We start from the raw sequence: 56,289 nt of genomic DNA, 5'->3' as shown, positions 1-56,289 counted from the left end.
GATCGTCATCTCCCATCTCGAACATCACGCGAATATCGTGCCGTGGCAGATGCTCGCCGCCGAGACGGGCGCGGTGCTGCGAGTGATCCCGGTCGACGACCGTGGGCAGGTGCTGCTCGACGAATACGGCCGATTGCTGTCGGATCGCACGAAACTCGTTGCCGTGACTCAGGTGTCGAATGCACTGGGAACGGTCACGCCGGTGCGCGATATCGTCGCGCAGGCCCGGCGGGCCGGGGCGGTGACGATCGTGGACGGCGCGCAATCGGTGCCGCATATGCCGATTGATGTGCGCTCGCTGGATGCCGACTTCTTCGTATTCTCCGGCCATAAGCTGTTCGGGCCCACCGGAATCGGCGTGGTGTACGGCAAAGCCGAAGTGCTGCAGGATATGCCGCCCTGGCAGGGCGGCGGCAACATGATCAGCGATGTCACCCTCGAGCGGTCGCTCTATCAGCCGCCGCCGGGCCGGTTCGAGGCGGGCACCGGGAATATCGCCGACGCGATCGGTCTCGGCGCCGCCATCGAATATGTCGAAAAGCTCGGAGTGCAGAATATCGAACGGTACGAGCACGAGCTGCTTGCCTACGCCACGCCGCGACTGGCCGCGATTCCGGGTGTCCGCCTGATCGGTACCGCGCCCGACAAGGCCAGTGTGCTCTCGTTCGTCCTCGCCGGGTATGAACCGCTCGAGGTCGGAAAGGCGTTGAACGAGAAGGGGATCGCCGTGCGCGCCGGACACCACTGCGCACAGCCCATCCTGCGCCGGTTCGGCGTCGAGGCGACGGTGCGGCCGTCGTTCGCGTTCTACAACACCTGTGCGGAGATCGACCGCATGCTCGCCGTCGTCGAAACCCTGGCCCGCGCGCGCAGGTGAGTGCGGAGCCGATCCACCCGGAGGAGCTGCCGTGCGCGCTGGCGCGCGGCGGCTGGGTGATCGACATCCGTCCGCAGGCCGAGCGCACCTGCGACGGGGCGCTCATGGGCGCGCTGGCCATCGAACGGCAACTGCTGATCGCCCGGCTCGATCCGTGCAGCGACGCCCGGCTGTCCTGGGCCCGGGATCCGCAGCTCGAATGGGTGATCATGTGCTCGTCCGGCGCGGATTCCGCGGCCGCCGCGCGCTCGTTGCGCGGCCTGGGCCTGTCCCGCGCGACGAGCCTGAGCGGCGGCTACCACGGCCTGCGATCCGCCCGCATGCTCGATGTGGCCGACGGTGCGGCACATGTCGAATACGGCGTGGTCGCGGCCGTCGGCGGCATCGTTCCCGTCCGCGCGCTCACCACCTGCTGACAGTGCGCCTCAGGCTCTGCTGACAGTGCGCCCCAGGCTCCGCCGACAGTGCGATCCAGCGCGACCCAGGCTCTGCTGACAGTGCGGACCGCGCGCCTTTCGTCGTGTTGAGCAATTATGTGGCTATTTTCCGTTTAGGGTGCGGAGGTGGACTTGGCGCTCGAATGGGACAGACACCCGGGGACGGGGTTGCGGCTGGCCTGTGAGCTCGCCGGGATGGCCGGCGAGCCCGAGCTCGAAGAGATCGCACCGACCGACCGGGACCCGCAGCTGCTGGGGATCGTGGCCGCCCGACGGGGCGGCGAGCTGGCGGGCTGGGCCGAACTGCGCCACGACGGATCCGGGCGGGCCTGGGCCGAGGTGCTGTACGCGGCTCGCTATGTTCGGCGAATTCGCCTGGGGCACTATGATTTCGAGGCGGCGACCGGGGAGGAGGAGTCGGTCGTGCGCACCCTGATCGCGGGCACCGCGCAACAGGCGCGGGTGGCGGGGTTGCGGATGTTGAGCTGGGAGGGCGCCGACGTCGGGCCGGAAGGGTTGGCCGCCGTCGCGCTCGGCGCCCGGATGACCGGTGAATACGCCCGACTGTGGACCGCCGAACCGCGCAGCTGGATCGTCCCGTCCGAACTCCGGTCGCAGGGGCCACTGGACTGCGTGCTGCAGGCGCTCGCGGAATCCTCCGATCCGCTCGGCCAGGTGATGGTCGTGGCGCTGCCGGGCCCCACCCTGACCGATCCGGTCGCCACGATCGCCACCTCGATCGTCGGCAGCGAGGCGTACATCAATGTGTGCGAGGGCTTTTCCTATCGCATCGGCGACGCCCGCACGCTCGCGTCACTGATGGGCGCCCTGATCGGCGAGCTGCACGACGAGCTGCCCCACGTGCTCGTCCTGCGGGTATTCGAATTCGACGACGCCGTCGCACGCTCGGCCCTGGCCCTCGCGGGCCTGGACATCGCGGCCAGATTCCACCGCTACGAGCTGCCGCTCGCCTGACGGGTTCGCCCCGCACCGCCCAGCAGCATCCTGGCGGGCTGCCCCCACTTGTTCATCGAGGGTCGTTCGGTGCGATGCGGGCCCGTAGCGCCTGCAGCAGTTGGTCTATGCCCGCGCGGGGGGAGGTGAGTTGGTAGCCGTCGTCGGTGTCCGGACCGGACGAATTCTCGCGGGCCGGATCGAGCGTGCCGCCGTGGTAGAGCGCGTCGGTCGCGCTGCCGGGTGGAAGTCCCAGTGCCTCCAGGGCGCGGTTGTCTTTAGCCTCTGTGGTGGCGCTGATCGTGTCGACCCGCCCGCTCTCGATTCGGGACTGGACGTTGCGGGTGGGGCCGCCGAGTTCGTGGATCTGCTGACGGGTGAGCAGCCGGTCGGGCAGGTCCCGCTGCCGAAAGGCCTCGAGCTGCCTTCCGAATCGCTGCCCGGTGGATTCCTGCTGCCGTGGCGACGCGAACTCCCCGTCCACGGTGCGCATCGTATCGCCTTCCGAATCCGAATGTATTGAGATGCACATGGATGCACACAAATGCCTTGACATGCGCAGCGGATTTCCTGGATTCTGGACCTGGGCCTACGGTCGAATGCCGTTGGCCCCCTGCGGTACAGCGCGGTACCCGGCTATGTTGTCGAGGGCGCGGCGAGGCATACCGCGGAGGGGAGGGCTCGACGCTCTCTCGGCGGCATGGGGACATCGGCCGAGCCGCGCACTTGTGATCCAGGTCACAATTTGGTAGCTTCACCGAAGATCTTACTGCAAATGCTTTCCAAGATCTTTGCGCATTCTTTACGATTGCTCCGGCCCTCCGCTCCGAGGGCCCTCTCTCGCAGGCTGCACCGCAGTTTTCGCCCGCTCGATGCCAGTGCATGTTCCACCGATGAACCGAACCGGTCGCCGGTTCGGCGAAGGAGAAATATGTCGACCGACACCGACCCGGCCCGACGGACCTCGCTCTCCGGTCTCGCCGTCGCGCTCCGCCACGATCTGCCCGCCTCCGTGGTGGTATTCCTCGTGGCCCTACCGCTATCGATCGGCATAGCCGTCGCCGCGGGCGCGCCCGTGGCGGCCGGGCTGATAGCGGCCGTCGTCGGAGGGTTGGTGGCCGGTCTGCTCGGGGGTTCGGCCCTGCAGGTCAGCGGTCCCACGGCCAGTCTCACCGTGGTGGTGGCCGAGAGCATCGACCGATTCGGCTGGGCGGTGACCTGTTTCATCACCCTCGGCGCGGGCCTGTTGCAGATCCTGTTCGGATTCGGGCGGCTCGGGCGTGGCGCCCTGGCCATCGCGCCGGTGGTCGTGCACGGCATGCTGGCCGGGATCGGCGTGGTCATCGCGCTGCAGCAGCTGCATGTGCTGCTGGGCGGGCAGTCGCTGAGCTCCTCCTGGGACAGCATCGTGCAGCTTCCGCATCAGGTGATGTCGGTGAGCGGCGGCGATGCCGTGGTCGGCGGGGTGATGATCGCCATCCTGCTCGGCTGGCGCTATCTGCCGCCCACGCTGCGGCTGGTGCCCGCCCCGCTGGTCGCGGTGGTGGTGGCGACCGGGCTGGCGATGGTCGTGCCCGCGAGCGTGCAGCGGATCGCGTTGCAGGGCTCGCTGTTCGACGACATCTCTCTGCCGGGTCTGCCCAGCGGCGGTTGGATGGCGGTCGGGCTGACCATGGTCACCATCGCCCTGATCGCCAGCGTCGAGACGCTGCTCTCGGCGGTCGCGGTGGACCGCATGCGGCCCGACCGGCGCACCGATCTGGACCGCGAGCTCATCGGGCAGGGCGTGGCCAATATGGCCTGCGGCCTGCTGGGCGGCCTGCCGATCGCGGCGGTGATCGTCCGCAGCGTCACCAATGTCAAGGCGGGGGCGCGCAGTAAGGCCTCGACGATGCTGCACGGGGTGTGGGTGCTGATCTTCGCCGTCGCCCTGGTCGATGTCGTGCAGCAGATTCCCAAGGCGGCCCTGGCCGGGCTGCTCATCGTCATCGGTATGGGACTGGTCAAGCTCGCCCATATTCGTTCGGCGCGCCGCACCGGCGATCTGATCGTCTATGCCGCAACGGTTCTGGTGGTGGTGTTCGGCAATCTGTTGCTGGGCATGCTGGTGGGTCTGACGCTGGCCTTCGCGCTGCTGCTGTGGCGGGTCGTTCGTGTGGCGATCGCCGCGCGGCCGGTGCCGGGCACCGAGCGCTGGCTGGTCACCATCGACGGCACCTGCACCTTCCTGGCGCTGCCGCGACTGAGCGCCGAACTCGCCCGAGTGCCCGCAGCCGCGGCGGTGACGGTGGAGATGACCGTGGACTTCCTGGATCACGCCGCCTCCGACCTACTGCACGAATGGACGTCTCAGCACGAGATCGCCGGTGGGACAGTCGAATTCGTCGAAATGGGCGCCGTGCGCATCGCCGATCTGGCCGCCGGGCCGCCGGCGCGCGGACATGCCCGCCGCGTCCTCGACGATGCGCTCGGCCCGTGGCGTGAGCGCACCGAGAACACGCTCGAGGACGGTGTCGCCGCCTATCACCGTGGGCACGCCCACGTCGTGCGGCCGCATCTGGACGAAATGCGCGACGGTCAGAATCCGGATGCGCTGTTTCTCACCTGTGCCGATTCCCGCATCGTGCCGAACGTGATCACCAGTAGCGGGCCGGGCGATCTGTTCACCGTCCGCAATATCGGCAACCTGATCCCCGCCGACGGGCGCGATACCTCGGTCGAGGCCGCACTGGTCTACGCGCTGGACAAGCTCGAGGTGCGATCGGTGGTGGTGTGCGGGCATTCGGGCTGCGGGGCGATGGGCGCGCTGTATCACGGCGATGTCACCGGTTCGGGCCTGGATGATTGGCTCGCGCACGGGCGGCCCACGCTGGACCGGTTTCGCGGCGGACATCCGGTGGCCGCGGCCGCGGCGGCCGCGGGCTTCGGGGAGATCGATCAGCTGGGCATGGTGAATGTCGCCGTGCAGCTGGAGACCCTGGCGCGGCATCCGGTGGTGTGCCGCGGCATCGTCGAACGCGGAGTCGTGCTGTCGGGCTTGTTCTTCGATATCGCCACCGCGCGGGTCATTCGGATCAAGGTCGACGGAATCGCCGAAATCGACGACGCGACGCGGGCCTCCGGGCCGGACGTCGTGGACAGGCCGGTCACGGCGCTGCCGGTGTAGGGGGACCCCGGCCGCGGGCGACGGCCGGGTGGCGGCAGGTCGGGCGACGCCCCGGGGTTGAGCTCCCGGGGCGTCGCTATTCGCCCGGTCACGGGCCTGTGAGCACCTTCACGTCGACGGGTCGATAGTAAGCCGGGATAAACAAGCTTTCCTCAGCCTTTGCTAAGTCTTTACTATTAATCTGACCATACTTCCGGGTGCCTGGCGAGACAGTGCTGTCTCGCCAGCCGATTTCGATGCCTGGAGAACATGTTCCACCCACCGGAGCGCCCCCACCTGCTTCGGCGAAGGAGAGATATGTCCACCGACACCGACGCGCGGCCGCGTCACGCCGCCCCGCCGGGGCCGTCACTATCCGACCGATTTTCCACGATCATGCGCCACGATCTGCCCGCCTCGATCGTGGTCTTCCTTGTCGCCCTGCCGCTTTCGCTGGGCATCGCCGTCGCCTCCGACGCGCCGATCGCCGCGGGCCTGATCGCTGCCGCCGTCGGCGGCATCGTGGTCGGACTCTTCGGCGGTTCGCCCCTGCAGGTCAGCGGCCCGGCCGCCGGCCTGACCGTCGTGGTCGCGGAGACCATTCACGAATTCGGCTGGAAGACGACGTGTTTCATCACCGTCGCGGCCGGATTACTGCAGCTGATCTTCGGGCTGAGCCGGATCGCGCGCGCGGCGCTGGCGATCGCGCCGGTGGTCGTGCACGCCATGCTCGCCGGTATCGGCATCACCATCGCGCTGCAGCAGGCCCATGTGCTGCTGGGCGGTTCCTCGCGCAGCTCGGCCTGGGCGAATCTGACCGGACTTCCCGACCAGCTGCTGAATCTGCACGGTGACGACTTCTTCATCGGTGCGGTGGTCATCGCCATCATCCTGGGCTGGCGCTATGTGCCCGAACGGATTCGGCTCGTGCCGGGTCCGCTGGTCGCGGTGCTCGTCGGCACGGTCCTGGCCCTGGTGGGTCCCGGCGATCCGGAACGCATCAAGATCGACGGTTCGCTGTTCGACGCCATCGGTCTGCCCGAAATCCCCAGCGGTGGTTGGGGTTCGATCGCCATCGCGGTGCTGACCATCGCGTTGATCGCCAGCGTGGAGAGCCTGCTGTCGGCGGTGGCCGTCGATAAGCTGCACTCCGGTCCGCGCACCAACTTCGACCGCGAGCTGATGGCCCAGGGCGCGGCCAATATGACCTCCGGACTGCTCGGTGGCCTGCCCGTCACCGGCGTGATCGTGCGCAGCTCCACCAATGTCGCGGCCGGCGCCAAGACCAAGGCCTCGGCGTGGCTGCACGGCGTGTGGATCCTGGTGTTCTCCATCGCGCTCGTCGGTGTCGTGCAACAGGTTCCGAAGTCCGCGCTGGCGGGTCTGCTCATCGTGGTCGGCGTGCAGCTGGTCAAGGTCGGGCATATCCGGCTCGCGCGGCGCACCGGTGATCTGGCCGTCTACGCGGTGACCGTGGTGGGTGTGGTGTTCCTCAACCTGCTCGAGGGTGTACTCCTCGGCCTGGTGCTGGCCTTCGTGCTGCTGCTGTGGCGCGTGGTGAAGGTATCGGTCGTCGCGGGACCGGTGACCGGTACCGACCGCTGGATCGTCAGCATCGACGGCACCTGCACCTTCCTGGCGCTGCCGAAGCTGTCGGCGCAATTCGCCGAGGTGCCCGCGGGCACCGATGTGCTGGTGGAACTGACCGTCGACTTCCTCGACCACGCCGCCTACGAGGCCATTCACGACTGGGCGCGTCAGCACGAGAACACCGGCGGCACGGTGGAATTCGTGGAGATCGGCACGGCCCGGATGGAACAGGCCACGGCCGGTCCGCCGCAGCGTGGCCCCGCTCGCGGCATGCTCGACGCTGCGCTCCGCCCGTGGCGCGAGCGCACCGAGAACGCGCTCGAGGACGGTGTCGCCGCCTATCACCGCGGCCACGCCCATGTGGTGCGGCCGCATCTGGACGAGCTGCGCGATCATCAGGATCCGCATTCACTGTTCCTCACCTGCGCCGACTCGCGCATCGTGCCGAACGTGATCACCAACAGCGGTCCGGGTGACCTGTTCACCATCCGTAACGTCGGCAACCTGATCCCCGCCGACCGCTCCGACTCCTCGGTCGAGGCCGCGCTCACCTTCTCCCTGCAGAAGCTGGACGTGCGAAATGTGGTGGTGTGCGGGCATTCCGGCTGCGGCGCGATGCAGGCGTTGCTGTCCGGCGGGCCGCAGGGTCCCGGACTGGACGAGTGGCTCGCCCACGCCTATCCCAGCCTGCACCGCTTCCACACCGGTCATCCGATCGCCCGGGCCGCGGCCGCGCTGGGCTACGACGAGGCGGCCCAGCTGGCCATGGTCAACGTGGCCGTCCAGCTGGAGACCCTGCACAGCCATCCGGTCGTGCAGCAGGCGATGGCCGAACGCGGCGTCACCGTCTCGGGTCTGTACTTCGACATCGGCACCGCCCGCGTGCTCGAGGTGACCACCGACGGCATCGCCGAGATCGCGGACGCGGGGCACGGCGCGATCGCGCTGCATGCCTGATCGGTTCCCTACGGCGCGAGTCCGGTTGTTCCGCAACCGGACTCGCGCCGTTGTCGGTGGTTGGGACGAGCTCGTTCAGCCGGATGCCGCGCCCGCCATGGCGAATGTGGCCACGGCCGTCGGGTCGCGGCGGGCGTGCCTGCGCCCCGCGAAGCGGGAAAGGCCCTACGCTGAGGCGCCCGGAAAACCTACCGGTCAGGGATATTCTCCTGGCCGCGGGGCCGTGGGCGTGTCAGGGTGGTAATCGGACGCATTCGCCTGGATCGGAGTCGAATGGACATGGTTGCGGGGTCGGTGGTGACGGGCACCCTGGTGCCGGGCACCATGCTGACCTATCCGCGATGGCTGGCCGAGCGGATCGCCGATATGGGGATCTCGTGGGGGACCGGCGACTCGCGGGTGTCGGGGACGCTGTGGTGGTGTATGGCCGCGTCCTCGCTCGTCGACCCGATCGCCGCCGCCTATGCGCAGGACCGGCCCGCGCCGAATCCTGAACTGGAGCAGATCCTTTGCGAGATCCGCCCGGACGGGGGCATCGAGCGCGTTCTGCCCGTGCAGTGGGACGGCCGGGCCCGGGAATCGGCCGAATCCGCGGAACCGGACGGCGAATGCCGTGCGGCCGAGAAGGCACCGGACGAGGGTGTCGGCCCGGCGCTGCGGAAGACGTTGGGGCGCATCATTCCGGCCGTCGCCGAGGTGAGCGGGGCCGGCATTCCGTCCCTGTGGGCGGTCGTCGCCGATGCCATCGGCAACCGGGCCCTGGATGCGGGCAATCCGGAGGCGGGTTCTCGATTGGCCCACGAGGTGGCCGGTCGGCTCCCCGTCCCGCGATTCACCGATATCGCGGACCGGACATTCGTGCGCCGCATCTCGTGCTGCCTGGTTTTCGAGGTACCGGGCTGCCAGATGTGCACGAGCTGCCCCAAACGCCCCGCCGCCGAACGTCATACGTTGCTGACGGAGCTGGCCAACCGGAAGTGATCCCGGCGAAAAGCGCGCCGGGAACAATAGAGGGGAACGTGCCGGGAACATAGCGGGAGAGCGCGCCGGAACGTAGTGGTAGAGCGCGCCGGAACGTAGTGGGAGAGCGCGCCGGACCGTAGTGGGAGAGCGCGCCGGACCGTACTGGGAGAACGCGCCGGACCGTACTGGGAGAACGCGCCGAGAACGTACTGGGAGAACGCGCCGAGAACGTACTGGGAGAACGCGCCGAGAACGTAGTGGGAGAGCGCGCCTGGAACAGGGCGGGGAGCGCGCCGGGAACAGAGGGATAGGCGGTGCCGGGGCCGTCAGGGCGGGGTCGTCGAGGTGATCCGGCTGGGCCGTGCGGAGCGAATGGGCCGGTCCATCGGCGCGCGGTCGGCGAGGTGCCGATAGCATGGTCGCGCCGGGGCACGTGTGCGATCGGCGCGGACGCACGTCCGGATCGCGGGAGGTTCCCGCACCAAGACAGTTGTGGGTGAGAGCCCGCCCAAAGCAAGCCAAGGAGAGCGCAGCCGTGACCACCTCAGCCCGCATGACCCCAGCCGCCCTCGTTCGGGTGCCGGCCGGGACGACGGCGGGTGCCGCGCTGCGCGAGGCGGACCTGCCGAACAAGGGTCCCGACGCGGTCATCGTCGTGCGCGATCCGGAGGGCAACCTCAGGGATCTGTCCTGGATCCCGGAGACCGATGTCGAGGTCGAGCCCGTGCGGGCCGATTCGGCCGACGGCCGCAACGTGATCCGGCATTCGGCCGCGCATGTGCTGGCCCAGGCCGTACAGCAGGAGTTCCCGGGCACGAAGCTCGGCATCGGTCCGTACATCAAGGACGGCTTCTACTACGACTTCCAGGTCGAGCGCCCCTTCACCCCCGAGGATCTGGTCAAGCTGGAATCCCGGATGAAGAAGATCATCAAAGGCGCGCAACGGTTTTCGCGCCGCGTGGTCGAGATCGACGAGGCCCGGGTGGAACTGGCCGCCGAGCCGTTCAAGCTGGAACTGATCTCCGACAAGTCCGGTATCGACGATCCGGAGGTCATGGAGGTCGGCGGCAACGAGCTGACCATCTACGACAACCTCGACCCGCGCACCGGCGAGAAGCTGTGGGGCGATCTGTGCCGCGGCCCGCACTGCCCGACCACCAAGTACATTCCGGCCTTCAAGCTGACCCGCAGCTCGGCCGCCTACTGGCGCGGTGACCAGAACCGCGAGGATCTGCAGCGCATCTACGGCACCGCATGGGAATCGACGGAGGCTCAGGACGAGTACCTGACCCTGCTGGCCGAGGCGGAGAAGCGCGATCACCGCAAGATCGGCGCCGAACTCGACCTGTTCTCCTTCCCCGACGAATTGGGCTCGGGCCTGCCGGTGTTCCACCCGAAGGGTGGCATCATCCGTAAGGAGCTCGAGGAGTACTCGCGCCGCCGCCACGTCGACGCGGGCTACGAATTCGTCAACACCCCGCACATCACCAAGGGGCATCTGTTCGAGGTCTCCGGCCACCTGGACTGGTACCGCGACGGCATGTTCCCCGCGATGCATCTGGACGCGGAGTACAACGAGGACGGCACCGTCCGCAAGCCCGGCCAGGACTACTTCGTCAAGCCGATGAACTGCCCGATGCACAACCTGATCTTCCGCGCCCGCGGCCGGTCGTATCGGGAACTGCCGTTGCGGCTGTTCGAATTCGGCTCGGTCTACCGCTACGAGAAGTCGGGCGTGATCCACGGCCTGACCCGGGTGCGCGGCATGACCCAGGACGACGCGCACATCTACTGCACCAAGGAGCAGATGCACGCGGAGCTGACCAGCACGCTGAACTTCGTGCTGTCGCTGCTCAAGGATTACGGCCTCGACGACTTCTACCTGGAACTGTCGACCAAGGATCCGGACAAGTACGTCGGCTCGGACGAGGTGTGGGAGGAGGCCACCGCCACCCTCGAGAAGGTCGCCCACGCCTCCGGCCTCGAGCTGGTGCCGGATCCGGGCGGGGCCGCGTTCTACGGCCCGAAGATCTCGGTGCAGGTCAAGGACGCGCTCGGGCGCACCTGGCAGATGTCGACCATCCAGCTCGACTTCAACCTGCCCGAGCGATTCGAGCTGGAGTACACCTCCTCCGACGGCACCAAGCAGCGCCCGGTCATGATCCACCGCGCCCTGTTCGGATCGATCGAGCGGTTCTTCGGCGTGCTCACCGAGCATTACGCCGGCGCCTTCCCGGTCTGGCTGTCGCCGGTCCAGGCGGTGGGCATCCCGGTAGCCGACGCCTTCGCGCCGCATCTGGACGAGGTGATCGAGCGGCTGCGCGATGCGGGCGTGCGCGCGGAGGTCGACCGCAGCGACGACCGTATGCAGAAGAAGATCTTCAACCACACCGCGCAGAAGGTGCCGTTCATGCTGCTGGCCGGCGAGCGCGATGTGACCGCGGGCGCGGTGAGCTTCCGATTCCGCGACGGCAGCCAGATCAACGGGGTGCCGGTCGCCGACGCGGTCGCCACCATCGTGGACTGGATTCGCCGCCGCGAGAACGCATCACCCTCCGCGGATGGTGTCCAGGTCCGGACCGGTGGAGCATGAGCACCATGGATGAGGCTGTGTCGGAGCAGGATTCGAGCGAGCAGATCGTCGATACGGGCGCCGGTGATCCGGATCGCCTGCAGCGGTTGTGGACTCCGTACCGGATGTCCTATATCACCGGCGCGGTCGCCGACCGCGACGAGCGGAAGGAGCCCGGCGAACCCAAGACCGGGCATCCGTTCATCGAGATCCCCAAGATGTCCGATGAGGACGGTCTGGTGATCGCGCGCGGGCAGTGGGTGTACGCGGTGCTGAACCTGTACCCCTACAACCCCGGCCACATGATGGTGGTGCCGTATCGGCGGGTGGCCAACCTCGAGGACCTCACGGTCGAGGAGAGCACCGAGCTGATGACCTTCACCCAGCAGGCGATCCGGGTGATGAAGAAGGTGTCGCGGCCGGAGGGTTTCAACGTCGGCCTGAATCTCGGTGGGGTGGCGGGCGGTTCGCTCGCCGACCACCTGCATCAGCACATCGTGCCGCGCTGGGGTGGGGATGCGAACTTCATCACCGTCGTCGGCGGGGTGAAGGTGATGCCGCAGCTGTTACGGGAGACGCGGGCGCTGCTCGCGAAGGCCTGGAAGGACACCGAGTAGCGTGCTCAGCTTCTTCGGTCGTGAGACGTTCGCCAAAGCGACTGCGCCCCTGGGTAAAGCGCTGGTGAGTACCGGGCTCACGCCCGATGCGATGACGCTGATCGGCACCACGGCCTCGATCGCGGCCGCGGTGACGCTGTTCCCGACCGATCACCTGTTCTGGGGAACGATCGTGATCTGGTTGTTCGTCATGTTCGACATGCTCGACGGGGCGATGGCCCGCGCGCGCGGCGGCGGCACGAAATACGGTGCGGTGCTGGACGCCACATGCGACCGGGTCGCCGACGGGGCGATCTTCGCCTCGCTGGCGTGGTGGTCGGTGTACACCGAGCACAGCAAACATCTGTTCCTGGCCACGCTGATCGTGCTGGTGACCTCGCAGGTGATCTCCTATGCGAAGGCGCGCGCCGAGGCGAGCGGACTGTCGGCCGACGGCGGGCTCATCGAGCGACCGGACCGGCTGGTGATCGTGCTCGTCGGCGCCGGACTCACCGGTATCGGCGGATACTGGGGCGTCGAATGGCTCACCTACGCCGTCTATGTCGCCATGTACATCCTGGCGGTGCTGAGCATCGTGACCGTCTTCCAGCGGGTGCTGGCCGTGCGCAATTCGGCCGGCGCTCGCGATGTGATCACCTCGGCGGGCAAGGTCGAGCCCGGCGCCGCGAATTAGGGGACGCCGCATGACGGATCTGAAATCCGCTATGTCCGATAAGGCATATGCGGCGGGCTGGCGGCTGGTCCGGGCACTGCCCGAATCGACGGCGCGGCGGTTGTTCGACTTCGGCGGTGATCGGGCCGGGCGGCGCGCGAACACGGCGAGCCACCGGACCGGTGCACCGAATCAGTTGCGCCGCAATCTGGCTCGCGTGCTCGGGGTGGAGCCGATGGCCGTGCCCGACGACTTGGTGCGCGCGAGTATGCGCTCCTACGCCCGTTATTGGCGCGAGGCGTTCCGGCTGCCGACGATGGACCATGCGGCACTGGCCTCCTCGCCGCTCATGTCGCCGCCCCTCGGGGTGGAGAATCTGGAGGCGGCGCTGGAACGCGGGTCCGGCGGGGTCTGCGTGCTGCCGCATTCGGGCAACTGGGATATGGCCGGGGTGTGGCTGGTGCAGCATCACGGCACCTTCGCCACGGTCGCCGAGCGGCTGAAACCGGAATCGTTGTTCGAGCGGTTCGTCGCCTTCCGGGAGAGCCTGGGCTTCGAGGTGTTCCCGCTGACCGGCGGCGAGCAGCCGCCGTTCGCGCAATTGGCGGATCGACTGCGGCAGAACAAGATCGTGTGCCTGATGGGCGAGCGCGACCTGACCGGTAAGGGCGTACCGGTCACCTTCTTCGGCGAGCGCACCTGGATGCCCGCCGGGGCGGCGAAGCTGGCGATCGAGACCGGTGCGGCACTCATGCCGGTACACACCTGGTACACCGAGGACCAGCAGGGCCGCGAGGGCTGGCGGATGAAGATCGAAGCGCCGCTGGATGTTTCGCGCGGCGTGGCGCCCGCCACCCAGGCGCTGGCGGACCGCTTCGCCGCGAATATCGCCGAGCATCCGGCCGATTGGCATATGCTGCAGCCGCTCTGGGAGGCCGACCTGTCCGACGCTCGTCGCGCCCGGATCGCCGCGGCCCAGGATAGACACGCCGAGGGCGATGCCGTCGCGGAGCGTCTCGGGGACAATGGAATCCGGGGACGAGCCGAGAGCGGCCGGACCGGGCGAGACGAGGCGCTATGAAGATCGGCATGGTGTGCCCGTACTCGTTCGATGTGCCGGGCGGGGTGCAGGCGCATGTCGTGGAGCTGGCGCAGGTGCTGATCGAGCGGGGGCACAAGGTCAGCGTGCTGGCTCCGGCCTCCGATGAGACGCCGCTGCCGGATTTCGTGGTGTCGGCGGGTAAGGCCGTCGCGATTCCCTACAACGGATCGGTGGCGCGGCTGTCGTTCGGCCCGACCGCCTACACCCGGATCCGGCGCTGGATCACCGATAACGACTTCGACGTGCTGCACATTCACGAGCCGAACGCACCGAGCCTGTCGATGCTGGCGTTGAAGATCGCCGACGGCCCGATCGTGGCCACCTTCCACACCTCGACCACGAAATCGTTGGTGCTCAGCACCTTTCAGGGCGTGCTGCGGCCGTATCACGAGAAGATCCAGGGCCGCATCGCGGTATCGGAGCTGGCGCGGCGCTGGCAGGTCGAGGCGCTGGGCAGCGATGCGGTCGAGATCCCCAACGGTGTCGACGTCCCCGCGTTCGCGCACGCCCCGCTGCTCGACGGCTATCCGCGCGCGGGCGGAACCGTGCTGTTCCTGGGTCGTTACGACGAGCCGCGCAAGGGGATGGCCGTACTGCTGGGCGCGCTGCCGCAGGTGGTGCGGCGGCATCCGGAGGTACAGATCCTGATCGTCGGCCGCGGTGACGAGGAGCGGCTGCGCCGCGAGGCGGGCGAATACGCGGGGCATCTGCGATTCCTCGGTCAGGTGTCGGATGCGGAGAAGGCCTCGGCCATGCGCAGCGCCGAGGTGTACTGCGCGCCCAACCTCGGCGGCGAGAGCTTCGGCATCGTGCTCGTGGAGGCGATGGCCGCCGGAACCGCGGTCGTGGCAAGCGAATTGGACGCCTTCCGGCGCGTGCTGCGCGACGGGGCCGCGGGACGGCTGGTGCCGGTGGGTGATTCCGCGCGGCTGGCGCGGGCGCTGGGCGAACTGCTCGCCGATCCGGGCGCCCGCGCGGATCTGGCGCGTACCGCGAATCAGGTCGTCGGCGAATACGATTGGCCGGTGGTGGCCGAACAGATCCTGCGGGTCTACGAGACCGTGACCGTCGGCGACAGCCGAGTGCGGGTCGCCGGATGATCACCTTCTCCGCGACCACGATCCTGGTCCTCGCCCTGGTCGTGGCGCTGATCGTCGCCGCCGGTGTCTGGGCCTACTCCACGGCCAATCGACTCGACCGCCTGCATGTGCGCGGCGATCAGGCCCGCCAGGCCCTGGAGGCGGCGCTGGCGCGGCGCGCGGTGGTGGCGCGCTCGGTGGCGATCACCGTCAACGGCGCCGATCCGGCCGCCGCCGATCAGGCCAAACGACTGCAGGCGCTGGCCGATCGGGCCGAGCGCGCCGAATGGCCCGACCGCGAGACCGCGGAGAATCAGCTGGCCGCGGCGGTGGCCGCGATCGATATCTCGCGGCTGCCACCGCAATTGGTGGCCGAACTGGCCGATGCCGAGGCCCGGGTGCTGATCGCGCGGCGCTTCCACAACGACGCCGTGCGCGACACCCTCGCACTGCGCACCCGACGCCCGGTGCGCCTGCTCCACCTCGGCGGAACCGCCCCGCTGCCCACCTACTTCGAGATGTCCGAGCGCGTCACTGCCGCCGCCAGCACCGGCCTCGAGGTCGACACCGTGCGCACCTCGGCCCGCGTCGTGCTGCTCGACGATCAGGACCGCATTCTGCTCATGCGCGGTCACGATCCGCAGACACCCGATATGCCGTTCTGGTTCACCGTCGGCGGCGGCGTGGAACCCGGCGAACCCCTGCGCACCGCGGCCGTGCGGGAACTCTGGGAGGAGACCGGCTATGCGCTGGATTCGACCGTCCTGCGCGGCCCGATCTGGCGCCGCGTCGCGGTCTTCCCCTTCGACGGCGAACTGATCCGCTCGGAGGAGCTGTTCTTCGTCGCCCGCGCCAAGAGGTCCTTCGACCCCAAGGCCGCCGATCCGACGGTCTGGGAACGCCGGTGCGTGAGCGCCTACAAATGGTGCACCCCGCGCGACATCGTCGAACTCGACCGATCCGGCGAGACGGTGTATCCCTACAACCTCGACCAGCTCCTGCCCGAGGCGGCGAAAGTCGTTATGGGCGAGGATGAGGAGCCCGAGGTCCGCTCCATCCGCTGATCGGTGCTCAGGGCTTCTCGAACCACTCCAGTGCCAGTTCGGCGACGGCATCGGGTCGGTCCAGATGCATGAAATGCCCCGCACCGTCGAGGATTTCGACGCGAGAGTCCGGTGCGAGGCCGGATTCGGCATCGGCGAACGTCGACGGTGCGAGGCAGCCGTCGTCGGCTCCGGCCAGAACCAGCAGCGGAATCGGCGCGGGCGCTTCGGTTTTCGCCATCAGATGAGCGAGCTCCGGATCATGCAGGCTCATATCGATATTGGCGCGATAGAGCCGTAAGGTGTTGGCCAGCACGGCCGGATCGCTGTAGAGCGCGTGCACCCGCGCACGGTGCTCGCCGGGATCCAAGCCCGGCGACCAGGTCGACCACAGATAGTCGACGAGTTCGCGATTGGTCTCGAGGATTCGTTCGGCCACGCCGCGCACCTGGAACAACCAGATGTAGAAGAACCGTTTCAGCTGTGCGGGATCGCCGCGCAGGGCGGGTATGGACGCGGGCGGCGGCACGGCCATCGTGATGCCGCGGCGCAGCCGTTCGGGCCACGCGGCGGCCAGGCGCGCGACGGCACCCGCGCCGATATCGTGGCCGATCATGTCCACGCCCGCGGGATCCAGCACGGCGGCCACGGCCGCGGCGTCGGCGGCGAAGGTGATGCCGCCCGCATAGGTCAGATCCGCGGCCGTCGCGGGGTGATGGCCGCGCAGGAACGGGGCGACGACGCGGCGCCCGGCCGCCACCAGACGTTCGGCCAGCGGGCCGAAGGTGGCCGGATGATCCGGAAATCCGTGCCAGCACACCACAACCGGCCCATCACCGGCCGCCAGGGCTGGGAAGTTCAAGCGGTCGGTCTCGATGACGATCTCGTCGAACTCCATGCCCTCACCCGTCTCTCCGGATTACTCCACGATCGACCGTACTGGCGTGCCGATTTCGATGGTACGGCTGACCGTGCACAGGCTGTCGTGGGAGGTGCGCGCCGCGCGAGGCAGGATCTTGCGCGCGTTGTCGCCGGAGTCGCCCTCGGGGAAGGTGACCGCGAAGCGGACCTCGAGATCGGTCAGGTGGCTGCCGAGCTCATCGCTGATCTTGTTCCCGGCCACCGTGACGGTGAACTCGGTGGGTTCGGCGTGGCGACTGGTCGCGACGTCCACATCCACGGCCGTGCAGCCGCCGAGCGCGGCCAGCAGCAGTTCCACCGGGGTGAAGTCGGTATCGTCGCCGGAACCGAAGATCAGTTCCCCGCCGCGGGCGTTGGTCGCGCGGTAGCGGCCGGTGCTGGTGCGCTCGATCCGCACGGCTCGCGAGTTGTCCTCCGTCATGGCAACGACCCTATACGAGCTGCGGATATCTCGTGAATTGGGCTGCGCGGCAACGGCTTCGGGGACCGATTGCGGGCGACTCGCCGGGCCCGCCCGTAAGCCCGTGTGACATGTCTCATGATCGGTTATCGTCGAAAACGGTTTGCCGCGCGCACGGTGTGGTCAAACCGAACCCTGGAGGTGAGGTAACCATGCCGATGTCATACCTACTGCACGACTTTCTGCTGCCCTACCTGGGCGAGGACGCCGCTACGTACTGGGCGCAGCTGTTCGTGGTCAATCCGATCTAGGGTCGGCGGCCGATGCTGTGAGATAGCTCCGGATGGCCGGGCAGTCCAGTGGTGTCCGACTGGCTATCAAGTGGCCTGCCTCGGCGGCCTAGGATCGTGGTGTTCGAATCCGAACGAAACGCGATTGCGCCGACGATTCAGGAGTTTGCCGTGACTACGCCCGAAGCCACCTCGACGACCGGCACCGCCCGCGTGAAGCGCGGCATGGCCGAGATGCTCAAGGGTGGGGTGATCATGGACGTCGTCACCGCCGAGCAGGCCAAGATCGCCGAGGACGCCGGCGCGGTCGCGGTGATGGCCCTCGAGCGCGTGCCCGCCGATATCCGGTCCCAGGGCGGCGTGGCGCGGATGAGCGATCCGGATCTGATCGACGGCATCATCGAGGCCGTCTCCATTCCGGTCATGGCCAAGGCGCGCATCGGCCACTTCGTGGAGGCCCAGATCCTGCAGAGCCTCGGCGTCGACTACATCGACGAGTCCGAGGTGCTGACCCCCGCCGACTACGCGCACCACATCGACAAGTGGCAGTTCACCGTGCCTTTCGTCTGTGGTGCGACCAACCTCGGCGAGGCGCTGCGCCGGATCACCGAGGGCGCGGCCATGATCCGCTCCAAGGGTGAGGCCGGCACCGGCGACGTCTCCAACGCCACCACCCATATGCGCAAGATCCGCGGCGAGATCCGCAAGCTGCAGTCGCTGCCCGAGGACGAGCTGTACGTGGCCGCCAAGGAGCTGCAGGCCCCCTACGAGCTGGTCCGCGAGATCGCCGAGACCGGCAAGCTGCCGGTCGTGCTGTTCACCGCGGGCGGCATCGCCACCCCCGCCGACGCCGCGATGATGATGCAGCTCGGCGCCGAGGGCGTCTTCGTCGGCTCGGGCATCTTCAAGTCCGGCAACCCGGCCCAGCGCGCCGCGGCCATCGTCAAGGCCACCACCTTCTACGACGATCCGGATGTACTGGCCAAGATCTCGCGCGGCCTGGGCGAGGCGATGGTCGGCATCAACGTCGAGGAGATCCCGGAGCCGCATCGTCTCGCCGAGCGCGGCTGGTAGTCCGTACCGCACGACGTGCCCTCGAGCCCCCTCCGGCTCGAGGGCACGTTCGCTTTCAGGCCAAAGCTCAGTGCCGACTACATCGTCGATACGATTGGCGCCCTGCGACTTTCGCGCACCGGACACCACTCGGCACATGTCAGGGACGCAACCTGCTGCCACCGCGCACGGCCGGGCGGTCGCGGTGATCCCAGGCGACCAGGATGTCGGGCTGTATGTCCTGCTCGCCGCGGTGGCGCAGGATCGCCTCGACGGTGAACGAGTCGGCCGGATCGGTGCCGCGGCGCAGCGCGCCCTCGGACAGGCGCAGCTCCACGCTGAGATCGAAGTCCAGGCCGCGGCCGATCAGCATGGGACCGGCGATGATCACGACCGTCTCGGCGTCGGCGGAGACCGCCCGGGCGCGGGCGGAACGATCGGTGCGCTCATCCCACAGCGCGGGCAGCCAGCGGCCTTGTTCCCGCAATGCCCGCAGCACTTCGCGATTCACCGCGGCGTAGTCGAACCAGGCTGTGCGATAGGACATTTCGTCGCGACCGTATTCCAGCCGCAGCGAGGCCGGGCGGACGAAGTCGTGCAGGGACACCACCTCGCAGGCGCGGCCGCGGGTGCGCACGCGGTCGGAGATCGTGCGGGCGAATCCGAGCGGATCGGCCGCATCGGCCCCGTCGACCGCGACCACGGATCGCCCGCGCAACTCGGCGATGCGGTCGGTGAGGTCGTCGATCAGCGCGGTGACGGTGACGGGGGTGAAGGCGGGCACTCGACCATCATGCCGACTCGTTGCCGGGGCGCGGCGCGCGCGGATTCGCCATCGCATAGCCTGAGCTGGTTGGTTCGCGGAAGGATGGTTCATGGCGACGATCGAAGAGGCGCTGGAGATCGAGCGGCTCGAGCGGGATATCTTCCGTGGCGCGTCCACCAAGACCCAGCTGCCGCGGACATTCGGGGGACAGGTTGCCGGGCAGGCGCTGGTGTCGGCGGTGCGCACGGTCGAGCCGCGGTATCAGGTGCATTCGCTGCACGGCTACTTCCTGCGGCCGGGTAATCCGTCGCAGCCGACGGTGTATCTGGTCGAGCGGATCCGCGACGGGCGTTCGTTCTGCACGCGGCGGGTGACCGGTGTCCAGGACGGTGAGGCGATCTTTACCATGTCCGCGTCGTTCCATCTCGGCGACGCCGGGCCCGAACACCAGGACGAGATGCCGACAGTGCCGCCGCCGCAGGATCTTCCGGACGCGCAGGTCTCCCTGTCCCCGGAACGGCTGTGGGCCATGCGGGAATGGGAGCACTGGGATATCCGCAACATCCCGCAGGAACAGGTCTACCGCCGCGACGGTCAAGCCTCCCAGCAGCAGGTGTGGTTCCGCTACCGGCACCCACTGCCCGACGATCCGCTGTTCCACGTCTGCACGCTGGCCTATATGAGCGATATGACGCTGCTCGGCTCGTCGAAGGTCACCCATCCCGACGAGCGGACCCAGAACGCCTCGCTCGATCACGCCATGTGGTTCCTGCGCCCGTTCCGCGCCGACGAATGGCTGCTCTACGACCAGAATTCGCCGTCGGCGGGATTCGGCCGCGCGCTCACCGGCGGGCGGATCTTCAACGAGCGGGGTGAACTGGTCGCGGCGGTCGTGCAGGAGGGCTTGATCCGCACGCAGCGCAAGGACTGACGCCGCGGCCTATCCGCCGAACAGCCCCAGCCCGCCGACGGCATTGCGGATCAACACGACGCCGGCGATCGCCAGCGCCCAGCCGGTCGCGCTGTCGGCGTAGCGGGACAGCAGTCCGTCCAGCTTGGTCAGCAGCGGTTCGATCCTGGCATGCAGCAGCGCCCGCCCGGCCATCAGCAGCAGTGCCGGGGCGACCATGACCGCGGAGTATGCCGCCAGCACCGCGATCGACGCGCCGGTCGGCAGCTCGCTGGATACCAGCAGCCCGATCGCGGCCAGATACGGCACCATCGAAAACGCTTCCAGCACACCGGCACTCACCGCGAGCACGGCCAGCCCGCCCGCCGAGCTCTGATTCCGCAGCGCGCGGGTGCGCCAGGCGGCGGTCCGATCCGGTTCGCCGCGCTCCCGGCGTTTCTTCGAATCGAAGCGCCACGACACGGCGAACAGCGCGACGCCGAGCAGCAGCTCCGCCACCAGCACCGGCCGACTGTGTGCGAGCGCCCCGAACCGGTCCAGGCCCGCGCCCGCGACCGTCAGCAACAGCACGCCGAGCAGGAAGTAGAACACCGCGATGGCGGCCAGATAACTCAGCAGCCGTCGCGTCGGCGGCCGGTCCGGCGCGAGCAGCAGCCAGACCGGGACGATCAGGGTGCCGACGCTGGTGCTGTCCACCAGGGCCAGGCCGAGCAGTGCCGGAATCAGAATCACGCCCGCCAGCCTCGCATCGCGATACCCGCATCCGCGTCGGGCGTCGGATCGACCGGCGGTCATCACTTCGGCGGATTCCGTGCCGGGACGGTGCTATTCGATGCCGAGCGCGAGACGCAGCTGGCGCGCCCACCAGAGCACCTGCGCGGTCGGGTGTTCGGCCGCCGTGCCGGTGAGTCCGGCGCTGCGTCGAAACGCGTTGCCGTAGAGGGATTCCGTGGCCATCGCCTGATGCAGGGCCGCGACCGCGAGGCGCGTGTCGTCGAGGGAACTCCCGCGCGGTCGCAGCCGATGCAGGGCCTCGACGACCGGATCGAGCATGCCGACGCCGCGGTCGCGCCATCCGGCCGCGTGCAGCGCCACCGCGAGTTCGCCGTAGCCGTGCCGGTACAGGGTTTCCAGCGATTCGACGAGTTCGAGGAGATCGGCGCCGCGGTCCAGCCACGTGGCGAGCATGTCCCGCAGGGCGTCTCGCAGTCGGCGGCCACCGTGCCGGAGGAGTTCGGCCAGCAGCGTGTCGCGATTGCCGAAGTGATGGGTGACCCCGGCGTCGGTCATGCCGACTCGCGCGGCCACCGCGCGCACCTGCACGGCGGCGACGCCGCCCTCGGCGAGCAGCGCGGCCGCGGCGTCGAGGATCAACCGACGCGCCTCGTCGGGGGTCCTGCGCACTCTCGGAGTGGTCACGATCGCCATCCTACCTTGACATGCCAAGGTGATTCTCCGTGACGTACTTTGACAGCTGGGCGCGGTGATCGGCTCGCGGGAGGGGGCCGGTCACACCTTCGGCGGATCCCGGGTGGTGAGCGGGCTGTGTTGTGATGGTCGGATGAAGCAGTGGGACGCGTTGTCGGCCACCGCGAAGGATGGCCTCGCCGTGCTGTTGCTGTTCGTCCTCGGCGCGGCGATGTACCTGTCCGGCCTGTACCCGGTCTTCGGTACGAGCACGCATTCCTCGCTGGCGGCGCGATTCGGGGTGCTCGCGCTGTTGGGTGCCGCGACGCTGCTGCGGCGCAGACCGCTGCTGGCGCTGACGGTCGGCATGGTGCCCCTCGGCATCGATGTGGCGCTCGGGGCGACGGTGCCGGTGGTCATCGGCTACGGGGATCTGATCTACGCGGCTTGTCTATACGGTTCGCGGCGGGTGTATCGCGGCGTGATCGCCATCTGCGTGGCAGTGACGATCGCGATCACCGTCGCGGTGATCGTCACGATCGGCGATGCGCGGGTCGCGGTGCTCGCGGTCCTGCTGGCCTACGCCATTCTCGGCACCCCGATCTGGTGGGCGCTGTCGGCGCGCCATCACAAGGACACCGCCGAGACCGAACGCGCCCGCGTGCAGGCCATGACGCTGGTCGCGGAGCTGGATCGGCGCGCGGCGATCGACGACGAACGCAAGACCATGGCGCGGGATCTGCACGATGTCATCGCTGGTCATCTGTCGGCCATCGCGATCCAGTCCGAGGCCGCGCTCGGCGTGCTCGCCCGGCATCAGGTCGATCCGGCGATCACCGGCGTGCTCGGATCGATCCGCGCCAACAGTGTGAGCGCACTTCAGGAGATGCGCACCATGATCGGCCTGCTGCGCCGCGACGACGGCGCCGAGGAGGTCGCCGCGCCGCGCGGGCTGGCGCAGCTGCCGATCGTCATCGATGCCGCGCGTGCGGCGGGAATTGTTGTGCACGTGCGGAATTCGTTGGACGACACGATCCTGCCCAGCGCGGTGGATCAGGCCGCGTATCGCATCATCCAGGAGGGGCTGACCAACGTGATGAAACACGCGCCGGGCTGTGAGGTGGATATCGACGTGCGCACCGAGTTCGGCGCGCTGGCGGTTTCGGTGCGCAATCCGCTCGCGCCGAAACCGCCGGCGCGCGACGAACATCCACGGCGCGGCCTGCTCAACATGCACGAGCGGGCCGCCGCTCTGGGCGGAAATCTCACCGCGGGAACGGATTCCGGCCACTGGGTGGTCAGGGCCCGATTGCCGCTGCTGGAAACCTCGGAGCTGGCATGACGATTCGGGTACTGATCGCCGACGACCACGGCGCGATCCGCGCCGGGCTGCGGTTGATCCTGGAGTCCGCCGACGGCATCGAGGTGGTCGGCGAGGCCGCCGACGGCGATGTGGCCGTGGCCCAGACCACGGCGCTGCGGCCGGATGTGGTGTTGATGGATGTGCGGATGCCGGGTGTGGACGGTATCGCCGCGACCGAGCGGATCACCGCCGGCGGCCTGGCCCGGGTGCTCATCCTGACCACCTTCGATCTGGACGAGTACGTATTCCGCACGCTACGCGCCGGGGCGTCGGGCTTCGTGCTGAAATCGGCGTCGGGCCCGGCGATCCTCGACGCGGTGCGGGCCGTGGCCGCCGGGGACGGGGTGCTCGCGCCCGAGGTGACCGCCGCTGTGATCACCGCGTTCGCCGCGAGCGCCCCACCCGCACAACTGAATTCGGATCGCTTCGCCGATCTGACCGAGCGCGAACGCGAGGTGCTGGACTGTCTCGGGGAGGGCCTGTCCAATGCGCAGATCGCGACCCGGCTGTTCATCGGCGAGGCGACGGTGAAGACCCACGTGTCGCGGGTCTTCACCAAACTCGATGTGCGCTCACGGGTTCAGGCCGCCATCGTCGCCCGTGAGGGCGCGAGTTAGGACGCCTGCACACGCAGGTGGCACACCACGGTTTCCGGGAGCTTGCGCAACTGGCGTTCCAGTTCGTCGCTGCGATGGCTGGGCAGTACACGATCCCAGCCGCTGGGCGGGTCGACCTCCGCGATCAGCACGACCTTGCGGCGGCCCTGGAAGTTGTCGCGCACGAAGCGGGCGACGGGCCCGCCGACCGTGCAGTGACCGGCGTCGATGATCTCGAGCGGGACCTCCGGATGCCAGGCCTCCCACGCCTTGGTGAACGCGATGGTGTTCTCGCCGGGCAGGCAGACATGCACCGCGACCACATCGGTGCTCAGCGACATCGCGGCCGACAGGGCCTCGCGGCTCAGTTCGGAGACCTCCGAAACCGGCACCACGATCACGGTTCCGGTCGGGCTCGGCGGCGCGGGGACGCTGCCGGTACCGCGGCGGCCGTCGATCTTGCTGTAGGCCGAGCGGATCCGTTCCATCCCGAGCACCAGCAGCGGCAGCACCAGCACGATCAGCCAGGCGCCCTCGGTGAACTTCATCGACGTGGTCACCACGGCCGCCACGAAGGTCAGCACCGCGCCGAAGGCGTTGAGCGCCAAGCGCCAACCGCGTTCGCCGCGCTCGAGCCAGTGCCGCACCATACCGGCCTGGGCGATGGTGAAGCCGACGAACACACCGATCGCGAACAGCGGCACGAGCGCGTTCATATCGCCGTTGGAGGCGACCAGCAGCACCGCGGCACACAGACCGAGAGCGAGAACGCCGTACCGGTAGACCTGCCGTGGCGTGGCCACGGCGAAGCGATGCGGCAGGCAGTTGTCGTCGGCGAGGATCTTGGTCAGCGTCGGCAGCCCACCGTAGGAGGTGTTGGCCGCCAGCGCCAGCAGCACCACGGTCGCGAATTGCACGACGTAGTAGAGGATGCCGTGCCCGAGCGCGGCCTCGGTCAGCTGCGACAGCACGGTCGTGCCGTCGACCGGATGGATCGAGAACTTGCCGATCAGCGTCGCCAGCCCGATCAGCATGACGCCGAGTAGCACACCGAGTGCGACCTCGGCACGCTGTGCGCGGCGCACGCGCGGCTGCTCGAAACTGGGCACCGCGTTGGCGATCGCCTCCACACCGGTCAACGCCGAGCAGCCACTGGAGAAGGCCTTGAGCAGCAACAGGATTCCGATGGTCCGGGTATCGGTGACCGCGGACGCGGCGGTGGTGACGCTCGCGGGCTCCCCGCGCACCAGACCTGCGACGATCACGATCAGGATGCCGATCACGAATACCGCGGTCGGGGCCATGAACGCCCGCGCGCTCTCGCGGATGCCCGCGAGATTCAGCGCGGTGATGCCGACCAGCACGGCCAGGCAGATCCACAGGGTATAGGGGAGAAGCTCCGGAATCGCGGAGGTCAGCGCGGCGATACCGGCGGCGATGGAGACCGCGACATTGAGGATGTAGTCGACGATCAGTGAGGCCGCCGCCACCAAACTGGTGCGATGGCCGAGATGGGTCTTGGCCACGGCATAGGCGCCGCCGCCGTTGGGGAAGGCGGCGATCACCTGGCGATAGGAGGCGATCAGCACGGCCAGCAGGACGACGATCGCCAGGGTCACCGGCAATGTCATTCCCAGGCCCGCGCTGCCGGCTGCGGCCAGCACTAGCACGATCGACTCGGGGCCGTAGGCCACCGACGCCATCGCATCGAGGGATAAACCGGCTAATCCGGTGGAAACGGTGAGGCCACGCCGAGGTAACGGAGGCTCACTGGGTCCGCCGTCGGCGGACTCGGTACGCGGCAGAACTTCGGTCACTTGGGCGAGTGTTCCCCGGGCCTCAGCAGCCGAACAGTTCCCTTGCGAAACCTTGACGGGTGGGTGAGCGGAACCACACGGATTATGGTCGCGGGCCGGTGACTACCCGCTGCCTCGTATGCTCGTGTCGTGAGACCGACCATTGGTGTGCTGGCGCTGCAGGGTGATGTGCGCGAGCACTTCCACGCGCTGGCCGAATGCGGCGCCGAACCGGTGAACGTGCGCCGGGAATCCGAACTGACCGCCGTCGACGGGCTGGTGCTGCCCGGGGGCGAATCCACAGCGATCAGCAAGCTGCTCGAGGTGTTCGGCCTGCTGGAACCGCTGCGGCAGCGGTTGCGAGAGGGTATGCCCGCCTTCGGTTCCTGCGCCGGGATGATCCTGCTGGCCCGCGAGGTGCTCGACACCCGCCCGGACGCGCAGTCGCTGTCGGGCATCGATATGACCGTGCGGCGCAACGCCTTCGGGCGGCAGGTCGATTCGTTCGAGACCGATCTGGACTTCGCCGGACTCGACGACGGGCCGGTGCGCGCGGTGTTCATCCGGGCGCCGTGGGTCGAGCGGACCGGTGCGGGCGTGGAGGTGCTCGCCCGAGTGCCGTCCGGTCCGGTCGAGGGCGCGATCGTCGCGGTGCGGCAGGGAAACGTGCTGGCCACGTCGTTCCATCCCGAGGTGACCGGAGATCTGCGCGTGCACCGGATGTTCGTGAATTCGGTGGGCAGTAGACTGGAACAGTTGTCTGCTTTGACCTCGACGAAATCGACTGAAGGAAGTAGGGCATGAGCGGCCACTCCAAATGGGCCACCACCAAACACAAGAAGGCGGTAATCGACGCCAGGCGTGGCAAGATGTTCGCGAAGTTGATCAAGAACATCGAGGTCGCCGCGCGTCAAGGTGGTGGTGACCCTGGAGGAAACCCCACGCTCTGGGACGCCATTCAGACGGCGAAGAAGAACTCCGTCCCCAACGACAACATCGAGCGCGCCCGCAAGCGCGGCGGTGGTGAAGAGGTGGGCGGCGCCGACTGGCAGACCATCATGTACGAGGGCTATGGCCCCAACGGTGTCGCCGTGCTGATCGAATGTCTCACCGACAATCGCAACCGCGCCGCCGGTGAGGTGCGCGTGGCCATGACCCGCAACGGCGGCAACATGGCCGATCCGGGTTCGGTGTCGTACCTGTTCAGCCGCAAGGGCCTCGTGACGCTGGAGAAGAACGGCCTGTCCGAGGACGACGTGCTCACCGCGGTGCTCGACGCCGGCGCGGAGGAGATCAACGATCTCGGCGAGGCGTTCGAAATCATCAGCGAGCCCGGCGATCTCATCGCGGTCCGCACCGCGCTGCAGCAGGCCGGTATCGACTACGACTCCGCGGAGTCGGGCTTCCAGCCCGCGACCACGGTGGCGGTCGACGCCGACGGCGCCCGCAAGGTGTTCAAACTCGTCGACGCGCTCGAGGAGAGCGACGATGTGCAGAACGTCTACACCAATGTCGATATCTCCGACGACATCATGGCTGAGCTGGACGCGTAGGCTATAGCCGTAAGCCGAAGGCCGCCTTTCCCTTTCGCGGGGAGGCGGCCTTTGTCGTATGGGTTCAGACCCTGGCGAATTCTCCGGCCCGGATGCCGGATACGAACGCGGTCCACTCGTCCGGCGTGTAGGTCAGCGTGGTGCCATCTCCCGCCCGCAGAACAACCGCACCTGAGCTCGCGGCCTCGATCACGGGCACCCCATGCGACGACTGGACACCCACACCCGTCGCTGACGCCAGGAATTCGCGCCAGTCCTTGGCCAGTATCGAGATGATCGGCTGTGCCGCAGGGTCATTGGCAGGGTTCCGCAGGTACTTGCTGTCTCGGATGAGCACGGCGCCCTCGGTGAACAGAGCCTCGACACAGCTCGACGACTGGGTGGAGAAGGAGGACTTGAACCAGCCGTGACCGGTGGTGGTGCTCGTATCCATGCCGCTGATCTTACTCAGCGCCATCCTTGTGTTCGTCCGCGATTTCCTCGATCAAGTCGAGTGATGCATCGGCGCTCAAGGATTCGCGTTGCAGGTGTCCGAAAACGACGGTCATCGCATGGACACGTTCCTCATCGTCGATGAGCTCGCCGTATCCGGCCACCTCACTCCACGCCAACGTGGGCAGCCCCGGTCGGGGAAAGTCCAGGAGATGGAAGGTCGAACAACCTCGGATCGCGCCGGTTCGGCTGGTATATGGGAGGACCCGGAAGTCGATCGTGTCGCCGTGATCTCTGATCGTGCTGGCGATATGGAGTAGTTGACGGTGCAGAGTGCCCGGCCCGCCGGTCTGCTGGCGAAGGGCTGCCTCGCTGACCACCACATTGAGCCGAAGCGGATCCTGCCCGAACAGGCGCTCCTGCCGTTTCATTCGCGCATCCACCCGCTGCTGGACTTCGATCTGCCGGATGAAGGCCGTGTCGGCCTCGATCAACGACCGCGCGTATTCCTCGGTTTGGAGTAGGCCCGGTATGAGCACGCTCTCCACCGCACCGATCTCTTCGGCACCGAATTCCATGCCCCACAGTCGAAGTGTCTGTTCGGGGAACAGGCTTTCGTACTTCGACCACCATCCGCGTTCACGTGCCAGTGCTCGCAGTTCGACCAATTCCGTCTGTTCGTCCTCGGGGAAGTCGAGCAGGTCCAACAGCTGCGTCAGCTTCTCTTCGGGAAGAATCCGCTGGTCGCGCTCGACCTTTGGCCAGTAGGTCGCGGAGAACCCGAGCACCTTGGCGATTTGAGGACCGGTGACCCCCAACTCGTCACGCCGCTTCCTCGTCCGATACGACAGCTCCCATCGCGCTACCACCGGTGAAGCTGGTGCCATGGCTACTGTGCTCCCGTCGTGGGTTGAGCAGAATGACCTGTTGGCGACCATGATGACAGGTGTCATAGATCCTGTGGCAGATATTGAGAGAACATGTTGACCAGCCGCTAGCCGAAGCCTTAGCCTGTCTGTGTCGGAAGTCACATTCGGTGCTCAGGGGCGGCAAGTGGGAGTGATCTGATGGGCGTTTCCCTGCCATCGCGGGATCTGATCCTCGAGGCATGTGCGGGGCGGGTGCATCTTCCGCACCCGGTGCTGAGGGCGGCGGGCGAGCTTGCGGACCTACACCGTGCTCGGCTGGCGGTCGCCGCACCGATGCGCTCCGAAATCGACTGCTGCCGTGTGGCTTTGGTGCACGAGGTCGACCGCTGGGTTGCCTCGGTGATGCCGGTTCCGCATGGGGCGGCGTGGATGCATACCGAGACCGTGGGGACCGTGGTCGATCGACTCGCCGAATTTTCCGTGAATGCCTATGTCGCACTGGAACAGTCGACGTCGCAGTGGGAGCTGCACCTGGCGTGGCAGCGGCTGGCGGAGTTGTCGCTCGGTTACAGCGATATGGCCTTCGGGATTGCCGCAGGCACCCTGCGGGTGCCGGATTTCGGTGCGCCGCGGGTGAATGCGGCCGAGTCGTAAACTGCGGGGCAGCTTGTCGTTCGGGCGGGGGAGCCCTCTGACCGAACCTCATACGCCGGGCCAGTTGCGCAGCAGGAGATCCAGGCCGTCGAGGGTGCTCGCCCAGGATTCGTCGGCCGTGCGGGATTGCCGGGCGAAGGCGCCGGTGCGTTCCAGGCTCACGAATCCGTGGAAGGTGCTGTGCAGCAGCCGCACCGCATCGGTCTCGGCGGGTTCGGGCAGGGCGTAGCCGCGCAGGATGGCGCGGGTCAGATCGGCGTGGCGCTGCGCCGCGGTCGCGGTCTCCAGGGATAGCGGGATCCGGGTCGCGGCGTAGCGGCCCGGATGAGTCGTCGCGTAGTCGCGGTACGCGGCCGCGAAGGCCACCAGCGCGTCGGTGCCCGCGCGTCCGGCGAGCGCGTCGGAGGCTCGGTCCGCGAGTTCGGTCAGGGCGAGGACGGCCACTCGAATCCGCAGGTCATCGCCGTTCTTCAGATGTGAGTACAGATTCGCGTCCCGGACCTCGAGGCTGCGGGCCAGCGCGGCGACGGTCAGATTGTCGAAGCCGATCTCATCGGCCAGCCGGGCCGCGGCGTGGGTGAGCTGCTCGATGGACATCCTCGGGCGTGTCATAGAAGTACTCCTGAAGGAATTAGTACTACAAATGGTTTGCCTAATACTTCTAGGAAGTCTACCGTGCCTTCTCGTGAACGATTGGATCAGCACCCCGATTACCGCCGCGATCGTGCGCGGAGCCCTCTATCTGGAGGGCACCACCGTGGGCGTGGTGCCGCACAGGCTGCCCGCCTGGGCGCATCGCCAGTTCCCGGACGACTACCTGGCCATGGTCGAGGCGCAACCGGCGGGCGTGCGCGTGGCCTTCCGAACCCGTTCCCGCGCAATCGAATTGGATGTCCGCCCGACGCGGATCACCTGGCCGGGCGCGACGCCGCCCGCCGGGCGCTACGACCTGTGCGTGAACGGGCGACTCGTGGATCACGCCGAATCCAACGGCGGACAGGTGCGCACCCTGGACGAGCGCGGCGAGCCCGGACCGACCGGCAGCGTGCGATTCGCGGACCTGTCCGGTGAGGACAAGGATGTCGAGATCTGGTTGCCGCACACCGAGATCGCCGAACTGATCGCCCTGCGCACCGACGCGCCGGTGACGCCACTCCCGCAGCGAATGCGCCCGGTGTGGCTGCATCACGGCAGTTCGATCAGCCACGGCGCCGATGCCGACCGCCCGACCGGAACCTGGCCCGCGGTGGCCGCAGCGCTGGGCGGGGTGGATCTGGTGAACCTGAGCCTGCGCGGCAATGCGGTCCTGGACCCGTTCGTCGCGCGCGCCCTGCGCGACACACCCGCCGACCTGCTCAGCATCAAGATCGGTATCAACCTGACGAACACCGACGTGATGCGCCGCCGAGGTTTCGTCCCCGCGATGCACGGCTTCCTCGACACCATCCGCGAGGGCCATGCGGACACACCGCTATTGGTCGTCTCCCCGCTGCTGTGCCCCATGCAGGAACACACCCCCGGCCCCATCGCCCCCGACTTCAGCGCCGGTCGATTGAGCTTCCGCGCCCTGGGCGATCCGGTGGACACCGCGTCGGGTCGCTTGACGCTCAGCATCATTCGCGATGAGCTGTCCCGCTTGGTTGCCCAGCGCGCCGTTGCGGATGAGAACCTGCACTACCTCGACGGCCGCGAACTCTACGGCGAGTCCGACGCCGCCGAACTGCCGTTACCCGATGCGCTGCACCCGGATTCGGCCGGACATCGCCGTATCGGCGAGAACTTCGCCCGGTACGCGGCCGACTCCGCCAAGGTGGGCGGATGGGGAGGCGGCTGGTCGCAGCCCTGAGGGCGATCACCCGGTGAGTCGACAGGAACCCTTGTGGAGGAACGAGTTTCGGCTGCCGCCCGGGTTCCGTATCGAGAACAGCGGCTGCATGCGTGCGTTGGGAAGCTGTGTCGCCCAACCGATTCGAAGTGAATGCGGACGGCCCACCAACGCGCGCACGGCTGCGGTCATCCCCGACGGCACCTGCGAGAAAATGGGGGAAGGACGTCGGCCGAAGCCGCAAGTGGGTGCCGCGGGGCACAAGACCGGAGTCGCGATGGGGATCGAACAGTGAACGCCGTGGCCGGGCCCGGAGCGCCGGGCCACGGCCGTTGACAACGTGAGCTGGGCAGTTGTGTCGCCTAGGTGACTGGTGGCGGCTGCACGAAAACTACGCTGTCGGGAATAGCAGCGCCGACCCGTGGTGGTGCCGTGCGCTCAGGGGTGGTCGGTTCCTCAGGTTCGGGAGCGTCTGTGGCGGGCCCGGATTCGTCGGTCGGTGCGGGATCGTCGGCGGGGTTGTTGGTCATGAGACACCTCTGTTGGGCCGAAGAGCGTCGATCCACCAATTGTCGCAGGGATTCTCGGCGAGAATCCGGTAATCGAGCGCCCAGTGGATGTTCGAGCGACGGGAGGCGTCATGCCTCAGATGGAGAATTCGCGCGTGAGCATCAGGGTGGCGGCATCGTCCAACTTGATCGTCGTACCGTACTCGACGGACTGGTTGTCATAGACGATCCCGTAGCCATCGGGCAGATAGCCTCGCCGGACGTAGAGCCGCTGCGCGGGCCCGTAATCCGCGTACAGGCCAACCCCGATCCCGACGACCTCACCTCGTTTCCGCGCCTCCTCTTCGATCGCATCCAGAAGCATGCCGCCGATTCCGAGGTTGCGATGCGAGGGCAGCACGTTGAGATCTTGAATCTCCGGAATCCCGTTGGCGCGGAAGGGTTCGTACGCAGACATCCACAGCAGTGTGCAATACCCGGCGAATACACCGCCACGCTCCGCGATCACGCATACCCGCGCGCCGGCCGCCTGCTCGGCCAGATAGCCGATGTACTGCTCGACCGGCTTGGTGGTCCAGCCCAGCGCGGCGAAGGCCGCAGCAATCGGCTCGGCATCACCAGCAGTCAAGGGCCTGACGACGACTTCCTCACTCACGCCGGAATCATCGACTGCCGCACCTCACGCCCGCAATCGCTTTTCGCGGACACCACTGACGTACCGTGACGTCCTCGTCTCGGCAATATCGGGCGTTAGTTGTCGGTCCCTAGGTTTATCGTCCTCGACCATGCAGCCCGCCACCGCTGTCGTTGCCCGGACCCTTGCCGGGATCACCCCGTTCGATTCGCTCGAGCGGCAGCACCTCGACCAAACGATGAGCTGGCTTCGCCAGACCGACGACATCTTCCGCCGGATCGAACCCGCCACGCCCGCAAGGCATCTGGCCTCCTACGTCGTCCTCGTCGACCCCGGCCAACGTGGCATCTATCTCGGGCAGCACCGCAAATCGAACCTGCACCTGCCGATGGGCGGCCACGTCGAACCCGGCGAACACCCCCGGCAGACGGCACGACGTGAGGCGGCCGAAGAACTCGACATCGTCGCCGACTTCAGTGTGATCGGCGACCGCCCGCTGTTCGTCACCATGACCACCACTGTAGGACGCGACGCCGGACATGAGGATGTTTCGCTCTGGTACGTCATACGAGGCAGCCGATCACGCGAATACCACCTAGCCCCAACAGAATTCGACGCAGGCCGATGGTGGGACATCGACCCGTACGCCATCCCCGAATCCGACCCCCACCTCGGCCGATTCCTCACCAAGCTGCACGCCGCGCTATCCCACGTGGAGGCGGAATGACGAATCCCGGGGTGCTGGTGGTCATCCGCGGCAATTCGGGTTCGGGCAAGTCGACCGTGGCCACTGCGGTGCAGCGCCGGTTCGATCGAGGGACGTGTACTCACCGTGCCTCGGAAACAGCGTTCTACCAGGCGTGTTCAACGCCTTCGAGCGCCGTGTCACGATTCGATGCTGTAGGGTACGGCCTGGCAATGGTATCGCTGACATCCGGTCCTAAACCGGTCGAGCAGCACGCGCATATCGCCGCCTGTTGACAAATCCACCTCTTTACGTGAAGCTTGGCGGAGCGCTATAGGTGTGCCATCGGCATGATTCCTGCGAGAAGTCCTGCCCTGCAATGCATTCCCAGTGGCGATCCTTGAACGTGGTAGCCCGGCTGTCGTTCTGGCGGCTATCGCTGATCCGACACGTCCACTGCCAGTGCGTACCTGCCCAGGGGCGGAGTCGATTCCAGTCGCCGATCGCCGGGCCGCGGCCACGAGTCGCTGATCGGTAGCGGCTTGTGGATCCAATTCGGTTGCCGGAGTTGAAGATCTTTCGACGTCCGTTGTTGGCCGCTGAGCGCTTCCGTATCGAAATCCATTGACCCGCCGCATTTTCGCGACACGGCGGGGTTTTGTTGTGTCTTGAGGAGTGTTGTGTCGGATATGGAGAGGTCGCAGCGAAACCCGGTTCCGCCGTGGACGCCTGGGCATCCCACTGTGCGGGATCAGACGTCCGGGAGTGGAGCAGCTGAAGGCGGGGGTGGGCGTGTGTACACCTTCAGCGGCATGACCGCTGCGGGTGCGGCGCGGCGGTTGGACCGGACCTGGTCCACCCAGGACATGACGGCCGCCGCAGCGACCACCGAAACCCATACCGCGCCATACAACTTCTTCACCGTCCCGCAGAACGACGAGATCAAGGGCTCGCCATTGGCGGGTTCGTCGCAGCCGGTTCCCACAACCGGGAACCGGACGGCGGCTCGCGACATTGCCGCAGCGGGGCCGGTGCGGTTACAGCCGGTGGCGTGGCGGCCGGGCCCGAACCCTGGAGGACCGCCCAGCGAGGCCCAGCAGGAACGGTGGAATCAGATCCGGGCCGACGCCGAAGCCTCTCGCGCGCAGCAACAATCGACGCCGTCTACCCAATCGAACAGTCCTGCCCAGTCGTCGAGTACGCCTACCCAGACCGCGCCGACTCCAACCACGAACACCGATACTCCAGCCAAGACACCGGCTTCCGAGCAACCTGCACCACAACCAGCAACCGGTATACCGGACCAGACGTCCCAGCCCGGCACCTCGAATCCGAACACCGGCAATCCCGTGATCGCGCAGATCGTCGGTATCGGTGGACCGGCAGATCCCAGGCCGCCGGCCGAAGGATCGCTCGGGTGGTTGCTCGCCCAGGCACAATCGTCGAAGTCGACGCCGGAGACGTCGGCTCCGCCGCAGCAACCCGTGGCAGAGTCGTCCCCGCCCGCACGGATCGATCCCGCTCTGCTGCAGAGCTATCCGATACTGCAAATCACCTACAACGCCGACGGCACCATCAAGGTCCCCGAGCAGCAGAACGGTGAGAACGCCGCCCGGAACGTCATCAACCAGTTGCCCGGTGTGGAAGACCCGGCGCAGTCGAATCCCGCTCAGCGCGTGGTCGACACGGTGACCAGCGGTGTGCGACCGCCCGGTGTGGTCGGTCCCCAGGAGCTGGCCGACCTCACGACGGCGCTCGGCCACGGCGAGGACGGCACGACCCCGCTCACCGGAGGCGGTGAACTGACCAAAACCATCAGCCACACCGATACCGGGTGGCAGACCGGCTACGACGTGACCCTGTCCAACGGGCAGCACCTGAGCTGGACCAACTCTGGGGTCCAGGCGAATTGGCAACTGTCCAACGGCAACACCGTCGCCAAATCTCCCTTCGACGAGGCCCGCAAAACTACCTACGACGACATCACCCGCGCCTACGCCGTAGCTCGTGCCACCGGTCGCGACCTCGCCACCGATCCCGCGATCGTTGCCGCGCAGCGAGCATCCACCATGTTGTCCACCCTCGGGGGCAAACCCGACGACTTGGTCAAGGTCATCAGAGATCGCGACGGCAATATCGTTCAGGTCGCCGTCACCGACCGCAACGGTGTCGAGCACATCGTCGCCGACGTCACCGACAAGTTCGCTCCCGGCTTGCAGTTCGAGTTCTATCGCCACCCCGGCGGTACCGTCACCGACCGCAGTGGACGACCGTTGGTGATGGTCAACGGGTCACAGTTGCACCTGGACACCGACCACACCGTCACCATCCCACCCAACCCCGCCGCCCAACACGCCGCTATCCAGGACCACAAGCCCGGCAGCGACAGTGCCTACGAGTACATCGAACTGCCCGACTCCCCGGCATCGGGAACCAACGACCCCCGACGCTACGTTCGCCGACCTGACACCAGCATCTGGGCCGAGATCGCCGAAATCCCCGTCCCACCCGGTATCACCGCGCAGCGGCTCTACAAGGTCGCCGGTGGCGGCGTGCTCGTCGAAGACACCACCGGAACCCACTGGGCCACCGACCCCGGTAAGGCACTCAGCGTCTCCGACGAACTCAAAGGCGTCGCCATCGATCTGGCTTTCCTCGCCGCTGGCGAGGGCGTCGGCTGGGTTGTCGGCCGCGGACTCACCACTCTCGGTCGCTACGTCACCATCACCCGCGGCGCCACCCGCACCGCGACAGAAGCTGTCGACGCCAGCACAGGCCGCGTTGCACCACGCAACACACCTGAGACCCATGTCAATGCCCGCAGCGAGTCACCCCTGCCAACCGACACCACTATCCCTGAGTCAAGTGTCAACACGGGACGGACTGGCCAGGTCGAGCGGCCCGCCGAGCAGCCACCTACAACCCCTCATGAACCGCAGGTGCCTAGCGGCACGGGTACGAGAGACACTCCTGCCGAACCTAGGTTGGGGAGCGGCACCGCCGTCGAGAATGGCGGATCACAAGCCGTGATCGAAACAACCGGGGAACTGGAGACACCACTGGCTAGTGGCTTCGGTAACCCCTCCGATCTTGGTTCAGCTTCGAGCGCGGCCAGCAAACCCGGGGCAGGTTCGCCCGTCAAACCGGCGGCGCCCCCAGGCTCAGGACGGCCCTCCGAGCCATGGGCTCCTCGAGTTAGAGACGGAAAGCCTGAGGGCGATCCGCGCGGCAACGGTCTCAACCACGGCTCTGTCGGACGCGATCCGTTGGAGGCGGCTGTTGATCGCGGTGTCGATCTCGGTGACCTCGGAGTCAAGCCCTCCTGGAGAGCGGATACAGAGCCTGTATTCCGCAGTGATAATCGTCCGCCTGACATGATCTTCGACAGCGGGTTCAGCCCGCGGGACATCACTAACACCAGGCTGCGGGACTATGTTGCGGAGGATCAGCCCTCTGCCTTCGTCAGCACATCCAGGCGGCTGGATATCAGCGAGGAGATGGGCGGGAAGTACACTTACGAGATCGACGTGCCAGGTGGTATAGATATCAATGAAACGCTAGGACCCCATGAGATGAGTTACGAGCAGGAGATCGCTTTCCCGGGAGGTATTCGAAATGAGTTTATTGTGGGGGTTCGGCCGTATAATTATGCAACAGGTGAGCTCGGTGAAATGATTCTGAATCCGAACTATCGAAGTTGGCGATAGCATGGCTGTCGTTGAGACTGTGTGCGACAAAGAGATCTCCCTTCTGACTCCGAGCTCTATTGCGAGTGGAAGATTGGTCTGCGAATTCTCGGACGGCGATTATTCGGTAGCTGTGCGATACGCGGACATCGAAGTAAAAGCCACGGCATGGAGCGCATTTTCTGCGCTCAAGTTGGTGCGTATAAAGCTGGCGGATATCGGAGTCTTGCCAGCAGTTGAGGGTGCCAGAATAGATGTGTATCCGAGCAGGATGTCCTCCGAAATGGGCGGTGGAATGAGATCGCTGCGGCACCGGCCACAGGGCCGACCGGTTAACGTTGGTACCTTTGACGATGTGCATCCGAACGACTTCAACATGCTCGGCACTCCAACCGAGCAAGAGGAAACAATCGCTAGCTACAGGAAGGCGTGGCGTGAATAATTACGAGATCCCGCTTCCGCCGATCACCGACGAACTGCGACGCGAGGCCGCTCGAAATCCTGGCGGTTGGGTATATGTGATCGATCCATTCTTCGACAGAGATGGCGCGGTTCCTCCTCATGGGGTGGAAGGGGGATGGAAGGTCGACGAACGTGGTGAACTCACAGAGTTTCAAAAGAATGCGAAATATCGCCCATCGCCTGCGAGGCTGCAATTGCCACCGCCCGAGAACAAGGTCGAGGCAGCTGCGCAACTTGCAGCGACTGGGTACGGGTCGGAAGCTGATTTGAACGCGGCTTTGATGGTGGCCAATGTATATGTCGTAGCCAATGCGAATGAAGATATTATGATCTACACGGACTTGACGGGAGACTTTGTAGCCATCTTTTCGAGTCCCGGCAAGATTTCAACTGAGAATGTACCCGTGGTACTCATGCCCTTCTCTCGACTGATCTCGCGTATGCCGGAAAATGTGGCGATCTCGCTTAATCCGACCAGCTCCGTTGAAGTCCGACTGCCTGCGTCAACCCTTGCTGAAATCGGTACCGATATAAAGGATTGAGATCAAAGAAAGGCATCAGGCAAGACTCTGTGCGAGTTGTTCTTACTCGGTTTCGATGAACCTCGTTTCGTGTTGCGGAGCATGTCCCCGAGCCGTCAATTCGTTGGCGGGGACAGCTACTGACACGACCGTCGACTGGTGAACACGAATCGGCTTCCTAGAGACTGGTGTCAGGGCTCGTTTCCGGCCAGGATCGGGTACAGGTGCCCGGCGGGAGGCTCTCAAATCGGCTGCCCCCGGTCTTGCTAGGTGTGGCTCGCTAATGGCTTGTGTCCCACCGGGTGCCGTGCGGGGTGGCGTGCCCCGGGGCTCGAAGTAGCGGTGCCTCCCGCACGGATACCTCGTTCCGTCGATGTGGAAGGACGCCGATGCCGGTCGTCATCGGAACCGACCCCCACAAACGCTCGGCCACCATCGAAGTGATCGACGCCGACGCGACGATTCTGGCCACCGGTCGCTACGGCACCGACGCAGCTCATTGCGGCACAGCGTTTCCCGGACCGAGTGTGGGCGATCGAGGGCTGCAAACGACATCGGTCGGCACCTGGCACATCGGCTGATCCACGACGGCGAGACGGTGATCGGCGTGCCCGCGAAGCTGTCGGCGCAGGTGCGGGTGTTCGCCACCGGCAACGGCCGCAAGACCGACCAGGTGGATGCGCACTCGGTGGCGTTGGTGGCGTTGCGGGCACCGAATCTGTGTCGGGTGCACGCGGATCCGGATCTGGTCGCGCTCGGGCTGCTGGTCGACCGGCGTGACGAGTTGGGTCGAGCCCGCACCCAGACGATCAACCGGATGCATCGGTTGCTGCTGGATGTGGTGCCCGCGGGCGCGAAGAAGTATCTGTCGGCGCGCCAGGCTCGCGAGCTGGTCACGACGGTCACCGCTCGGGATCGGGCCACTCTGGTGTGCGTTGCCAGGTGATCATCGAGCTGATCGAGGAACTCGAGACCATCGACCGCGAGATAAAACCGTTCGACAAGCAGTTGCGGGAGCTGGTGTGTGTCCTCTCGTGCTTCGAGATGGAACCACCGCGGTATCGGGTGCGTCATATAGTGCGAGGGGCGATCGGTCGGGCATGAGAGTCGAGGGGGCGAGATGGCGGACCGGGTGGAAATGGATCCGGCCGAGGTACACGCCACGGCGGGGTGGCTGGAGACCTCGGCAGGGGAGTTCACCGACGAGCTGGACAGGCTGATGCGTGAGGTCCATGCGTTCATCGGCGGCGATTGGCAGGGCAGCGCCGCCGGGACTCACCACGAGGCGTGGACCGAATGGGAACAGGGCGCCCGCCAGGTCATCGCCGGGCTGGAACACGACGCTACCGCTCTGCATCACACTGCGAACGCGGCTGTGAGCACCGACCGCGGTTGCGCCGAGGGGATCGGCGGTGCCGGGCGGGGGGTCGGGTAGGTGGACACCAGCAACTACCGCGTCGACCTGGATGGCATGCAGGCCCTGATCGACAAGGCCGCCGATCTGGAGAAGCGGATCGAGGACCGGCTGGCCGAGATCCGAAAACGAATCGACAGCCTGCACATCACCTGGGTCGGTGAGGCCGCCCAAGCGCACACGACCGCATCTGCGGAGTGGGCTGCCGGTGCGGCGGAGATGAACACGGCGCTCGGTGAGCTGCGCAAGGCGCTGGATCGTGCGCGGTCGACCTATCAGGCGGTCGGCCGCACCAATCACGGAATGTGGCCCACATGAGTTCGCCGACGTTCCCCATCATTGTGTGCCGCGGTGATGAATACCATTCGGCCGGTGAGTGTTTCGGTGGCGCCCGCGACACCGCCAGCGATGTGCATTCCGGGCTGCTGACGACCTTGGCCGCGTATGGCGGGATGGGCGGCAGCGACAGCGTGGGCACTCAATGGGCCGCCGCCTACGACAGCGCTGCCGCTTCGGCACTGCAAGCCTCGTCGAAGCTGGTGTCCACCTGTGCCCGCGTCCGGGACCTGCTGGCAGTCGGCGCCTACAACCATGCCTCCGGCGAAGCAGACGCTCACTACGACGGGCCCACTGCCCCGCCTTCGCCACCGACCGTCGGGTTCGACCCGTGTCTGGCCACCACGGTGCCGTCGGCGGCCGGTGGCGACAGTGCTGATCCCACCGGCTGGCCGTTGATCAAGCAGGTTACAGGCCTGTTGTGGCCGAACGGCCACCAAGACAAACTGCGTGCGGCCCGCAATGTCTGGTACGCCGCCGCGACCGCCCTCGACCAGGCGACGAGCCCGATTCCGAACGCGGTGGGACTGCTGGAAAACCAAGTCTCGCCGGAGATCCCGATCGCGGTCGCCAAATCCAGTGAGACACTGGGCAACTTCTCCGATGTCCAGTCCGCGTTCCGCGATCTCGGCGACTGCTGCAGCGAATACGCCCAGTACCTGGACGAAGCCCACCATTCCGTGCTCGAGGAACTGCGGAAGATGGGTGAGGAATCCGCCGCGTGGGAAGCGGGCATGGGCATCCTCGCGCCGTTCACCGGCGGGCTGTCCGAGCTCGGCAACGGGGTGTTGGCCGAGCGGATCGCCATGTACACCGCGCGGATCGGGCGGTTCATCACCGAACTCGCCGGCAAGGTCGCTCGGCTCGCGGGCCGGATCACCGAGACCATCACCACCAAGCTCGGTGAGCTGGTCAAGAAGCTGGCCGCCTGGTTGGAGAAGGCCAAGACCCGGCTGGTGCGCTCCGGCGGCGATGAGCCACCGCGGCCCGGTTTGCCGAAGAAGCCGTCGCCGGTCAAGCCGACGGCCAAGGACCCCAAGCTGCAGAATCTCATCAACAACCTGTACAAGGGCGCGAATTCCGAGGATCGAGTCGGTGACGGGACGACTGCGGATGCGGTCCGAAACGAGCTGCAGACGTTGCAGCAGACTGGGAATCACTGGCATCTGGTGAAAGCGATGGAGACGCAGCGATCGCTGGCGAACTGGTTGATGAACAGGGCCAATACCGATCCGGCCGACCGGGCTGTCGCGATCGCAGAACTGAAGAATCTGATGGATGCTTTGGCCGGACGCTGAGAAAGGGTGACACCGTGAGCGATGGAACGGACGAGACCAGCAAGGAAATCTTGGAGATGATCGGCACCTGGTCGCGCAGCCTTGTTCCCGACCAGGCCCGGTTCATCCATGGTCTGGCCGATCTCGAACCCGAGATCGGGCCGATCATCGCCGAGCACATCGAAGACAACCACGAGATGCTCCCGACCGTCCTCATGGCCGATATCGCCCGTTGGGCAACCCATCTCGCGCAAACCAGCGACGACCCGCAAGGACGCCTGCGACCGTTCTTCGCCCGCCTCGAGGATGCCTGGGGCGATGGGCAGAACACAGTGGCCGACCTCATCGCGACCGGGTTCCTCGAGAACATCTTCGATGAACCTGAGGTCGTCGGGCTCTTGGGCCCCAAACTCGCTCGCGCCAACCGCGTCTACACCGGACAAGAGCCGATCCGCGAGGACGAGAAGCGACCAGTGCCGGAGATCATGAAGCAAATCCGCAAGAAGCTGGGCTGGAAGTGACCGGACTGCCTGACTGGGAACAACAGTTGCGGCACAACGTCGCCGAAATCCGCCGAAACGGGCAGCAGCTGGCCCAAGCAGCATCGGCCGTGCGCGGCCTTAGTGAGATACGCGGTGTCCTCGTCGAAGTCGACGCCAGCGGCGACATCACCTCCCTGCAGATCGCACCCGGCGCCATGCGATGGACCCCTACCCAGCTCACCAGCGCGATCCTCGACTGCCACCGCAAAGCCCGCGCCGATGCGAAAACGAAAGTCGAAGGACTCGTTCGCAAGGCCGACCCACGCATCCGCGGTCAACTTCTCGCCGCCCGGGACGTATCCGCCAGTCCCGAACACCAACCCGCGCCGCAGTCCAGGACCGAGGAAGAAATCCAGGCCGCCGACGACGCCTACTTCGAACGCATGAACCGCCTCGGCTGGCGAACCGACTGAGAGTGAGCCGTGTTGCGCTCAATGCAACACACAGCCGCGTCGTGCCTATGGCGTGACGTGCACGCGGAGCGGATGTCCGCGGCGAGCTGTCACCGAGCACTTGCCATCGCCTATCCAGAAGCCTCCGAAGGTCGGCGGCTGTACGGTGACGTGATCGCGATCGTCGAGGGTCCGATGGGACACCGCCGATCCGTTCAGGCGTCGGGCTATCTTTTGGCATACGATCTGCAATACTGGGTATTGTCAGAGCGTAGGCCTGTTTCTGACGGTATATACAGACCGGAAGTCTCTTATGACCCCTGTGGTCATACCGGTCCCGGCGGGAGTGCAGCATCCCAGCAAAGATATTCGGCGGTGCTCCGCACGACCCATGAAGTGAGCCTTTTCGATGAGTACGACCCGAGGGCAGGCCCGACGCCGCCTTCTCAGCATTCTGGTTCCCCTCTCTGTGACCGTCGCCACCTTCGTGGCCTCACCCGCCGCCAACGCCTCCCCGGTCGGACGGTACGTGGCCCTCGGCGATTCGTATGCCGCGGCAGGTACCCTGACCGATCTCGGGAACGGCCCGCTCGGATGTGCCCGTGCCCGCGACGACTATCCCGGCGATCTCGCTCGAACCCTCGGAGTCGCCCAGTTCGTGGATGTCAGCTGCGGCAGTGCCACCACCGCTGATATGACCCGCCCGCAGGTGACCCCGGCGGGAGTGAACCCACCGCAGCTCGACGCCGTGACCCCGGATACCGACCTGGTGACGATCAGCATCGGCGGCAACGACTTCGGCTTCGGCGATATCGCCTTCCGATGTGGGGCACTCGGCATCGTCTCCCCCGTCGGCGCGCCCTGCCGCGCCCTGCTGACCCTCGGCGGCGATCAGGTCGGCGGGCGCCTCGCCGATGTCGCTCCGCGAGTCGGCGCGGTCCTCGACGAAATCCACCGCAGGGCTCCCCATGCCACGGTCGTGATGACCGGGTATCTGTCCATCGTGCCCGCCACCGGCGGCTGCTGGCCGAGTATGCCGATCGCCTCCGGCGATGTTCCGTTCCTTGCCGAGGTCACGGCGAGGCTCAACGGCATGCTGGCCGATACCGCGGCGGCACACGACGCGCGGTTCGTCGACCCCGCCACCCAATCCGGACACGATGCCTGTCAGGCACCGGGTCAGCGCTGGGTGGAAACCCCGGTGCCCACGTCGCCCTCACTGTCGGTCCACCCGAATGCGGCGGGTCAGGCGTACATGGCTCAGCGCGCCGCGGACGATTTGACTCACTGACGGCTCGCTGAGGTCCGATCAGGTCGACTCCGGCGGCATTCTTGGGCTTGATGCATGGCATCGAGGAGGGCCTACCTAATTCCTTCGGTGAACATCACGTAACCGGATACCTAACATTGGTGGTGGGGCTCGCTCTTGGCCATTGCAGATGTCCGTTACGGGTGACTTGCGTGAATCATGGTGCGTGCGAGCATAGTTCGTTTCGTCGGACTTATCGTGCATCGACTTTGTCGGTATTACCGCGCCTTGCGGCCTTGACATTTCAAAGGCGAACGCCCGCTTCGTGATACAGAGCGCGTGGTTGGCGGAAGTATGTTGCCGTAGTCTGTTGCTACGCGATGTATTAGTGAGCGTCTGAGAACTCGGTGATGGTGGGCGTGTGACGCTCGAGTTTTGGGCGAACTCCTGGTAGTTCAGTGATTGCTGAAGTCAGTGCTATACGTAGAAGTACGGTCGGTCATATTGTTTCAGTTGGTATCTGACATAGATCGAATCACTGAGCGAAACGGAGAAACCTATGGTCACCCAGGACGCGACCCTCACCGATGAACGCTCCAAGATGATCGCCACCATCAATGAATACTTCGCCCGCAGCTCCGCCAAGGATTTCGACGGAATGCTGAAGCTGTGTACCGATGACGTAGAGATGCGTATCCCGTACCAGCCCCCCGGCTTCCCGAACAAGGGCACCGGAAAAGCGGAGGTACGCCAGATGTCCGCCGCGGCTGAGCGATACGACCGGGTCGAGCAGCGGGTGGTCAGCGCCGAGCCGATGCTGGACCCGAACGGCTGGCTGGTCGAAACCAAGGGCGACATGGTCGTGCGCTCGACCGGTCGACCGTACCGCAACGACTATCTGAATGTCGTGCGCTTCCGCGACGGCAAGATCGCCGAGATAGTCACCTATCATGACTCGGTCGCCATGCTCGTCGCATTCGACATGATCAAAGACCTGCCCGCGCCCCCGGAAATCTGAGCACCGCGAGACCTCGTCTACCCGCCTTCCCGGGCCGGGTAGACGCGGCCTGCTCGGCAGGTTCGGCCCGCCCCACAATGCCAACAGTCGAGAACGCTGGAAAGTTCGCCCGACACAATGCTTTTCACTCGACGATGTAGCGACCGCAGTTGCCGCCGAAGAACTCGCTTGAGCAGGACACCACTGAGTGAACGTCTGGGAACCGTGTCGGGTGCGGGCGAGTCGGCGTGACATGACGGCGATCATGGCGATGTAGACCATTGCTTCGTGATGATCGGGTCGGGTTTCGTAGTCGCGGACGCAGCGGCGATGTTTGGTGATCCAGGCATAGGTCCGCTCGACTACCCAGCGGCGCGGCAGAACTGTGCAGTATATGCATACCGGATAACGACATTCAGGCAGGCGAATTCGTACAGCAACGTCGCAGCGTTCGCGCGGGCGATGGCCTCGTTGACGGTGAACAACCCGTCGGTGAGATCCTTCGCGGCGGCAAAACCCTTGGGGCCCAACGCCGCCGCTACTCGAACCTGATCAGCTGTCGTCGGCGGTGAGGAGTACGCGATCGGTGTAGAACGCGACATGGCCGGTGATCGCGGCCACCGCGGGGTAGGGCTCGGTGTAGGTCCACACCGCGTCCTCGATGTCTCCGTCGGGGCCGGTGATTGTGAAGTAGGACGCGTCACCTTTGTAGGGGCAGTAGGTGATGGTCGGGCTGGGCTGCAGCAGCGTCGGGTCGACATCGCCGAGTGGCACGTAGTAGACCGGCGGGTAGGTGGACTCTCGCAGGATCAGTGCCTTCGTGGTGTCGGCGACGACCTGTCCGCCGGAGCGGACGACGACGTGTACCTCGCTGGGTTCGATGGTGATCGGGTGATCGACGCCGGGGACCTTGGGTTGGCGGTTCATGGTGTGCTCCTTCATCGTTGACGGTCGGACATGCGACGGTGAGCGGCTCTGCCTGAGCAGTAACGACGTGACGGACTTCGTACATTCCCTCCCGACGCAGCCAGAGGGCCGCCGTCGACGGCGACGCTCATGATCGGATTCACTGGTCACTCGACGGGACGGGCTCGAGGAACAGGATGGGGATCTCTCGTCCCGCCCTGGTCCGGTACTCCGGAAAATGGGGCCACCGCGATTCAGCCAGTTTCCAAGCCTCCGCCTTCTCGTCGCCGAATACCTCGCGAGCGCGCAGGCGGTGCACTTCGGCCCCGTCCTGCAGGCGCAGATCGGGGTGGGCGATCAGATTGCGGTACCAGGCGGGATGGCTCGGCGCGCCAGCCGCGGAGGCGACGGCGAGGTAGGTGCCGTCTCGCTCGATCCGCATCACCGGGGTCTTGCGGATCTTGCCGCTGGTGGCGCCGGTCATGGTGAGGATGACGACCGGGCGCCCTTCCAGGGTGCCGCCTTCTCGCCCGTTGGTGGCCTCGTAGCGGGCCACCTGTTCTCGTACGCGTTCGCTCGGGCTCGGCAGGTATTGCCCTGCGGCGAGGTCGGGCTCGCGGCGGCTCATCCGGCGACCAGGTCGAATTCGTTGCCCTCGGGGTCGCGGAAGGTGGTCCACCGCGTATCGCCCCGGTGGACGTCGGCTACTCGGCTGGCGCCCAGGGACAGCAGCCGCTCGGTTTCCGCGGCGAAGTCGCTGCTGATCAGGTCCAGGTGCAGCCGGTTCTTGACCGTTTTCGCCTCGGGGACCTGATGGAAGGCCAGTGGTGGACCCTGGGTGGCCTCGCCCACGTCGATCGCGGCGAACTCGGCGGTGGGCTGGGCCCTCACCTGCCGTCCGAGTACGTCGGCCCAGAACTGCGCCAGTTCGGCGGCGTCGGCGCAGTCGATGCTCAGACCGATCACGGAACTGCTCATGATGAAGTCCTTCCGGGGATTGGCTAGATCTGGGCCATGCCGCCGTCGACGGCCAGATCGATGCCGGTCACGAAGCTGCTGTCGTCGGAGGCCAGGAAGTAGGCGGCCGCGGCCACTTCCTCGGGTCGTCCCATCCGCCCGAGCGGGACGACCGAGGCGAAGGCGGCCCGGATCGCGTCGGCGCCTTCCTTGGTGTCGGCCTGGCTGTCCATGATCGGAGTGTCGATCGGCCCGGGGCTGAGTGTGTTGATCCGGATGCCGCGGTCCTTGAATTCCTGGGTCCAGGTGCGGGCGTAGGAGCGCACCGCCGCCTTGGCGGCGCTGTAGGTGCTGTAGCCGTCCAGCCCCTTGATGCCTGCGATGGACCCGATCAGGATGATCGACCCGCCGTCGCGCATCAGCGGCAGCGCCTTCTGTGCGGTGAACAACACCGCCCGGGCGTTGAGGTCGAAGGTCTTGTCGAAGTTGTCCTCGGTGACCTTCCCGAACTCCTCCGGCTCGACGCGGCCGGAGTTGGCGACCAGGATGTCCAGCCTGCCCTGCTCCGCGAGCACCTGCTGGAAGAGGCTGTCGAGGTCGGCGGTGCTGGTGGCGTCGCCTCGCACGGGTGTGACACCGTCGCCGATCAACGCTTTCGCTTTGTCCAGCTCGGATTGCCTTCGGCCGGTGACGAAAACGTGCGCGCCCTCGTGCACGAACCGCTGTGCGATGGCCAGGCCGATGCCACTCGTGCCACCGGTGACGACGGCGATCTTCCCTGTTAATCCAGACATGTCGAGACCTTCTTGTCGCTGTGTGCGGTCGGAATGACCTGCCAACGACATTGCTCCCGCGGCGGCCGGGCGACATCGCACGGCCGTGCGATACCTAGTTCTCCCCGGCGTTCGCGGCGACCACACGGGCGAGTTCGAGGCGGGAGTTGACCTCCAGCTTGGTGAAGGCGTGGCGCAGGTGACTGTTGACTGTGTGGGGTGAAATGAACAGTCGCTCAGCGGTTTCGCGGTTCGTGAGCCCCTGGCTGATCAGGCGAACCACGGCCAGCTCGGAATCGGTGAGCGAGGCCCAGCCGGTGTTCGGGCGAGTGTTGGTCACCAGCCGTCGGCGCACACCGTTGGCCCGCAGTCGGCCGCGTACCCGCCCCGCGTCCCAGATCGCGCCCGCATCGGAGTACCGGACGAGCGCCCGGCCGAGGGTATCCAGGCCCGATTCGGTTGCGCCGGTGCGCAATTGCGCGACCCCAAGGTCTTCGAGAGCCGATGCGTGGGCCATCGGTCGCGGCACCGCCTCGAAGAGCTGACAGGCTTCCTCGAGCAGCGCGACATCGGTGCTGAGCAGGCCGCGGGCGTGCGCGGCGGCCGCGCGCACCGAGCGGATTCCCGGGTTTCGCCGCGCCCGCTGTTCCGCCGCGGCGACCGTGTCGGCGGCAAGCCGCGAATCGCCTGCGGCGAGGGCGATCCGGACGAGTTGCGGGTCGTCGGTGACGTCGATCGGATAGAGCGGGGTGATGCGCCCGGCCGAACCCGCGGCGTCGAGCGCGGCGCGGGCATCCGCCGGTTTGCCGTCGGCCATCGCTGCGAGCGCGAGCAGCCAACCGCCGTGCGCGCGGTTGGCGGGCGTGCCGTCGGTCAGCATTCGGCGCGCCACCGTTGTCGTTTCGCGCCGCTGCCGCTCGTCACCGGTGTGGATGGCGACGCGCCCGAGGGCGACGACACCGGCCGCATACAGTCCACCGACCACCGGTGTTCCGCCGGTCGCGTCGAAGCGGCCCTCGAGCGCGGCCGCCGCATCGGCGAGGCGACCTGTCTGGAACAGCTGCCGCCCACGCCAGGTTTCGAAGAAGTCGAGGGCGAACGCTTGCCGCTCCCGGTTCGCTGCGGCGATGCCCGTAGCGATCAGCTCGAGCGACTCGTCGAAGCGGTCGAGCACGGCGAGCAGCTCGCTGCGCCACTGGCGCGTGACCCACTCGCGGGTTTCCTCACCGGGGCCGAACCCGTCGCGCATCGCCTGCTCGTGGGCGGCGAGCGCATCCTCGAAATGTCCGTCGACATAGCGCAGTGCCCCCTCGGCCAGCCGCAGGATCGAACGTGCCGCCAGATCTCCCGAGCGTTCGACCGTCTCCCGAGACTGCTGAACCTGCTGGGTCGCCTCATCCGGCCGCCCCGCTTGGATCAGGTTGTAAGCCAGCCGCGCTTGATGTTTGGCGCGGTCTCGGTCGGACAGGTCGCGCAGCGCCAGTGCCCGCTGCCCCGCCTCGGCCCGCACGTCCGGTGACAGGGCGAACATGCTTGCCAGACTGAGGAATACCGCTGCCTCCTGCGCCGCCGGGACGACGTCTCGCAGATGCTTGCGCGCGAACGTCTGGGCGTCGTCTGTCTTACCGGCGGCATGCAGCAAGATCGTTGTGGTCGCGACCAGCCGCCCCGCGGCTTCATGACCGGCGGGAATCAAAGCGAGTGCGCGGCAGGTCAGTTCGGCCGCCGCAGCTGGATCGCGCTGGCCGAGCGTTCCGGCGGCGTCCTCGAGCAGGCCGATCGCCACCTCATCACCGGGCTCGGCGCTGGTGGCCAGTTGCGCGGCGACCTCGACCGGGATCGCCCCGGCCGCAAGCAGCACGTCGACGGCCTGCCGGTCGAGGGCGCGGCGCGCGGACACTGTTGTGCTGTCTCGCACGGCCTCTCGGATGATGTCGTGGCGAAAGCCGAGCCGATCGGCGCGCTCGGCGAACACACCGGCGTCGAGCAGCTGCTCGACCGGGGTGAGCAGAGATGCCGCCGGAACGCCCAGCATCGACGCCAGCTCGGCGACGGTGAAGCCGCGACCGAGCGAGGCGGCCGCGGCGGCGAGCTGGCGGGCGGACTCCGACAGGCGAGCCAGCCGCTGCCGCATGCCGATGGCAACCCGCTTGGGCAGCCGCGCCTCCACCAGCGTCGCCATACCGTCCTCGATCCGCACGAGCCGCTCCTCACGCAACCCGCGCAACAGCTCGACCAGGAAGAACGGGTTACCGGCCGCGTCCGCCGCCAGTTCGAGCAGCGGCTGGTCGGGGATGGCCTGCATGACATCTGCGGCGAGCTCGGCGACCGCGGGTTCCGTGAGCGGCTCGAGGGTGATTCGCCGCGCCCCCTGCGACGCGAGCCGGTCGACGACATCGGCAAGCGCGCTGCCCGCCTGAATCAGACGCGCCGCCAGGATCCACGCGATCGGTACCGATGCCAGCCGGGCCGGGAGCGTCCGCAACGCCGCCAACGTGCCGCTGTCTGCCCATTGCAGATCGTCCAGACACACCACCAGCGGTATCGTTGCCGCGCCCTCCAGCAACGACTCCAGATCCTGGACCAGCCAGTAGCGCTGTTCGGGTCCGCTTCGTGCGGTCGGCAGCGCGGATCGGTCGAGCAGCGGCGCGGACCCGTCGAACAGCGCCCGCAGCAACGGCGCCAGCTCGACCACGGCTTCCGACGGGTCGGCCTCGCCCAGTCCTACTCGTGCCGACAGGCGACCCGCCAGCCGTACCGTCTCGGCGAGGAGGCGGCTCTTCCCGATCCCCGGGCTGCCCTCGATCACGACGACCACACCCGAACCCCGGCGCAGCGAGCTCAGCGCCGCACCCAGCACATGTAACTCCGGATCACGTCCGTACAGCGTCGTGGATGCGGTCGTGGTCCTTGCCATACCCCAAAGCCTGGCACGGTCGACCCGACCCGACACCCCCCTGCCGACGGATCACACGTTCATGCGGTGCGCGACGGGCCGGGGCGGCGGGATGCTCGCATCAGCTGGACATCGCCAGCGAACCCGGTAAGGAGCAAGCCATGAGCAGCATCGAGCAGAACCTGGGTGGCCGGACCGCCCTCGTCACCGGCGCGACCTCCGGCATCGGGCGCGCGGCTGCCATCCAATTGGCAAGGGCGGGAGCGCAAGTCATCGTGCACGGCCGCGACGCGGATCGGGGCGGGCAGGTCGTCGCCGAGATCGCCCGAGCGGGCGGAAAGGCACGGTTCGTCGCCGCCGACCTGGCCGACCTGGCCGAGATTCGTCGCCTCGCCGACGATGCCGGTCAGGTCGACGTGCTCGTCAACAACGCGGGGTTCTCTTGGTTCGGCCCCACCGCCGACCTGGATGCCGCCACCTACGAGTCGCTGTTCGACAGCAACGTCCGGGCCCCGTACTTCCTCGTCGCCGCGCTCGGGCCCCGGATGGCGGCCAACGGCGGCGGCAGCATCGTCAACGTCGCCAGCATGGTGGCCACCATCGGCCTCGCCGGCGCGGCCGCATACAGCGGCACCAAGGCGACACTCACGGCGATGACCCGAGCCTGGGCGGCCGAGTTCAGCCCGCACGGAGTGCGAGTCAACGCCGTCGCCCCCGGCCCGGTCCACACCGCCGCCGACCCCGCCCGCATTGAGGCATTCGGAGCCACCACACCGCTCGGGCGCGCGGCCCAAGCCGACGAGATCGCAGAGGTGATCACGTTCCTGGCCTCGCCCGCCGCCGCCTACGTCACCGGCGCCACGATTGCCGCAGACGGTGGCCGGACCGCCATCTGACCCTTGACCACCTCATTTCCTCTGTCGGGTCATGGGGGCCTTGACTTTTCGTCGACTACTACAGGTCGAGCCTGCCGTCCATCGCGCCCGCGATGAATGCGTCCCATTCGCCCGGAGTGAAGATCAGTGCAGGGTCGGTCGGGTTCTTCGAATCGCGCACACCGACCACACCCGCATCGAGAAACGCGACCTCTACACACGCATCCTTGCCCACGCTCCGGCTGCTTTTGAACCACTTCGCACCGGACAGGTCGATCTTCACCCTTTGTACTCCTCTGCTATAGCCAGGAACATCGCTCTGGATTCGTCCTCGTCGAGTGCGGCCTCAGCGATCTCCGAACGCGCTTCTCGAAACTTGTCGATCTCACCAGGTTTGACCAGGTACAGGGCTCCAATGTAACCCTCGACGTAGACGACTGGAGACTCGGTAAGTGCGGGGTTGCGGTGCTCCGGGAAGTCGAGCAGAACGAACGAACCCACTTGCAGCCCAAGGAAACCGCCCACGCTCAGCGGAACGATCCTGATGCTGATGTTCGGTCTTGTGCCAAGCTCAGCCAGGTGTCGCAACTGGTCACGCATGACGATCGGGCCGCCGATCGGATAGCGCAGAGCGGCCTCACCGATGAATACCTGAAGGCCGAACCTGTCCGGCGGCTGGTCGAGCTTCGCCTGCCGTTTCGCCAGTAGCTCGAGGTGGCGTCCGATGGCCTCCTCGCTGGCGCCGGGGTCATTGATCTGCACCATGACTCGGCGATAGGCGGCAGTCTGGACGAGACCGGGGAGCAGGGTCAATTGGAACGAGATGACCTGGATGGCTTCCTGTTCCAGAGCGACGAACAGTTCGAAGCTGTCGAAGATCGCGTCGCCGAAACTCTGCCACCATCCGTCCTTGCGCACTTCCTCCTGAAGGAAGTACAGCAGCCGCTTCTCGTCTTCGGTGGTCTGGTACAGCTCGCAGACCGTCCGGATGAGCATCTTCTTGATCTCTGCGTTTTGTCCAGTTTCATAGCGCCACAACGTCTGTCGCGAGATCTCCAGCTCCTCGGCTGCCGCATCCCTACTGAGCCCGCGTTTCTCGCGTAGTTCAGTGAGGAGGCGAGCAAGACGCCTGCGCGGCACTGTCGTTGGCTTCGCCGTCGGCTTAGACATGGGTCACCCTCTGTTGCAGCTGATGTGAAACGCGCTGATGTTGCAGGTGATTTGGAGCGATTTCATCTTAGGACAGCTCTTCGTGAAACGGTTCAAATCAATCCGTTGAGTGTTTGAATGGTCTGTGTTGCTGGACTATCGCTTTCGCGTATTGCTCTCTCCCTGGCCGAAGCGTCACCTGTGGAAAGGCAGAGTTCGATGGCCGTCACCCTCCCGTCACGGGACCTGATCCTGGACGCATGTGCGGGCCGGATCCAACTGCCGCATCCGGTGTTACGGGCGGCGGGGGAGTTGGCGGAGTTACATCGGGCGCGGTTGTCGAGAGCGGCGGTCCCTGGCGTTGATTGCCGCCGTGTCGAATTGATGCACGAGATCGATCGCTGGGTGTCCTCGGCGATGCCGCGGGCGCACGGGTGCGCGTGGATGCATACCGAGACCGTGGGTGCCGTGGTGGATCGGCTGGCGCAGTTCTCCGTCTATGCCTATGCGGCGTTGGAACAGGCCGACTCGCAGTGGGAGATGCATGTGGCCTGGCAGCGGTTGGCCGAATTGTCGCTCGGTTACAGCGATATGGCCTTCGAGATCGCGGCGGGCACGCTGCGGCTGCCGGATTTCGGTGTGCCGCAGGTGACCTCGCCGCGATAGCGCGTCAGCCGCCCGCGGGGACCGGCATGCCCACTCGGGCGGTCACCCACGGGAGTGAGGAGCTGAACGCCGCCGAGGCGAATTGCCAGGTGTGGCCGCCCTGGGTGGTGTGGATGGTGCAGTCGATGGCCACCGTTCGGCCCTCGGTGCAGAGCTTTTCGGCGGCGCCTACCTCGCCGGTGTCCATGGGGGTGTCCTGGCCGCCGAAGCCGACCTGGTCCTCGTTGACCTGGGGCATCTTGAAATGGGGTGTGCCGGAACGGTTTCCGCGCTGGGGCGGGGTGAGGTCGTCGAACAGGCCCGCGACGCCCGGATAGGGGCCGTGTGCGGCCATCACCGTCATCGGGTCGAAGCGGGCCCATTTGCTCGCGTCGCCGCCGTAGAGGCGTTGGATGGTCTGCTCCTTGGAGCCCGAGTCGGGGCCGATATCGCCCGCGATATCGACGAAGGTGTGGAACAGCTCGGGATGCATCACGGTCAGATCGACCGCGCAGGTGCCGCCCATCGACCAGCCGATGACCGCCCAATTCGCCGGATCGGCCGAGGCGCCGAACGTCGATTCCACATATCGCGGAACATCTTCGGTGAGATGGTCGGCGGCGTTCCCGCGCGGGCCGTCGACGCATTCGGTGTCGTTGTTGAAGCTGCCGCTGGAATCGACGAACACCATAATCGGGGCCCGGCCGCCGTTGGTGGCCGTGAATTGGTCGATATCGGGCATGATCTGACCGCTGCGCATCCAGTCGCTCGGGGTATTGAATTCGCCGCCGATCATCATCACGACCGGCAGCGTCGGGGGCTTATCGCCGGTGAACCACACGGGCGGCAGGTACACGTATTCGGTGCGGTGATTGAAGCCGCTGGCCGTATCCGGAATATCCACCGGCACAACCACTCCCGTGGTCATGGGTTTACCGCGCAGGCCCGGGAGCGCCGCCAGGTCGGTCTGATGCGGCAGCGGCCCGGCGGTGAGCGCGCTCCATGCGGACTGGACGGTGGGGTAGTAGCCGACCCATTGATTGAGTACCAGCCCGGTGCTGAGCACGGCCATCGGCACGGCCACGATCGCCGCGGTGCGCTGCCACCAACGCGCGCCCGGCCAGCCGACCACGGCGACCGCGAGCGCCGCGACCATCGCCCCGAGCGCCACCCACAGCGCTAGCGGCGCCGGATCCGAGGCCAGGCCCTGATTGGTCAGATACAGCCAGCCGCCGACGGCGGCGGCCACGCCCAGTGCCACGCAGATCGGTACCCGGATGAACCACCAGCGCCGGGTGAGGCGGGCGATCGCGATGATCAGCAGCGCCACGGCGATCAGCTCGATCGTCAGCGGCAGCCAGCCGTGCAGCAGCGATAGGCCGCGATGAAATCCGGCATAGGGGTTCAGGTTCGCCGAGGGCAGATGCGGTGGCGGGGGTGGTGCCACGGCCGGGGAGGGCGGTGGCATCGGCACGTCCATGGGCGCTGGAAACACAGCCGTAATCATCGAGCAGATTCCTCGAGGTTCGCTGTGAACGGCCTCCGAGGCGCTTGGCATATCGCACAACAAGTCCCTTTGGACTCGAAAATAGTCCGAATGGACTCTAATGTATTCCGTACGGAACTGTTAGTCCGGTGGATGGCATGCATCGGCGGCGCGGCGCGGCGACGCGCCCCAGGGAAGGTCGCCGAGAGCATTGCCGCCCAACGGAATTCAGGTCAGGGCCAGTTCCGCGCGGAAGGCGCGGCAGCGGCGTAGGACATCCTCGCGGTCGGCGGGTTCGGGGATGTCGGGGACCGCTCGCTCGATCATGGCCGCCTGCTCCAGGACGACGCGGCGGCGGTCGGGATCGGTGATGCGATCGGCGATCTGGGCCAGGGCGTCGAGCTGGCGGATCATGATGGCCGGTGCGCCCCGGCCGGATTGGCGGATCTTCTCGAAGGCCCGCTGCACCAGGCGTTCGTAGCTGACCTGGGCGGCGATCACCCGGATCTGGCCGTCGCGGTCGCGGCGGACCGGATCGGGCTGCCAGGACACCGCGATCCGGGACAGGCAGTCGCCCAACCAGTCCACACAGGTCAGCACCGTGAAGGTGTCGTTGGTGGTGGTGGCCATGGCGCGCAGTGCGATCTCGACGATCTGATCGATGCCGAACGAGACGTCCTGCACGAGCGTCCGGGTCGAGCCGGTGACATGTCCGCGGGCGAACTGCTCGCCGATCCGCGCGGCCGCCGCGGCGGGCCAGACCGTCGCGACCACCTGACCCTCGGTGACGAAATGGCCGGGGCGATAGGGCAGATGGATGACGGCCTGCTCCTCGGCGGCCAGCCGCACCAGGTGCTCGTAGCGGATGTACTGCAGATAACCGCTGTTGGTGGTCCGGACCTCGCCGCCGGATTCGGCCATCAATGCCAGCAGCCGCTCGACCGTCGGCCCCTGCTCGGCCACGGGCGCGGTGGTGTCCTGATTGGCGACGACGGCCGTATTCACCTCGCGGGCGATATCGGCGATGACGTTGGGCAGCTGGATCTGACCGGCGATGTGATTGATGAAGTAGATGAGGACCGCGAGATCGACCACCAGCGAGGCGATCGAGACCGTGGCGCAGATATGCGGCACGAAATCCGGGCCGATCGCGACCAGCGCCGCGACCGCGTAGACGAAGGTCGCCACGAAGGTGCCGAGGGTGACCTGGGTGCCCCGGTCGCGAATGAAGTTGCGCAGCATGCGCGGACCGAACTGGGTCGAGGCCAGCGTCAGCGCCACGATCGTGATCGAGAAGACCACGCCGACCACCGTGATATCCGCGGCCGCGATCGCGGTGAGCACCTGCCGCGCCGCATCGGGCGTGCCGCCGAGCACCCAGCTGGGCATCTCGTAGTCGTTGCGATAGGCGAGGCGATCCAGGGACAGGGTGAGCGCGAACAGCGCCACGGCCACGAGCACTTCGAGCGTGGGCACGAACCACAGATTGGTGCGCAGCCGCTCGCGCCACCGATCCGCCTCGAGTGAGATCTCGCGCACGGCGAGCCCTCCTTATCGCCTGCCCCCCGACTCGCCTTGACGGAAAACTTACACCCACCCACCCCCATCTGCTTCGACCCGGAACTTGTCGGTGTCTTCCGAGAGGGCTGCTGGGCCTGCCCGCATCCAGGCAAGCGGCCCAAGGGGTTTGACCGGGACCGTGTCGATGGCCGGAGCGGGCGCCGTCAGCGGTTAGACTTCGAACAACTGTTCGCGGACTCGGAGGGCGCTTTCGTGCGGGTGATGGGTGTCGACCCCGGGCTCACCCGGTGCGGTGTGAGCATCGTCGACGGTGGGCTCGGTCGCCAGGTCACGGCGTTGGCCGTGGATGTCATCCGCACTCCGCCGGAGATGGATCTGGCCGAGCGGTTGCTGGGCGTGGCCGATGCGGCCGAGGCGTGGATGGATACGCACTCCCCCCAGGCGGTCGCCATCGAGCGGGTGTTCTCCCAGCACAATGTGCGCACCGCGATGGGCACCGCACAGGCCGGCGGTGTCATCGCGCTGGCCGCCGCGCGCCGCGGCATCCCGGTGCACTTCCATACTCCGAGCCAGGTGAAGGCCGCGGTCACCGGTAACGGATCGGCCGATAAGGCGCAGGTGACGACCATGGTGACGCGGATCCTGGGCCTGGCGACCGCACCGAAACCCGCCGATGCCGCCGACGCGCTCGCACTGGCGATCTGTCACTGTTGGCGGGCGCCCATGCTCGAGCGGATGGCCAAGGCGGAGGCGCTGGCCGCCGAACAGCAGCGCAGATATGCGGAAAGACTTGCCCAGCAACGGAAGGCGGTGACCGGGTGATCGCGTCGGTACGCGGTGAGGTGCTCGAGGTCGGGCTCGACCATGCGGTGCTCGAGGCCGCGGGCGTCGGTTACCGGCTCAATGCCACTCCCTCGACGCTGGCCGCCCTCACCCGCGGCGAGGAGTCGCGGCTGTACACCGCGATGATCGTGCGCGAGGACTCGATGACGCTGTACGGCTTCGCCGATACCGAGGCGCGTGAGCTGTTCGGCCTGCTGCAGACGGTCTCCGGCGTCGGGCCGCGCCTGGCGATGGCGGTGCTCGCGGTGCTCGAGCCGGAGGCGTTGCGCAAGGCGCTGGCCGAGAGCAATATCGCCGCGCTGACCCGGGTGCCCGGTATCGGCAAGCGCGGCGCCGAGCGCATGGTGGTGGAACTGCGCGACAAGGTGAATCTCGTTCCCGTGCAATCGGGTCCGCCCGGCGCCGGACCCGCGCCGATCGTCACGCCGGTGCGCGATCAGGTCATCGAGGCGCTGATCGGGCTCGGCTTCCCGAGTAAACAGGCCGAACCGGCCGTCGACGGCGTCCTCGCCGAACACCCCGATCTGGACACCTCCAAGGCGCTGCGGGCGGCGCTGGGCCTGTTGGGTAAGAACCGGTAGCGCGGCCCATGACCGACGAATTCCCCGACGACACCGAATCCCCGGTCAGCCCCGGATATCTGACGTCCGACGGCGAGATCGAGGCCAGCCTGCGGCCGAAATCCCTCGACGACTTCATCGGCCAGCCGCG

59 protein-coding genes and 1 pseudogene (2 of these 60 cut by a window edge) are annotated in these 56,289 nt (G+C 66.9%); 38 read left to right on the top strand and 22 right to left on the bottom strand.

The features are described 5' to 3' along the window. The 3 genes from ACIA76_RS02840 to ACIA76_RS02830 all read left to right on the top strand — a co-directional run. Positions 1 to 877: the 3' portion of a family 2A encapsulin nanocompartment cargo protein cysteine desulfurase gene (locus ACIA76_RS02840; RefSeq protein ID WP_397147659.1), read on the top strand. The gene continues 758 nt to the left of window position 1, outside the view; 877 of the gene's 1,635 nt are visible here — the last part of the coding sequence; the start codon falls outside the window, past its left edge; the stop codon is at positions 875 to 877. Next, positions 874 to 1,293, top strand: coding sequence for a rhodanese-like domain-containing protein (locus ACIA76_RS02835; RefSeq protein WP_397147657.1), 420 nt, complete (start codon positions 874 to 876; stop codon positions 1,291 to 1,293). The genes ACIA76_RS02840 and ACIA76_RS02835 overlap by 4 nt, the downstream gene beginning before the upstream one ends. A gap of 147 nt (positions 1,294 to 1,440) precedes the next feature. Continuing rightward, positions 1,441 to 2,289, top strand: coding sequence for a hypothetical protein (locus ACIA76_RS02830; protein WP_397147655.1), 849 nt, complete (start codon positions 1,441 to 1,443; stop codon positions 2,287 to 2,289). A 52-nt stretch (positions 2,290 to 2,341) separates the two neighbouring features. Here the strand turns inward: ACIA76_RS02830 and ACIA76_RS02825 are convergent, their stop codons facing one another. Further along, positions 2,342 to 2,761, bottom strand: coding sequence for a hypothetical protein (locus ACIA76_RS02825; protein WP_397147653.1), 420 nt, complete (start codon positions 2,759 to 2,761; stop codon positions 2,342 to 2,344). Between the two features lie 438 nt (positions 2,762 to 3,199). Between ACIA76_RS02825 and ACIA76_RS02820 the strand changes: the two genes are divergently transcribed. The 9 genes from ACIA76_RS02820 to ACIA76_RS02780 all read left to right on the top strand — a co-directional run bounded on the left by ACIA76_RS02820 (position 3,200) and on the right by ACIA76_RS02780 (position 16,009). Then, entirely contained in the window at positions 3,200 to 5,434 is a 2,235-nt protein-coding gene (locus tag ACIA76_RS02820; RefSeq protein WP_397147651.1) for a SulP family inorganic anion transporter, read from the top strand. 297 nt (positions 5,435 to 5,731) lie between these two features. Continuing rightward, positions 5,732 to 7,960 carry a SulP family inorganic anion transporter gene (locus ACIA76_RS02815; RefSeq protein ID WP_397147649.1) on the top strand — a complete coding sequence of 743 codons (2,229 nt, stop codon included), beginning with the start codon at positions 5,732 to 5,734 and terminating at the stop codon, positions 7,958 to 7,960. 273 nt (positions 7,961 to 8,233) lie between these two features. Then, a complete protein-coding gene (locus ACIA76_RS02810) occupies positions 8,234 to 8,941 on the top strand; it encodes a (2Fe-2S)-binding protein (RefSeq protein WP_397147647.1) in 708 nt (235 codons plus the stop codon). Between the two features lie 535 nt (positions 8,942 to 9,476). Further along, complete coding sequence (thrS, locus tag ACIA76_RS02805) at positions 9,477 to 11,516, top strand: threonine--tRNA ligase (RefSeq protein WP_397147979.1); 2,040 nt, start codon at positions 9,477 to 9,479, stop codon at positions 11,514 to 11,516. Beyond that, complete coding sequence (locus tag ACIA76_RS02800) at positions 11,513 to 12,112, top strand: HIT family protein (protein ID WP_397147645.1); 600 nt, start codon at positions 11,513 to 11,515, stop codon at positions 12,110 to 12,112. Before thrS ends, ACIA76_RS02800 begins: the two co-directional genes overlap by 4 nt. 1 nt (position 12,113) lies before the next feature. Next, a complete protein-coding gene (gene pgsA, locus ACIA76_RS02795; protein ID WP_397147643.1) occupies positions 12,114 to 12,785 on the top strand; it encodes a phosphatidylinositol phosphate synthase in 672 nt (223 codons plus the stop codon). Positions 12,786 to 12,795: 10 nt separating this feature from the next. Next, a complete protein-coding gene (locus ACIA76_RS02790) occupies positions 12,796 to 13,845 on the top strand; it encodes a phosphatidylinositol mannoside acyltransferase (protein ID WP_397147641.1) in 1,050 nt (349 codons plus the stop codon). Beyond that, positions 13,842 to 14,966: a glycosyltransferase family 4 protein gene (locus ACIA76_RS02785; RefSeq protein ID WP_397147639.1), complete on the top strand. Its 1,125-nt coding sequence runs from the start codon at positions 13,842 to 13,844 to the stop codon at positions 14,964 to 14,966. The genes ACIA76_RS02790 and ACIA76_RS02785 overlap by 4 nt, the downstream gene beginning before the upstream one ends. After that, entirely contained in the window at positions 14,966 to 16,009 is a 1,044-nt protein-coding gene (locus tag ACIA76_RS02780; protein ID WP_397147977.1) for an NUDIX domain-containing protein, read from the top strand. Before ACIA76_RS02785 ends, ACIA76_RS02780 begins: the two co-directional genes overlap by 1 nt. A 7-nt stretch (positions 16,010 to 16,016) precedes the next feature. On the opposite strand, the gene ACIA76_RS02775 is transcribed toward ACIA76_RS02780, so the two are convergent. Together ACIA76_RS02775 and ACIA76_RS02770 are read right to left on the bottom strand one after the other, a co-directional pair. After that, complete coding sequence (locus ACIA76_RS02775; protein WP_397147637.1) at positions 16,017 to 16,886, bottom strand: alpha/beta fold hydrolase; 870 nt, start codon at positions 16,884 to 16,886, stop codon at positions 16,017 to 16,019. Between the two features lie 21 nt (positions 16,887 to 16,907). After that, a complete protein-coding gene (locus ACIA76_RS02770) occupies positions 16,908 to 17,330 on the bottom strand; it encodes an OsmC family protein (protein ID WP_397147635.1) in 423 nt (140 codons plus the stop codon). Between the two features lie 440 nt (positions 17,331 to 17,770). Here ACIA76_RS02770 and pdxS point away from each other — a divergent pair, with 440 nt between their 5' ends. After that, the gene (pdxS, locus tag ACIA76_RS02765; RefSeq protein ID WP_397147633.1) at positions 17,771 to 18,673 is read left to right on the top strand and encodes a pyridoxal 5'-phosphate synthase lyase subunit PdxS; all 903 of its coding nucleotides are present in this window, start codon (positions 17,771 to 17,773) and stop codon (positions 18,671 to 18,673) included. A gap of 139 nt (positions 18,674 to 18,812) precedes the next feature. Here the strand turns inward: pdxS and ACIA76_RS02760 are convergent, their stop codons facing one another. Beyond that, positions 18,813 to 19,436, bottom strand: a complete 624-nt coding sequence (locus tag ACIA76_RS02760; RefSeq protein ID WP_397147631.1) for a hypothetical protein — start codon at positions 19,434 to 19,436, stop codon at positions 18,813 to 18,815. 91 nt (positions 19,437 to 19,527) lie between these two features. Between ACIA76_RS02760 and ACIA76_RS02755 the strand changes: the two genes are divergently transcribed. Beyond that, positions 19,528 to 20,349: an acyl-CoA thioesterase gene (locus ACIA76_RS02755; protein ID WP_397147629.1), complete on the top strand. Its 822-nt coding sequence runs from the start codon at positions 19,528 to 19,530 to the stop codon at positions 20,347 to 20,349. A gap of 9 nt (positions 20,350 to 20,358) precedes the next feature. Here the strand turns inward: ACIA76_RS02755 and ACIA76_RS02750 are convergent, their stop codons facing one another. Together ACIA76_RS02750 and ACIA76_RS02745 are read right to left on the bottom strand one after the other, a co-directional pair. Then, positions 20,359 to 21,060: a GAP family protein gene (locus ACIA76_RS02750; RefSeq protein ID WP_397147627.1), complete on the bottom strand. Its 702-nt coding sequence runs from the start codon at positions 21,058 to 21,060 to the stop codon at positions 20,359 to 20,361. A 93-nt stretch (positions 21,061 to 21,153) separates the two neighbouring features. Further along, positions 21,154 to 21,747, bottom strand: a complete 594-nt coding sequence (locus tag ACIA76_RS02745) for a TetR family transcriptional regulator (protein WP_397147625.1) — start codon at positions 21,745 to 21,747, stop codon at positions 21,154 to 21,156. A 142-nt stretch (positions 21,748 to 21,889) separates the two neighbouring features. Here ACIA76_RS02745 and ACIA76_RS02740 point away from each other — a divergent pair, with 142 nt between their 5' ends. Together ACIA76_RS02740 and ACIA76_RS02735 are read left to right on the top strand one after the other, a co-directional pair. Then, positions 21,890 to 23,077 carry a sensor histidine kinase gene (locus tag ACIA76_RS02740; RefSeq protein ID WP_397147623.1) on the top strand — a complete coding sequence of 396 codons (1,188 nt, stop codon included), beginning with the start codon at positions 21,890 to 21,892 and terminating at the stop codon, positions 23,075 to 23,077. Beyond that, positions 23,074 to 23,715, top strand: a complete 642-nt coding sequence (locus ACIA76_RS02735) for a response regulator (protein WP_397147621.1) — start codon at positions 23,074 to 23,076, stop codon at positions 23,713 to 23,715. Before ACIA76_RS02740 ends, ACIA76_RS02735 begins: the two co-directional genes overlap by 4 nt. Here the strand turns inward: ACIA76_RS02735 and ACIA76_RS02730 are convergent. Continuing rightward, on the bottom strand, positions 23,712 to 25,397 hold the full coding sequence (locus ACIA76_RS02730) for an APC family permease (protein WP_397147974.1): 1,686 nt from the start codon (positions 25,395 to 25,397) through the stop codon (positions 23,712 to 23,714). The genes ACIA76_RS02735 and ACIA76_RS02730 overlap by 4 nt on opposite strands. A gap of 243 nt (positions 25,398 to 25,640) precedes the next feature. Between ACIA76_RS02730 and pdxT the strand changes: the two genes are divergently transcribed. Then, complete coding sequence (pdxT, locus tag ACIA76_RS02725; protein ID WP_397147619.1) at positions 25,641 to 26,294, top strand: pyridoxal 5'-phosphate synthase glutaminase subunit PdxT; 654 nt, start codon at positions 25,641 to 25,643, stop codon at positions 26,292 to 26,294. Continuing rightward, positions 26,291 to 27,043, top strand: a complete 753-nt coding sequence (locus ACIA76_RS02720) for a YebC/PmpR family DNA-binding transcriptional regulator (protein WP_397147617.1) — start codon at positions 26,291 to 26,293, stop codon at positions 27,041 to 27,043. The genes pdxT and ACIA76_RS02720 overlap by 4 nt, the downstream gene beginning before the upstream one ends. A 64-nt stretch (positions 27,044 to 27,107) precedes the next feature. On the opposite strand, the gene ACIA76_RS02715 is transcribed toward ACIA76_RS02720, so the two are convergent. Next, entirely contained in the window at positions 27,108 to 27,476 is a 369-nt protein-coding gene (locus tag ACIA76_RS02715; protein ID WP_397147615.1) for a DUF397 domain-containing protein, read from the bottom strand. 10 nt (positions 27,477 to 27,486) lie between these two features. Further along, the gene (locus tag ACIA76_RS02710) at positions 27,487 to 28,506 is read right to left on the bottom strand and encodes a helix-turn-helix domain-containing protein (RefSeq protein ID WP_397147613.1); all 1,020 of its coding nucleotides are present in this window, start codon (positions 28,504 to 28,506) and stop codon (positions 27,487 to 27,489) included. Between the two features lie 36 nt (positions 28,507 to 28,542). On the opposite strand from ACIA76_RS02710, the gene ACIA76_RS02705 reads away from it, so the two are divergent. After that, positions 28,543 to 28,998 carry a DUF4254 domain-containing protein gene (locus ACIA76_RS02705; RefSeq protein ID WP_397147611.1) on the top strand — a complete coding sequence of 152 codons (456 nt, stop codon included), beginning with the start codon at positions 28,543 to 28,545 and terminating at the stop codon, positions 28,996 to 28,998. Between the two features lie 48 nt (positions 28,999 to 29,046). On the opposite strand, the gene ACIA76_RS02700 is transcribed toward ACIA76_RS02705, so the two are convergent. Beyond that, positions 29,047 to 29,610, bottom strand: a complete 564-nt coding sequence (locus tag ACIA76_RS02700; RefSeq protein ID WP_397147609.1) for a TetR/AcrR family transcriptional regulator — start codon at positions 29,608 to 29,610, stop codon at positions 29,047 to 29,049. A 73-nt stretch (positions 29,611 to 29,683) separates the two neighbouring features. On the opposite strand from ACIA76_RS02700, the gene ACIA76_RS02695 reads away from it, so the two are divergent. Further along, positions 29,684 to 30,844, top strand: a complete 1,161-nt coding sequence (locus ACIA76_RS02695) for a GDSL-type esterase/lipase family protein (RefSeq protein WP_397147607.1) — start codon at positions 29,684 to 29,686, stop codon at positions 30,842 to 30,844. Between the two features lie 341 nt (positions 30,845 to 31,185). Here the strand turns inward: ACIA76_RS02695 and ACIA76_RS02690 are convergent, their stop codons facing one another. Together ACIA76_RS02690 and ACIA76_RS02685 are read right to left on the bottom strand one after the other, a co-directional pair. Beyond that, the gene (locus tag ACIA76_RS02690; RefSeq protein WP_397147605.1) at positions 31,186 to 31,353 is read right to left on the bottom strand and encodes a hypothetical protein; all 168 of its coding nucleotides are present in this window, start codon (positions 31,351 to 31,353) and stop codon (positions 31,186 to 31,188) included. Between the two features lie 115 nt (positions 31,354 to 31,468). Continuing rightward, a complete protein-coding gene (locus ACIA76_RS02685) occupies positions 31,469 to 31,987 on the bottom strand; it encodes a GNAT family N-acetyltransferase (RefSeq protein ID WP_397147603.1) in 519 nt (172 codons plus the stop codon). Between the two features lie 130 nt (positions 31,988 to 32,117). On the opposite strand from ACIA76_RS02685, the gene ACIA76_RS02680 reads away from it, so the two are divergent. The 13 genes from ACIA76_RS02680 to ACIA76_RS02620 all read left to right on the top strand — a co-directional run bounded on the left by ACIA76_RS02680 (position 32,118) and on the right by ACIA76_RS02620 (position 43,548). Continuing rightward, entirely contained in the window at positions 32,118 to 32,693 is a 576-nt protein-coding gene (locus ACIA76_RS02680; RefSeq protein ID WP_397147601.1) for an NUDIX domain-containing protein, read from the top strand. Beyond that, entirely contained in the window at positions 32,690 to 32,947 is a 258-nt protein-coding gene (locus tag ACIA76_RS02675) for a hypothetical protein (protein WP_397147599.1), read from the top strand. The genes ACIA76_RS02680 and ACIA76_RS02675 overlap by 4 nt, the downstream gene beginning before the upstream one ends. A gap of 498 nt (positions 32,948 to 33,445) precedes the next feature. Then, positions 33,446 to 36,358, top strand: coding sequence for a hypothetical protein (locus tag ACIA76_RS02670; RefSeq protein ID WP_397147597.1), 2,913 nt, complete (start codon positions 33,446 to 33,448; stop codon positions 36,356 to 36,358). 413 nt (positions 36,359 to 36,771) lie between these two features. Beyond that, positions 36,772 to 37,341, top strand: a complete 570-nt coding sequence (locus ACIA76_RS02665; RefSeq protein ID WP_397147595.1) for a type VII secretion system-associated protein — start codon at positions 36,772 to 36,774, stop codon at positions 37,339 to 37,341. A gap of 368 nt (positions 37,342 to 37,709) precedes the next feature. Next, entirely contained in the window at positions 37,710 to 37,901 is a 192-nt protein-coding gene (locus ACIA76_RS02660; RefSeq protein ID WP_397147593.1) for a hypothetical protein, read from the top strand. A 17-nt stretch (positions 37,902 to 37,918) separates the two neighbouring features. Then, entirely contained in the window at positions 37,919 to 38,266 is a 348-nt protein-coding gene (locus ACIA76_RS02655) for a transposase (protein WP_397147591.1), read from the top strand. A gap of 174 nt (positions 38,267 to 38,440) precedes the next feature. After that, the gene (locus ACIA76_RS02650) at positions 38,441 to 38,755 is read left to right on the top strand and encodes a WXG100 family type VII secretion target (protein ID WP_397147589.1); all 315 of its coding nucleotides are present in this window, start codon (positions 38,441 to 38,443) and stop codon (positions 38,753 to 38,755) included. Next, positions 38,756 to 39,052, top strand: coding sequence for a WXG100 family type VII secretion target (locus tag ACIA76_RS02645; RefSeq protein WP_397147587.1), 297 nt, complete (start codon positions 38,756 to 38,758; stop codon positions 39,050 to 39,052). Then, a complete protein-coding gene (locus tag ACIA76_RS02640) occupies positions 39,049 to 40,368 on the top strand; it encodes a hypothetical protein (protein ID WP_397147585.1) in 1,320 nt (439 codons plus the stop codon). The genes ACIA76_RS02645 and ACIA76_RS02640 overlap by 4 nt, the downstream gene beginning before the upstream one ends. A 56-nt stretch (positions 40,369 to 40,424) precedes the next feature. Beyond that, positions 40,425 to 40,868, top strand: coding sequence for a hypothetical protein (locus tag ACIA76_RS02635; protein ID WP_397147583.1), 444 nt, complete (start codon positions 40,425 to 40,427; stop codon positions 40,866 to 40,868). Further along, complete coding sequence (locus ACIA76_RS02630; protein WP_397147581.1) at positions 40,865 to 41,302, top strand: hypothetical protein; 438 nt, start codon at positions 40,865 to 40,867, stop codon at positions 41,300 to 41,302. The genes ACIA76_RS02635 and ACIA76_RS02630 overlap by 4 nt, the downstream gene beginning before the upstream one ends. Before the next feature lie 448 nt (positions 41,303 to 41,750). Beyond that, complete coding sequence (locus ACIA76_RS02625; RefSeq protein WP_397147579.1) at positions 41,751 to 42,572, top strand: SGNH/GDSL hydrolase family protein; 822 nt, start codon at positions 41,751 to 41,753, stop codon at positions 42,570 to 42,572. A gap of 559 nt (positions 42,573 to 43,131) precedes the next feature. After that, entirely contained in the window at positions 43,132 to 43,548 is a 417-nt protein-coding gene (locus ACIA76_RS02620; protein WP_397147577.1) for a nuclear transport factor 2 family protein, read from the top strand. A gap of 216 nt (positions 43,549 to 43,764) precedes the next feature. Here ACIA76_RS02620 and ACIA76_RS02615 read toward each other — a convergent pair. The 6 genes and pseudogenes from ACIA76_RS02615 to ACIA76_RS02590 form a co-directional block, all read right to left on the bottom strand. Next, a pseudogene (locus tag ACIA76_RS02615) lies at positions 43,765 to 43,911 on the bottom strand (IS5/IS1182 family transposase); the annotation flags it as partial. Positions 43,912 to 44,079: 168 nt separating this feature from the next. Beyond that, positions 44,080 to 44,454, bottom strand: coding sequence for a DUF427 domain-containing protein (locus ACIA76_RS02610; protein ID WP_397147575.1), 375 nt, complete (start codon positions 44,452 to 44,454; stop codon positions 44,080 to 44,082). Positions 44,455 to 44,593: 139 nt separating this feature from the next. Further along, entirely contained in the window at positions 44,594 to 45,061 is a 468-nt protein-coding gene (locus tag ACIA76_RS02605; RefSeq protein WP_397147573.1) for a nitroreductase family deazaflavin-dependent oxidoreductase, read from the bottom strand. Next, entirely contained in the window at positions 45,058 to 45,411 is a 354-nt protein-coding gene (locus ACIA76_RS02600; protein ID WP_397147571.1) for a VOC family protein, read from the bottom strand. Before ACIA76_RS02600 ends, ACIA76_RS02605 begins: the two co-directional genes overlap by 4 nt. A 23-nt stretch (positions 45,412 to 45,434) precedes the next feature. Continuing rightward, positions 45,435 to 46,184, bottom strand: coding sequence for an SDR family NAD(P)-dependent oxidoreductase (locus tag ACIA76_RS02595; RefSeq protein WP_397147569.1), 750 nt, complete (start codon positions 46,182 to 46,184; stop codon positions 45,435 to 45,437). Between the two features lie 94 nt (positions 46,185 to 46,278). Continuing rightward, a complete protein-coding gene (locus tag ACIA76_RS02590; RefSeq protein WP_397147567.1) occupies positions 46,279 to 49,080 on the bottom strand; it encodes an AAA family ATPase in 2,802 nt (933 codons plus the stop codon). Positions 49,081 to 49,220: 140 nt separating this feature from the next. Here ACIA76_RS02590 and ACIA76_RS02585 point away from each other — a divergent pair, with 140 nt between their 5' ends. Then, positions 49,221 to 49,955, top strand: a complete 735-nt coding sequence (locus ACIA76_RS02585; protein ID WP_397147564.1) for an SDR family NAD(P)-dependent oxidoreductase — start codon at positions 49,221 to 49,223, stop codon at positions 49,953 to 49,955. Between the two features lie 58 nt (positions 49,956 to 50,013). Here ACIA76_RS02585 and ACIA76_RS02580 read toward each other — a convergent pair whose 3' ends face one another. Continuing rightward, entirely contained in the window at positions 50,014 to 50,217 is a 204-nt protein-coding gene (locus ACIA76_RS02580; protein WP_397147562.1) for a DUF397 domain-containing protein, read from the bottom strand. Beyond that, entirely contained in the window at positions 50,214 to 51,104 is an 891-nt protein-coding gene (locus ACIA76_RS02575) for a helix-turn-helix domain-containing protein (protein ID WP_397147560.1), read from the bottom strand. The genes ACIA76_RS02580 and ACIA76_RS02575 overlap by 4 nt, the downstream gene beginning before the upstream one ends. A 198-nt stretch (positions 51,105 to 51,302) precedes the next feature. Here ACIA76_RS02575 and ACIA76_RS02570 point away from each other — a divergent pair, with 198 nt between their 5' ends. Continuing rightward, entirely contained in the window at positions 51,303 to 51,749 is a 447-nt protein-coding gene (locus ACIA76_RS02570; RefSeq protein ID WP_397147558.1) for a DUF4254 domain-containing protein, read from the top strand. A 4-nt stretch (positions 51,750 to 51,753) separates the two neighbouring features. Here ACIA76_RS02570 and ACIA76_RS02565 read toward each other — a convergent pair whose 3' ends face one another. After that, a complete protein-coding gene (locus ACIA76_RS02565; RefSeq protein WP_397147556.1) occupies positions 51,754 to 53,196 on the bottom strand; it encodes an alpha/beta hydrolase in 1,443 nt (480 codons plus the stop codon). Positions 53,197 to 53,442: 246 nt separating this feature from the next. Then, complete coding sequence (locus ACIA76_RS02560) at positions 53,443 to 54,753, bottom strand: DUF2254 domain-containing protein (RefSeq protein ID WP_397147554.1); 1,311 nt, start codon at positions 54,751 to 54,753, stop codon at positions 53,443 to 53,445. Positions 54,754 to 54,987: 234 nt separating this feature from the next. On the opposite strand from ACIA76_RS02560, the gene ruvC reads away from it, so the two are divergent. The 3 genes in view from ruvC to ruvB are tightly spaced (at most 8 nt apart) and all read left to right on the top strand, a layout consistent with a single transcriptional unit that may run on beyond the window. Continuing rightward, positions 54,988 to 55,557 (top strand): crossover junction endodeoxyribonuclease RuvC, encoded by a 570-nt coding sequence (gene ruvC, locus ACIA76_RS02555; RefSeq protein WP_397147552.1) that lies wholly within the window; start codon positions 54,988 to 54,990, stop codon positions 55,555 to 55,557. Next, positions 55,554 to 56,159 carry a Holliday junction branch migration protein RuvA gene (gene ruvA, locus ACIA76_RS02550; RefSeq protein WP_397147550.1) on the top strand — a complete coding sequence of 202 codons (606 nt, stop codon included), beginning with the start codon at positions 55,554 to 55,556 and terminating at the stop codon, positions 56,157 to 56,159. The genes ruvC and ruvA overlap by 4 nt, the downstream gene beginning before the upstream one ends. A gap of 8 nt (positions 56,160 to 56,167) precedes the next feature. After that, on the top strand, positions 56,168 to 56,289 hold the beginning of the coding sequence (ruvB, locus tag ACIA76_RS02545) for a Holliday junction branch migration DNA helicase RuvB (protein ID WP_397147548.1). The gene runs 964 nt beyond the window's last position; 122 of the gene's 1,086 nt are visible here — the first part of the coding sequence; the start codon lies at positions 56,168 to 56,170; its stop codon lies beyond the right edge, outside the window.

It is taken from the genome of Nocardia sp. NPDC051570 (genome assembly GCF_044454005.1).
Taxonomy (GTDB): Bacteria; Actinomycetota; Actinomycetes; order Mycobacteriales; family Mycobacteriaceae; genus Nocardia.
This window is presented reverse-complemented; position numbering and strand designations above follow the sequence as displayed.

Bases quoted from the DNA above. Each gene is read 5' to 3' on its own strand.
- ACIA76_RS02570 (WP_397147558.1), top strand. From the start codon at position 51,303: ATGGCCGTCACCCTCCCGTCACGGGACCTGATCCTGGACGCATGTGCG.
- ACIA76_RS02740 (WP_397147623.1), top strand. From the start codon at position 21,890: ATGAAGCAGTGGGACGCGTTGTCGGCCACCGCGAAGGATGGCCTCGCC.
- ACIA76_RS02565 (WP_397147556.1), bottom strand. From the start codon at position 53,196: ATGCCACCGCCCTCCCCGGCCGTGGCACCACCCCCGCCACCGCATCTG.
- ACIA76_RS02600 (WP_397147571.1), bottom strand. From the start codon at position 45,411: ATGAGCAGTTCCGTGATCGGTCTGAGCATCGACTGCGCCGACGCCGCC.
- ACIA76_RS02700 (WP_397147609.1), bottom strand. From the start codon at position 29,610: ATGACACGCCCGAGGATGTCCATCGAGCAGCTCACCCACGCCGCGGCC.
- ACIA76_RS02790 (WP_397147641.1), top strand. From the start codon at position 12,796: ATGACGGATCTGAAATCCGCTATGTCCGATAAGGCATATGCGGCGGGC.
- ACIA76_RS02825 (WP_397147653.1), bottom strand. From the start codon at position 2,761: ATGCGCACCGTGGACGGGGAGTTCGCGTCGCCACGGCAGCAGGAATCC.
- ACIA76_RS02730 (WP_397147974.1), bottom strand. From the start codon at position 25,397: ATGGCGTCGGTGGCCTACGGCCCCGAGTCGATCGTGCTAGTGCTGGCC.
- thrS (WP_397147979.1), top strand. From the start codon at position 9,477: ATGACCCCAGCCGCCCTCGTTCGGGTGCCGGCCGGGACGACGGCGGGT.
- ACIA76_RS02650 (WP_397147589.1), top strand. From the start codon at position 38,441: ATGGCGGACCGGGTGGAAATGGATCCGGCCGAGGTACACGCCACGGCG.
- ACIA76_RS02820 (WP_397147651.1), top strand. From the start codon at position 3,200: ATGTCGACCGACACCGACCCGGCCCGACGGACCTCGCTCTCCGGTCTC.
- ACIA76_RS02640 (WP_397147585.1), top strand. From the start codon at position 39,049: ATGAGTTCGCCGACGTTCCCCATCATTGTGTGCCGCGGTGATGAATAC.
- ACIA76_RS02720 (WP_397147617.1), top strand. From the start codon at position 26,291: ATGAGCGGCCACTCCAAATGGGCCACCACCAAACACAAGAAGGCGGTA.
- ACIA76_RS02800 (WP_397147645.1), top strand. From the start codon at position 11,513: ATGAGCACCATGGATGAGGCTGTGTCGGAGCAGGATTCGAGCGAGCAG.
- ACIA76_RS02735 (WP_397147621.1), top strand. From the start codon at position 23,074: ATGACGATTCGGGTACTGATCGCCGACGACCACGGCGCGATCCGCGCC.
- ACIA76_RS02620 (WP_397147577.1), top strand. From the start codon at position 43,132: ATGATCGCCACCATCAATGAATACTTCGCCCGCAGCTCCGCCAAGGAT.
- ACIA76_RS02610 (WP_397147575.1), bottom strand. From the start codon at position 44,454: ATGAACCGCCAACCCAAGGTCCCCGGCGTCGATCACCCGATCACCATC.
- ACIA76_RS02770 (WP_397147635.1), bottom strand. From the start codon at position 17,330: ATGACGGAGGACAACTCGCGAGCCGTGCGGATCGAGCGCACCAGCACC.
- ACIA76_RS02635 (WP_397147583.1), top strand. From the start codon at position 40,425: ATGATCGGCACCTGGTCGCGCAGCCTTGTTCCCGACCAGGCCCGGTTC.
- ACIA76_RS02715 (WP_397147615.1), bottom strand. From the start codon at position 27,476: ATGGATACGAGCACCACCACCGGTCACGGCTGGTTCAAGTCCTCCTTC.
- ACIA76_RS02590 (WP_397147567.1), bottom strand. From the start codon at position 49,080: ATGGCAAGGACCACGACCGCATCCACGACGCTGTACGGACGTGATCCG.
- ACIA76_RS02785 (WP_397147639.1), top strand. From the start codon at position 13,842: ATGAAGATCGGCATGGTGTGCCCGTACTCGTTCGATGTGCCGGGCGGG.
- ACIA76_RS02595 (WP_397147569.1), bottom strand. From the start codon at position 46,184: ATGTCTGGATTAACAGGGAAGATCGCCGTCGTCACCGGTGGCACGAGT.
- ACIA76_RS02690 (WP_397147605.1), bottom strand. From the start codon at position 31,353: ATGACCAACAACCCCGCCGACGATCCCGCACCGACCGACGAATCCGGG.
- ACIA76_RS02575 (WP_397147560.1), bottom strand. From the start codon at position 51,104: ATGTCTAAGCCGACGGCGAAGCCAACGACAGTGCCGCGCAGGCGTCTT.
- ACIA76_RS02815 (WP_397147649.1), top strand. From the start codon at position 5,732: ATGTCCACCGACACCGACGCGCGGCCGCGTCACGCCGCCCCGCCGGGG.
- ACIA76_RS02755 (WP_397147629.1), top strand. From the start codon at position 19,528: ATGGCGACGATCGAAGAGGCGCTGGAGATCGAGCGGCTCGAGCGGGAT.
- ACIA76_RS02675 (WP_397147599.1), top strand. From the start codon at position 32,690: ATGACGAATCCCGGGGTGCTGGTGGTCATCCGCGGCAATTCGGGTTCG.
- ACIA76_RS02585 (WP_397147564.1), top strand. From the start codon at position 49,221: ATGAGCAGCATCGAGCAGAACCTGGGTGGCCGGACCGCCCTCGTCACC.
- ACIA76_RS02775 (WP_397147637.1), bottom strand. From the start codon at position 16,886: ATGGAGTTCGACGAGATCGTCATCGAGACCGACCGCTTGAACTTCCCA.
- ACIA76_RS02705 (WP_397147611.1), top strand. From the start codon at position 28,543: ATGGGCGTTTCCCTGCCATCGCGGGATCTGATCCTCGAGGCATGTGCG.
- ACIA76_RS02810 (WP_397147647.1), top strand. From the start codon at position 8,234: ATGGACATGGTTGCGGGGTCGGTGGTGACGGGCACCCTGGTGCCGGGC.
- ACIA76_RS02605 (WP_397147573.1), bottom strand. From the start codon at position 45,061: ATGAGCCGCCGCGAGCCCGACCTCGCCGCAGGGCAATACCTGCCGAGC.
- ACIA76_RS02660 (WP_397147593.1), top strand. From the start codon at position 37,710: ATGCCGGTCGTCATCGGAACCGACCCCCACAAACGCTCGGCCACCATC.
- ACIA76_RS02680 (WP_397147601.1), top strand. From the start codon at position 32,118: ATGCAGCCCGCCACCGCTGTCGTTGCCCGGACCCTTGCCGGGATCACC.